43 protein-coding genes and 8 tRNA genes (1 of these 51 running past the window's edge) are annotated in these 57,671 nt (G+C 34.6%); 39 read left to right on the top strand and 12 right to left on the bottom strand.

The features are described 5' to 3' along the window. Positions 1-1,052, top strand: partial view of a glycosyltransferase family 4 protein gene (locus tag B0X80_RS16040; RefSeq protein WP_077342109.1) — the 3' portion only. It extends 37 nt beyond the left edge of the window; only the last 1,052 of its 1,089 coding nucleotides appear in the window; the start codon falls outside the window, past its left edge; it ends in the stop codon at positions 1,050-1,052. A 4-nt stretch (positions 1,053-1,056) separates the two neighbouring features. Here the strand turns inward: B0X80_RS16040 and B0X80_RS20380 are convergent, their stop codons facing one another. Beyond that, complete coding sequence (locus B0X80_RS20380) at positions 1,057-1,248, bottom strand: hypothetical protein (RefSeq protein ID WP_139345336.1); 192 nt, start codon at positions 1,246-1,248, stop codon at positions 1,057-1,059. Between B0X80_RS20380 and B0X80_RS16035 the strand changes: the two genes are divergently transcribed. The 7 genes from B0X80_RS16035 to B0X80_RS16005 all read left to right on the top strand — a co-directional run bounded on the left by B0X80_RS16035 (position 1,232) and on the right by B0X80_RS16005 (position 10,347). Then, complete coding sequence (locus B0X80_RS16035) at positions 1,232-2,476, top strand: hypothetical protein (protein ID WP_077342107.1); 1,245 nt, start codon at positions 1,232-1,234, stop codon at positions 2,474-2,476. The two genes, B0X80_RS20380 and B0X80_RS16035, sit on opposite strands and share 17 nt — an antisense overlap. Positions 2,477-2,741: 265 nt before the next feature. Next, positions 2,742-3,818, top strand: coding sequence for a glycosyltransferase family protein (locus tag B0X80_RS16030; protein WP_077342105.1), 1,077 nt, complete (start codon positions 2,742-2,744; stop codon positions 3,816-3,818). Next, positions 3,815-5,149: an oligosaccharide flippase family protein gene (locus tag B0X80_RS16025; RefSeq protein ID WP_077342103.1), complete on the top strand. Its 1,335-nt coding sequence runs from the start codon at positions 3,815-3,817 to the stop codon at positions 5,147-5,149. Before B0X80_RS16030 ends, B0X80_RS16025 begins: the two co-directional genes overlap by 4 nt. A gap of 184 nt (positions 5,150-5,333) precedes the next feature. Further along, positions 5,334-6,008, top strand: coding sequence for a polysaccharide pyruvyl transferase family protein (locus B0X80_RS16020; protein ID WP_217697164.1), 675 nt, complete (start codon positions 5,334-5,336; stop codon positions 6,006-6,008). A gap of 99 nt (positions 6,009-6,107) precedes the next feature. Then, complete coding sequence (locus B0X80_RS16015; protein ID WP_077342099.1) at positions 6,108-7,550, top strand: mannose-1-phosphate guanylyltransferase/mannose-6-phosphate isomerase; 1,443 nt, start codon at positions 6,108-6,110, stop codon at positions 7,548-7,550. A 163-nt stretch (positions 7,551-7,713) separates the two neighbouring features. After that, positions 7,714-8,835 carry an acyltransferase family protein gene (locus B0X80_RS16010; RefSeq protein ID WP_077342097.1) on the top strand — a complete coding sequence of 374 codons (1,122 nt, stop codon included), beginning with the start codon at positions 7,714-7,716 and terminating at the stop codon, positions 8,833-8,835. A gap of 84 nt (positions 8,836-8,919) precedes the next feature. Next, complete coding sequence (locus B0X80_RS16005) at positions 8,920-10,347, top strand: phosphomannomutase (RefSeq protein ID WP_077342095.1); 1,428 nt, start codon at positions 8,920-8,922, stop codon at positions 10,345-10,347. A 136-nt stretch (positions 10,348-10,483) separates the two neighbouring features. Here the strand turns inward: B0X80_RS16005 and B0X80_RS16000 are convergent, their stop codons facing one another. The 8 genes from B0X80_RS16000 to B0X80_RS15965 form a co-directional block, all read right to left on the bottom strand. Further along, positions 10,484-12,403 (bottom strand): acyltransferase family protein, encoded by a 1,920-nt coding sequence (locus tag B0X80_RS16000; protein ID WP_077342255.1) that lies wholly within the window; start codon positions 12,401-12,403, stop codon positions 10,484-10,486. Positions 12,404-12,881: 478 nt separating this feature from the next. After that, positions 12,882-14,081, bottom strand: a complete 1,200-nt coding sequence (locus B0X80_RS15995) for a nucleotidyltransferase family protein (RefSeq protein WP_077342093.1) — start codon at positions 14,079-14,081, stop codon at positions 12,882-12,884. A 5-nt stretch (positions 14,082-14,086) separates the two neighbouring features. Then, positions 14,087-15,502 carry an O-antigen ligase family protein gene (locus tag B0X80_RS15990; protein ID WP_077342091.1) on the bottom strand — a complete coding sequence of 472 codons (1,416 nt, stop codon included), beginning with the start codon at positions 15,500-15,502 and terminating at the stop codon, positions 14,087-14,089. Between the two features lies 1 nt (position 15,503). Continuing rightward, complete coding sequence (locus B0X80_RS15985; protein WP_077342089.1) at positions 15,504-16,298, bottom strand: hypothetical protein; 795 nt, start codon at positions 16,296-16,298, stop codon at positions 15,504-15,506. Between the two features lie 43 nt (positions 16,299-16,341). Further along, on the bottom strand, positions 16,342-17,070 hold the full coding sequence (locus tag B0X80_RS15980) for a tyrosine-protein phosphatase (protein WP_077342087.1): 729 nt from the start codon (positions 17,068-17,070) through the stop codon (positions 16,342-16,344). A gap of 354 nt (positions 17,071-17,424) precedes the next feature. Continuing rightward, a complete protein-coding gene (locus tag B0X80_RS15975; RefSeq protein ID WP_077342085.1) occupies positions 17,425-19,695 on the bottom strand; it encodes a GumC family protein in 2,271 nt (756 codons plus the stop codon). 9 nt (positions 19,696-19,704) lie between these two features. Continuing rightward, a complete protein-coding gene (locus tag B0X80_RS15970; RefSeq protein ID WP_077342083.1) occupies positions 19,705-20,244 on the bottom strand; it encodes a polysaccharide biosynthesis/export family protein in 540 nt (179 codons plus the stop codon). Positions 20,245-20,327: 83 nt separating this feature from the next. Continuing rightward, positions 20,328-21,524 carry an outer membrane beta-barrel protein gene (locus B0X80_RS15965; protein ID WP_139345335.1) on the bottom strand — a complete coding sequence of 399 codons (1,197 nt, stop codon included), beginning with the start codon at positions 21,522-21,524 and terminating at the stop codon, positions 20,328-20,330. Between the two features lie 575 nt (positions 21,525-22,099). Between B0X80_RS15965 and wecB the strand changes: the two genes are divergently transcribed. Next, positions 22,100-24,364, top strand: coding sequence for a non-hydrolyzing UDP-N-acetylglucosamine 2-epimerase (gene wecB, locus B0X80_RS15960; RefSeq protein WP_077342079.1), 2,265 nt, complete (start codon positions 22,100-22,102; stop codon positions 24,362-24,364). Positions 24,365-24,850: 486 nt separating this feature from the next. Here wecB and B0X80_RS15955 read toward each other — a convergent pair. Then, positions 24,851-24,927: transfer RNA gene (locus tag B0X80_RS15955), tRNA-Met, on the bottom strand. 325 nt (positions 24,928-25,252) lie between these two features. Between B0X80_RS15955 and rlmKL the strand changes: the two genes are divergently transcribed. The 4 genes from rlmKL to B0X80_RS15935 are packed head-to-tail and all read left to right on the top strand — an operon-like array spanning position 25,253 to position 31,379. Then, positions 25,253-27,391, top strand: a complete 2,139-nt coding sequence (gene rlmKL, locus B0X80_RS15950) for a bifunctional 23S rRNA (guanine(2069)-N(7))-methyltransferase RlmK/23S rRNA (guanine(2445)-N(2))-methyltransferase RlmL (RefSeq protein ID WP_077342077.1) — start codon at positions 25,253-25,255, stop codon at positions 27,389-27,391. Beyond that, a complete protein-coding gene (locus B0X80_RS15945; RefSeq protein WP_076419918.1) occupies positions 27,392-27,640 on the top strand; it encodes a glutaredoxin family protein in 249 nt (82 codons plus the stop codon). Positions 27,641-27,644: 4 nt separating this feature from the next. After that, positions 27,645-29,564: an ATP-binding cassette ATPase Uup gene (uup, locus tag B0X80_RS15940; RefSeq protein WP_077342075.1), complete on the top strand. Its 1,920-nt coding sequence runs from the start codon at positions 27,645-27,647 to the stop codon at positions 29,562-29,564. Between the two features lie 24 nt (positions 29,565-29,588). Then, a complete protein-coding gene (locus B0X80_RS15935; RefSeq protein WP_077342073.1) occupies positions 29,589-31,379 on the top strand; it encodes a DUF3466 family protein in 1,791 nt (596 codons plus the stop codon). Positions 31,380-31,480: 101 nt separating this feature from the next. On the opposite strand, the gene fabA is transcribed toward B0X80_RS15935, so the two are convergent. After that, the gene (gene fabA, locus B0X80_RS15930) at positions 31,481-31,996 is read right to left on the bottom strand and encodes a bifunctional 3-hydroxydecanoyl-ACP dehydratase/trans-2-decenoyl-ACP isomerase (RefSeq protein WP_076419921.1); all 516 of its coding nucleotides are present in this window, start codon (positions 31,994-31,996) and stop codon (positions 31,481-31,483) included. 168 nt (positions 31,997-32,164) lie between these two features. On the opposite strand from fabA, the gene B0X80_RS15925 reads away from it, so the two are divergent. The 15 genes from B0X80_RS15925 to B0X80_RS15855 all read left to right on the top strand — a co-directional run bounded on the left by B0X80_RS15925 (position 32,165) and on the right by B0X80_RS15855 (position 42,952). Beyond that, positions 32,165-32,425, top strand: coding sequence for a hypothetical protein (locus B0X80_RS15925; RefSeq protein ID WP_077342071.1), 261 nt, complete (start codon positions 32,165-32,167; stop codon positions 32,423-32,425). Between the two features lie 148 nt (positions 32,426-32,573). Continuing rightward, a complete protein-coding gene (gene uvrY, locus B0X80_RS15920; protein ID WP_077342069.1) occupies positions 32,574-33,218 on the top strand; it encodes a UvrY/SirA/GacA family response regulator transcription factor in 645 nt (214 codons plus the stop codon). A 2-nt stretch (positions 33,219-33,220) separates the two neighbouring features. After that, positions 33,221-35,068, top strand: coding sequence for an excinuclease ABC subunit UvrC (gene uvrC / locus B0X80_RS15915; RefSeq protein ID WP_077342067.1), 1,848 nt, complete (start codon positions 33,221-33,223; stop codon positions 35,066-35,068). Between the two features lie 54 nt (positions 35,069-35,122). Beyond that, on the top strand, positions 35,123-35,704 hold the full coding sequence (gene pgsA, locus B0X80_RS15910) for a CDP-diacylglycerol--glycerol-3-phosphate 3-phosphatidyltransferase (protein WP_077342065.1): 582 nt from the start codon (positions 35,123-35,125) through the stop codon (positions 35,702-35,704). Between the two features lie 145 nt (positions 35,705-35,849). Beyond that, positions 35,850-35,925: transfer RNA gene (locus tag B0X80_RS15905), tRNA-Gly, on the top strand. A 55-nt stretch (positions 35,926-35,980) separates the two neighbouring features. Next, positions 35,981-36,054: transfer RNA gene (locus B0X80_RS15900), tRNA-Cys, on the top strand. Positions 36,055-36,058: 4 nt separating this feature from the next. Further along, positions 36,059-36,144 (top strand) — tRNA-Leu (locus B0X80_RS15895). Between the two features lie 71 nt (positions 36,145-36,215). Then, positions 36,216-36,291 (top strand) — tRNA-Gly (locus B0X80_RS15890). A 39-nt stretch (positions 36,292-36,330) separates the two neighbouring features. Continuing rightward, positions 36,331-36,406 (top strand) — tRNA-Gly (locus B0X80_RS15885). A gap of 60 nt (positions 36,407-36,466) precedes the next feature. Beyond that, positions 36,467-36,552, top strand: a tRNA-Leu gene (locus B0X80_RS15880). A 117-nt stretch (positions 36,553-36,669) separates the two neighbouring features. Further along, positions 36,670-36,755 (top strand) — tRNA-Leu (locus tag B0X80_RS15875). Positions 36,756-37,412: 657 nt separating this feature from the next. Beyond that, the gene (locus B0X80_RS15870; protein ID WP_175623965.1) at positions 37,413-38,036 is read left to right on the top strand and encodes a PEP-CTERM sorting domain-containing protein; all 624 of its coding nucleotides are present in this window, start codon (positions 37,413-37,415) and stop codon (positions 38,034-38,036) included. Between the two features lie 81 nt (positions 38,037-38,117). Then, entirely contained in the window at positions 38,118-40,766 is a 2,649-nt protein-coding gene (locus B0X80_RS15865; protein WP_077342061.1) for a hypothetical protein, read from the top strand. A 524-nt stretch (positions 40,767-41,290) separates the two neighbouring features. Beyond that, positions 41,291-41,551, top strand: a complete 261-nt coding sequence (locus B0X80_RS15860; RefSeq protein ID WP_077342059.1) for a TonB-dependent receptor — start codon at positions 41,291-41,293, stop codon at positions 41,549-41,551. A 234-nt stretch (positions 41,552-41,785) separates the two neighbouring features. Beyond that, positions 41,786-42,952 (top strand): glycosyltransferase family 2 protein, encoded by a 1,167-nt coding sequence (locus tag B0X80_RS15855; protein WP_077342056.1) that lies wholly within the window; start codon positions 41,786-41,788, stop codon positions 42,950-42,952. Between the two features lie 90 nt (positions 42,953-43,042). Here B0X80_RS15855 and B0X80_RS15850 read toward each other — a convergent pair whose 3' ends face one another. Further along, entirely contained in the window at positions 43,043-44,692 is a 1,650-nt protein-coding gene (locus B0X80_RS15850) for a protein adenylyltransferase SelO (RefSeq protein ID WP_077342054.1), read from the bottom strand. A gap of 146 nt (positions 44,693-44,838) precedes the next feature. On the opposite strand from B0X80_RS15850, the gene B0X80_RS15845 reads away from it, so the two are divergent. From B0X80_RS15845 to B0X80_RS15795, 11 genes are all read left to right on the top strand, one after another. Continuing rightward, the gene (locus tag B0X80_RS15845; RefSeq protein WP_077342052.1) at positions 44,839-45,300 is read left to right on the top strand and encodes a hypothetical protein; all 462 of its coding nucleotides are present in this window, start codon (positions 44,839-44,841) and stop codon (positions 45,298-45,300) included. Between the two features lie 146 nt (positions 45,301-45,446). Beyond that, positions 45,447-46,811: an MFS transporter gene (locus B0X80_RS15840; RefSeq protein ID WP_089024901.1), complete on the top strand. Its 1,365-nt coding sequence runs from the start codon at positions 45,447-45,449 to the stop codon at positions 46,809-46,811. Positions 46,812-46,814: 3 nt separating this feature from the next. Next, on the top strand, positions 46,815-49,226 hold the full coding sequence (locus B0X80_RS15835) for a GH36-type glycosyl hydrolase domain-containing protein (RefSeq protein ID WP_077342050.1): 2,412 nt from the start codon (positions 46,815-46,817) through the stop codon (positions 49,224-49,226). Positions 49,227-49,231: 5 nt separating this feature from the next. Next, entirely contained in the window at positions 49,232-49,756 is a 525-nt protein-coding gene (locus B0X80_RS15830) for a gluconokinase (RefSeq protein WP_175623964.1), read from the top strand. A 200-nt stretch (positions 49,757-49,956) separates the two neighbouring features. Then, positions 49,957-51,147 carry a tetratricopeptide repeat protein gene (locus B0X80_RS15825; RefSeq protein ID WP_077342046.1) on the top strand — a complete coding sequence of 397 codons (1,191 nt, stop codon included), beginning with the start codon at positions 49,957-49,959 and terminating at the stop codon, positions 51,145-51,147. Between the two features lie 419 nt (positions 51,148-51,566). Then, positions 51,567-52,124, top strand: coding sequence for a phosphoribosyltransferase (locus tag B0X80_RS15820; RefSeq protein ID WP_076420040.1), 558 nt, complete (start codon positions 51,567-51,569; stop codon positions 52,122-52,124). Between the two features lie 134 nt (positions 52,125-52,258). Then, positions 52,259-53,524, top strand: a complete 1,266-nt coding sequence (locus tag B0X80_RS15815; RefSeq protein WP_077342044.1) for an alkaline phosphatase family protein — start codon at positions 52,259-52,261, stop codon at positions 53,522-53,524. A gap of 67 nt (positions 53,525-53,591) precedes the next feature. Continuing rightward, complete coding sequence (locus B0X80_RS15810) at positions 53,592-54,803, top strand: EAL and HDOD domain-containing protein (RefSeq protein ID WP_077342042.1); 1,212 nt, start codon at positions 53,592-53,594, stop codon at positions 54,801-54,803. A 7-nt stretch (positions 54,804-54,810) separates the two neighbouring features. Then, positions 54,811-55,173: a VOC family protein gene (locus tag B0X80_RS15805; RefSeq protein WP_077342034.1), complete on the top strand. Its 363-nt coding sequence runs from the start codon at positions 54,811-54,813 to the stop codon at positions 55,171-55,173. 118 nt (positions 55,174-55,291) lie between these two features. Then, positions 55,292-56,674, top strand: coding sequence for a hypothetical protein (locus B0X80_RS15800; protein ID WP_077342015.1), 1,383 nt, complete (start codon positions 55,292-55,294; stop codon positions 56,672-56,674). A 164-nt stretch (positions 56,675-56,838) separates the two neighbouring features. Next, positions 56,839-57,489, top strand: coding sequence for a DUF2959 domain-containing protein (locus tag B0X80_RS15795; RefSeq protein ID WP_076420035.1), 651 nt, complete (start codon positions 56,839-56,841; stop codon positions 57,487-57,489). Positions 57,490-57,671 lie beyond the last annotated feature (182 nt).

The following is a 57,671-nucleotide window of genomic DNA, read 5'->3' as shown; positions in this document are numbered from 1 at the left end:
ATCCAAGAAAATATTTTCCTGCTTTATTTGAGTTGGGGAATTCGAACGAAATAGATTTAGTTGGTGAACATCGTTACAGTGTATTTAAAGAGTGGTTAAGAGCATGGTTAGTTGACCGTACACCATTTATGGAACGTACTAAAAATGCCCTGAACGATTTAATATTTAGATTCAAACTGCCATTTATAAAAAATGAAGTTATCTTAATGGGGTTTGCACCATGGGACTGGCGATTACTTTTTTATAAACGCCTAGCTAAACATAATAAAATTTTATATCACACTTCCTGGCATGATTGGGATTTGAATAAAACACCACGTCAACCATACTTCTCGTTTTTGAAAAAGTATTTAAGCAACCAATGGAAAAGCTTTATTACTCATTCAAACGTTAAAGTTATAGCTGTAACCAAGGAAGTTGCTAAATCTGTAACTTTTCATACTAAAGCTGTACCAACGGTTATCCCACATGCAGTACCTGATGTTTTTTTCCAAGCAGGATTGAATAGAGTTCCAAATAATGAAGCGCCTCTTAAGCTTCTTTATGTAGGTGAAATATCAGAAAAAAAAGGGATCAAACAACTGCTTTCAATAGTTAGAAGGTTTACTGAACAAGAAGTAGTATTAACTGTTGTAGGTAAAGGACCACTTGAGAGTTTAGTTCGTACAGAAGATTCACAGGTTAACTACCTTGGAGCTATTTATGACAGGAGTAAACTTGCTCTAATCATGTCAGAACATGATGTTCTAATGCTATTATCTCAAAAAACTCAAACTTGGGAGGAGCTTTTCGGAATTGTAATTGTTGAAGCTATTGCTAGTGGTTGTGCTGTGATAGCTACTGATCATATTGGACCAAGAGATATCCTAGGGGAAGGGGAACATATTGGCTTGTTTAAAGAAAAAAATACAAATGAAGTAAGCGAATTTTTGCGTGATTTATTAAATAGTCATATCAAAGTGAATGAATTAAAAAATAAGCAGAATGTTGCTACTACATATTCTATAAGTAAAGTTAAAAAAGCTTGGTTAATGGTGATATCTGAACAATGATTAATCATATTTTTATACTAAGACGTATCTCTTTCATTATTCTAATAGCGATATTATTTATTTCTCCATTTTCCGGTACATGGGACAAGGCAATATTATTATCTATTGCTTTTCTTACATCCTCATCCTTAACTTTCATAGCAATGGTTTTTGATAAGCGTAGAGGAGGGATCTCATACATGTTTGAATTTTTCATTTTATTTTTTATTGCTATTCCTGCTGTATTTCAAATTTCGACACAAATATTTCCATGGTATGCAAACTTGCATCCTCAGTATATTTGTTTGGCTATTGGACTTATCTCACTCTCTCATCTGGCATTCCATGCTGGTATGGCATTTCATACTAAAAAGTACGCTGGTGTTATGACCTCCACAAATAGAATAAACTTAGATTATAGAGATATACTTTTTTACTCTAAATGGGCTTGGTCTTTTGCTATAGTGGCAATGGTCTTGGCCGTTGCGGCAGGTCCGTCTAATTTGTTTGTTGGTAGGTTTCAAATTGAACGTGTACCTTTTGAGGGGTTGACTCAACAATTTCTCTTTATGTGCCGTTCTTTAAGCTTATTATCAATGATAATGCTTTTATTTCTTGTTAAATACTCCCCAAATTCAAAGATAAAAATTCAAAATATATATTTTTTGGCTATGTTTTTATTACCATTTATAGCTATTAATTATTTACCTGCATTGCCTAGATTTGTTCTATTCGGGATATTTATAGCTCTCAGCACATTTGTCATTGATTATTTCAATACAAAAAATAAGGCATCTGTTGCTATTTTTTCAATAGTGGTTTTATTTATTGTTTTTCCTGGTATTAAATCCCTTGGTAGGGAAGAGCTAGATTTATCTGGAGCCTTACTTCGAGCTGATTCATCAGTGATTTCTAGTTATCTATTGAGAGTAGATTTTGATGCTTTTATGCAAATAGTATCAACCGTAGAATATTATATAAAAGATATAGGGCCTATTAGATATGGAGTAAACTTTATTGGTGTTATTTTGTTTTTTGTGCCTAGAGCTTTATGGGCTAATAAACCACTTGATACAGGACAGATAGTTTCAGCTGATTTGGGGTATTTTTATAACAATGTTTCTAGCCCGCTTCAAGCCGAAGCTTTGATGGGGTTTGGTTTTATTGGGCCTTTCGTTATTTTTTTTCTATTGGCATTTTATATTTCTAGAATAGAGTTTCATGCAAAATCACTTAACAACTGTATTCCTCTGCCGTCATCATTTTTTATTTACGCTATTCTGATGGGATTTATTGCTATTGTTATGCGTGGAGCCTTAAATGCCGTAGCTGCCCAGTTTTGTACCGCATTTATAGCTTTATATTTAATGCAATTTGTAAAAAGTAATATCAGATTTAATAAAATAAAACAGCTCTCAAATTTTAATGTTTCTAAAGGAAATTAATTCTTAAGATAATTAAATTTAGGTGTTAGTTCTTTTAAATTCGAGCTTATTGAATATATGTATAAGTTTAGTTATTTGGGCAGTTATTAAAAATAAAGCTTATTAAAAATTAATGTAGCAAATCCTTAAGATTACTGTAAATAATATTTAAGGCTTAGGCATTATTTTGTGATGAGTAATTAACTAAAATCATAAATTGCACTATATCTCTCGTGTTTGTTAGTAGTGCTTGTAATATTAATTGTAGTAAAAGTGGAGAAAAGATTTGAGCCTAACTGTAATTGCCTGGCCTAAACGTAAAAATGAAAATGAGAACCCTTACCAGTCTTTACTTTACTCTTCTTTAGAATTGAATAATGACGTAAAAGTAGTTGAGTTTTCTTTAGCTTCATATTTTTTTACCAGAGGTAAGAAAGTTTTACATATCCACTGGCCAGATGTTTTTTTAGCTACTTCTCAAGGCGTTGTCTTCTGGATAAAGCTATTGTTTTTATGGTTAGTTTTTTTTCACGCTAAGCTTTTTAAAATTCCAGTTATTTGGACCGTACATAATTTGAAAAGATCTGAGCAACGAAATGGGGGGCTGATGGACGATTATTTCTGGCCTAGATTCTCCCAAAGAGTTGACGCACTGATTTATATGACAAAAGCATCTAAAGCCCGAGGCGAAGAGATTTTTAATAATTGGAAAAAAATACCGAACATTGTAATACCTCATGGGCATTATGACCCAGTTATAAAAAAATATATGAAGACAATGCCAACAATTAAAAATGACAAACCTCATATCTTGTTTTTTGGATCGATTGCTAAATATAAAAATGCTTATAAATTGTTAGATGCGTTTTTAGAGTTGCCATCAGGTACTTCTATATTAAAAATAAAAGGTAAAATGTGTGGGACAAGTCCTGATAAAAACCTTATTAAAAAGCTAAGCAGCCTAAGTTCTGAACAACAAAATGATATCATCTTCGAGAACCGATTTTTAGATGATAAAGAGCTCATTCAGGCTATTAGTGAAACTGAACTAGTTGTTTTTCCTTATTCTGATGTATTAAATTCAGGGGCTGCAATATTTGCATTATCGGTAGGACGACCAATCTTAGCAAGCAATACATCTTTATTTAGAGAGTTGCAAAGTCAAGTGGGTGAAAATTGGGTACAACTTATTGATGGTGAGCTTGATGGTAATCAATTATCAATAGCAATCAAAAATTCTTGTAAGTTGAAAGAGACTGGAAAGCAACCTAATTTATCTACTTTTGAGTGGGATAATATTGCAGAACAAACTTTATCTTTTTATCGTAACGTATTAGATAAAGGTTCAAAAAATAAAGTATGAAATCTATATTATTAAAACTTAGTAAGTTACTAAGTGTTCGAATGCTAGCAATTGGACTAACTTTTATTCAAACAATTGTGATAACGAGAGTTTTTGGTAGTGAGGTTTTTGGCTTATTGTCTATTGCGCTATCAGTTTCTGCTTTATTAGTGCTAATTCTTTCGGCTGGTCTTGATCAGGTATTAATGAGAGATATTGCCCGAATAGGGAAACACCGAATTGCGAATTCAAAAAGGTGGCAGAGTATATGGAGGTTAGTTAAGTATTATATTATTCCCTTGGTGTCTTTTGTTGTGCTTATTGGAGTTCTTTTAGTAACGTTTACAAATGTTTTTAATGAATACTCCTTAACCATATTAGCTGCTATTTTAATGCTTCCATTTGTACTTTCTCGCAAATACTTAGAATCTATTTGTTTAGGTACTAAACAAGTTGTACGTTCAATAACTGGTAGCCAACTAGTATATCCAGTTTTGATGATTATAGCCTGTATCTATGTTTGGTATATGGGTATTAACCCTGATGTCAAATCAGTTTCTTTGACATACGTTTTTGCTATTTTGGGTAGCTTAATTGCTTCTATCTTAATGATTAAAGGTACATTAAAGAGTATATGTAAGAAAAACACAAACTCAATATCTAAAGACGATGATAATGCCGATTTATTTGAAAGTTTAGGAGATAAGGCTTTATTAAAAAGTGGGATGCATTTTTCTTTGGTATCTTTAGGCTTTGTGTTAGGTCAACATATTGATGTTCTTTTAACTGGGCTACTTTCCACGCCTGAAAATGTAGCCTTAGTTAGAATCTCTGCTCGTGTCGCTGAAGTAGCAGGCTTAATGCGTGCAATAATCTTGATGCAATATAAACCTATTATAGCCGAAGCTTATGGGAAGTCGGATGACAAGGTTCTTCAAAATCATATTTCAACTATGGTGAAAATATTTGTTTTTACAGGTATACCTATAACCTTAATACTCTTTATTTTTGCAGAACAAGTCATGATGGTGTTTGGTCCTGAATTCATATTAGGAGCAAATGTAATGAGAATATACCTGATTGGTGTAGTATTTCTCCTCTTATGTGGACCATGTAATTCAACTTTAGCTCTTACTGGAAATGAACAAAAAGCAAGTAAATATATATGGATTGCTATTAGTATAAATATATTACTTGATATTATTTTGATACCAATTTGGGGAGCATTAGGGTGCGCAATTGCTAATGCTACATCCATGGTAATACTTGGAATTATTAGTGTATCTGCTGTTAGACGAATTCTTCATATTGAAACATCAATTCTTATTTTTTTTAAATTAAAACGATATTAAGGCAAAGTAGCAAATGCGTAAACAATTAAGAAAATTAAAACAAGCGTCGATTGACTTTAAGAAAGGCTTTAGGAACCAACCTTTTACACACAGTTACCCTACAGTTGATTTAACACAATGGAGATCCGGGAAAAACATACCAAATTTCGGAGATGATCTCTCATCGATTATAGTCAGTCTTTTAATGGCGCAGACCGGTAAAACACTTGAAGATGAAGCAAAAAGAAAGCGTGAGTTGGTAGCAATTGGCTCTGTTATTCATTTAGCTAAAGAGGATGCTGTTATATGGGGTAGTGGTGTTAATGGAAAGATCCCTGAACACTTCCATACCTATAATTCCTTAGAAGTAAGAGCTGTTCGTGGTCCGTATACTAGAGAATGGCTAAAAGATAAAAAAGGTATAGTTTCTCCAGAAATTTATGGTGATCCTGCATTATTACTACCTAGTTTAACTAACGGTAGATTTGAAGCAACAGGTACTATTGAACATGTATTTGTCCCTAACCTTAATGACATGCTTACAGGTGTGGACTTGGACTTACCAGAAGGAACACAAGTAGTTAGTCCAATGCAAAGCTGGCATAGGGTTGTAGAGCATATACTAAAAGCTCGCTTTGTTACGGCATCATCATTACATGGTTTAGTTATTGCTGAGGCTTTTGGAATACCTGCTCGTTATGTTCGACTATCAAAACAAGAAAACCTTTTCAAATATAAAGACTACTATGCTGGAACTGATCGTCACGAGTTTGAGTATGCCAATAGTATCCATGAGGGGCTAGAAATGAAAGGAGAGAAACCAATTGTTATAAACTTTGATTCTCTAAAAGATGCATTTCCTTATGATCTTTGGATCTGATTTAAATTAGTTAAACAATGTAATAGTAAGAATATTAAGGGATTAAATATCCTAGTCTCTTAATTAATATTTAATAATACACTTAAAAATGGATGAATTATGATTTTACCAGTAATTATGGCGGGCGGCTCAGGCACGCGTTTATGGCCTCTTTCTCGTAGTAACTACCCTAAACAGTTTTTAGCTTTAGGTTGTGGTAATGACCATAGCCAAACTATGTTGCAACAAACTATTTCTCGTTTAAATGGTTTAGGCAATGCGCCATGTATGCTTATTTGTAACGAAGAGCATCGTTTTATCGCTGCTGAACAAGTAAGAACATTGGGTGCTCAGCATGGTGGTATCTTCCTAGAACCTGTTGGACGTAACACTGCTCCTGCCATTGCTTTAGCGGCAATTCATGCTTTAGAAACGGCTAAAGATGGTGAAGACCCAGTATTATTAGTATTAGCTGCTGATCATGTAATAAGCGACGAAGCTGCTTTTCAAACATCTGTTAAAAAAGCCTATGAACATGCTAAAAACGACAAGCTAGTGACTTTTGGTATTGTAGCTAATAGCCCTGAAACAGGTTACGGTTATATCAAACGTGGTAGCTCTTTAGATGACGCTTATTTAGTCAGTAGCTTTGTTGAAAAGCCTGATTTAGGAACAGCCAAAAATTATGTTGATTCTGGTGAATATTACTGGAACAGCGGCATGTTTATGTTTAAGGCGAGCCAATACGTTGATGTACTTAAAAAGCATAACCCTGCTATTTACGATGCTTGTGTAAAAGCAATGCAAGTACAAAACCAAGATATGGATTTTGTTCGTGTAGATAAAGACGCATTTATGGCTTGTCCTGACGATTCAATCGATTATGCGGTAATGGAGCCTTTATGTGCTGAGAACAATTCAGACGTAGTAGTTGTTCCTATGGACGCTGGTTGGAATGATGTAGGTGGTTTTGCTGCTTTATTAGAAGTTTCTAATCACGATGAAAACGGTAATGCTTTCACCGGTGATGTTGAGTCTGTTAATACTCAAAACACTTTAGTTATTAGTGAAGATAAATTAGTAACAACGGTTGGTGTTAAAGACTTAGTGGTTATAAACACTAAAGATGCGGTTTTAGTTGCTCATAAAGATGAAGCACAACACGTTAAAACGATTGTTAATAAGTTAAAAGCTAATAATCGCTCAGAAGCGACTATTCATCGTGAAGTATATCGCCCTTGGGGTAAATACGATTCTGTAGATAGCGGTGAACGTTTCCAAGTTAAACGTATTACCGTTAAGCCTGGTGCTAAATTGTCGGTTCAAATGCATCATCACCGTGCTGAACATTGGATTGTTGTTTCGGGTATGGCACGTGTAACTATTGATGAAACAGAGCAATACGTTTCTGAAAACCAATCTGTGTATATTCCTATTACTGCAGTTCATGCGTTAGAAAACCCAGGTAAAGTTGATTTAGAGCTTATTGAAGTTCAGTCAGGTTCTTACTTAGGCGAAGACGATATTGTTCGCTTTGAAGACCGCTATGGCAGAGTAAAATAATATGTCACATTATAAGCAAATTCAGTTTTAGATATTAGCTGTATTGTCTTTGGTACAAGTAGCGCATGAGGTTTATCAGAGCAATTTACGCTTTGCGTTTGTTCTTTCTTGTGCGCTTTCATATTCATTTAATTCATAATTTATATATACAATAAGGATATAAATGTTCATCGAAATAGGAGATAAGACATCTCGCTTATTAGATGTCTTGAGAGGGGTTGCGGCACTTTTAGTTGTTGCAGGTCATAGTAGGGATTACGCGGCTAAAATATTCAAATTATCTCCTACTGGTGATTCTCTATTTGAAAAAATTCTCTTAGTCCCAACTAGCTTTGCTATGGAGTCAGTTGCTGTTTTTTTTGTTCTCAGTGGCTTTTTAGTTGGTGGACAAACAATAAAGCTCGTTAATAAAGATCAATTTATTTGGTCTGATTTCTTTGCAAAGCGCATTTCAAGATTATGGGTAGTATTAGTTCCGGGTATAATACTTACATGGTTTGTTTGGGAAATTAATTTTTATTTATGGGAAGTAAGCACTAGATCTCCATCGTTAGATGCTGCGGTTTGTAATTTGTTTTTCTTTCAAGAATCCCAATGCGATTCTTTCTCTATTAATGTAGCTTTATGGTCACTTTCTTATGAGTTTTGGTTTTATATAGTGTTTGCAGGAATAGCTACATTTGTAGGGCATTGTTATAGGAAAAAATTTCCTTATGCTATTGTGTCACTGTTAGTTGCCTTTATATCTGTTGCAGCTTTTGGTTTAAATTTATTGTTTTTTATGCCTAGTTGGTTAATTGGTGTTTTTATATACTGGTTCTACGCAAAGAATAAAGAAGTACATACATTTATTTATGAAAATAATTACTACTGGCTAATTTTTTCAATTGTTCTTATAACTGTATTTGCACTTTGTTCTGCTTTTTTTTCATGGAATAAAATAACATTGACAACATTGATGGCATTCCCTTCTGCTATTTTTGTATATGTGACTTTACATGTTCGAAATGAACCCAATTTCTTAACTAAACTTATAGATATTGGCGTTTACGTAGGTCATCGATCTTTCTCAATATATGTGTTTCATATGCCAATTGTTATCTTTGTATTATATTGCATGAGAGAATTGTACATTGGTCAAGATGTCAGTTTACCTATACTTACGTACACTACAATTATAATTAGCGCACCTATTAGTATTCTACTTTGGTATGTTACAGAAAAACACACTCCATTCTTTAGGGAAAAATTTTTACTAATTGCTTCAAAGAGTAAAAATTTCTAAGGGTAATATTCTACATGTCTAGTTTTTGTTTAGGCTAAAATTACATATTTTAATTTCAATATAGAAACAAAAGAGTAAAATAATATGAGCACATTACAAGCAAATACAGTTTTAGAAAATAGCGGTATTGCCTTTGGTACAAGTGGCGCACGTGGTTTAGTAGAGCAATTTACGCCTGACGTTTGTGCTGCATTTTCTTTAGCTTTTATTGATACGTTAAAAGGGCAATTTACTTTTGACTGTTTAGCTATTGCTATTGATAATCGTCCAAGCAGCTATGCTATGGCTCAAGCTTGTAGTGCGGCTTTAAAGCAGCAGGGCATTGAGATAATTTATTATGGTGTTATTCCTACTCCAGCTTTAGCTTATGCTGCTATGGAAAGAAACATTCCTTGTATTATGGTTACCGGTAGTCACATTCCTTTTGATAGAAATGGCTTAAAGTTTTATCGTCCTGACGGTGAAATCAGTAAAAGCGATGAGTTATCAATTTTAAAAAGCGAAGCGGCTTTTGAGCCATTAGATACTTTAGATGAATTAGAAGTCAGTAGCGAAGCCGGTGAAGAATATGTACTCCGCTATTCTTCGTTATTTGATCAGCCTTTTTTAACCGGTAAACATATTGGTATTTACGAGCATTCAAGTGCTGGTAGAGACTTATATCAAGCTTTGTTTGAAGAATTAGGTGCTAAAGTAACGTCACTTGAACGTAGTGATGAATTTGTACCTATTGATACTGAAGCGGTGTCGGAAGAAGATCAATTAAAAGCCATTAACTGGTCAAAAGAGTATGGCTTTGATGCGATATATTCTACCGATGGTGATGGCGACAGACCTTTAATTGCCGATGAAAAGGGCGTTTGGTTACGTGGCGATATTTTAGGTTTGTTGTGTGCAAAGCAGCTTAATGTTGAAGCTTTATCTATTCCTGTAAACAGTAATACGTCGATTGAACTTTCAAATGCTTTCAAAAAGATTGAAAGAACTCGAATTGGTTCACCTTATGTTATTGCTGAATTTGAAGGTTTAAGTAAAAGCTATAAATCGGTTGCTGGTTTTGAAGCTAACGGTGGATTTTTATTAGGTACTGACACAAGCATTAACGGTAAAGTGTTAAAAGCCTTACCAACACGCGATGCACTTTTACCTGCCATTATGTTGTTAGCTGGAACTACTGATAATAAAACTATTTCTGATTTAGTAAAAGATTGTACTAAGCGTTTTTCGGCAAGTGATAGAATTAAAAACTTTGCTACAGCAAAAAGTAAGCAGTTAATTGAAACTTATGCTGAAGATGCTTCAGCGCTTATTAAGTTATTAGGTTTTGCTGATTTAACGGTTACCAGTATTGATGTAACTGACGGCTTAAGAATGACGTTATCTGATAACGATGTGATTCATTTGCGTCCTTCTGGTAACGCACCAGAGTTACGTTGTTATGCTGAGTCTACGAGCGATGAAAAAGCTAAGCAATTGGTTGTTCAAGTATTAGGTAAAGTTGTAATTCTTTAGTTTTATCAACGAATTACGCTAATTTCACTAATTATTTAAGAAATCTATATTTGATTTTAATTAATGTTGTTGGCGTAATTAACTTTCAGTTCTTTCTTTAAAGTAAAACTCATTACCACCGAGAATTAGTAGTTGATCAGAGTTGCTCAATGGCTAATTTAAACATTGGTGTTAATAATCTATTACCATACTCACTAAAATGATTATCATCAGAATATATTGGGCGTCCTTCTAATACCGCCATACATCTCTCTTGATGGCACAAGTACGGTATAGGATCTAATACTTGAATATTATTCATATCTGCTACTTTAGTTATTATATTTCTTACATGTTCATTTCGTTCAAAATAAAGCTTAGAATCTATTGATAAATCATTATTAACCTTATTCAGCATGAGGTTGAGCGCTAAACTCTTGGGAACATTTTTTCTCATTTCTGGAACAGGTTGAAGAATATACACCGGGTGATTAACAGTAAGCATTTCAATTGTAATGCCTAAATTTTCTGTTAATTCCTTATATAATAATTCACTTGGCTTTTTATAAGGCGTGGTAAAGTAAATTAGAGGCTGAATATTGGTATCATTTTCGGTTTTAGGGTTTGATTGACCATATATGTATACACCAGTTCTCGCTATCCAAAAAACAGGAACACCTGAATGGTGTGAATTCAAATATTTTGCACGATTCTTGTTCTTCAGGTAACAACTGTCCCCACGACCTACTAATTGTGCGTTAAGTATAAATGGACACCCAGACTCAGTAAGCGAAATTACTCCACTATCCTTTAAGTCAAAAGAATGTGCAATTGATGTAGTCATTGCATTTGCGTGACTATCGCCAATAATAATAGCTTTAATATTATCTTTATTTCCAATTTCACAAAGAAACTTATCCATACATTTATAAGGATTTGTATTTATAGCTTCATTGCTTGCAACAATTACATCATCAGAATAGTGCTCTTGAATACCATTTGAGATAAAAACTCCAGAGCCCAAAATACCAACAATTAACATCATATAAATAGGCTTACATTTTATATAACTGAATATACTGATGAAATCATTTCTGAATTTGATTTTTTCTATATATTTATTACTCAATAAACCGAATAAAACAGATAATGTAATACCAATATAGATGAAAATTTCACTTAATGAAAAGTAGTAAATAGCGACAACAATAGGCCAATGCCATAGGTAAATAGAGTAAGACCAAGCACCTAACTTCTGAAATACTATATTACTGGTAATAAGACTATCATTGCGTTGAGCTTGAATTATTAAGAAGGAGCCTAGCACGGGAAATACTGCTAAATAACCAGGCCAAGGGTTATCTTTTGATATAAAGAAATAAGAGACAATAATTAATACTAAGCCAAACCACTCTAATAGTTTTTTTCTTTCTTTTTTTAAAGCTATTGGATAAAGGTAGGCCACACCGCCTATCATCATTTCCCACGCTCTTGCTGATAATAAATAGTATGATGGGTTGGGCCATTTATAAGTAGCGATGACACAAATGATAAATCCTAAGAGAGTCCCAGCTAATATAGTTGCTTTCATCGCTTTGACTGACATAAACTTTCGCATAGCAACTAGTACTAATGGATAGATTATATAGAATTGCCATTCAGCGGATAATGACCAAGTATGTAATAACCATTTTTCGTGTGATGCTGCGTCGAAATAGCCTGACTCACTCCAATAAACCACATTAGATAAAAAAACCATGCTACTCATTACGTGCTTGCCTAACGCTTTATAATCCAACGGCGTAAGGTAGAACCAGCCAAATATTAATAAGACTAAACAAAGCAAGGCCAAGGCAGGAATGATCCTGTTTGCCCGCGCAACATAAAATTTCAAAATGGAAAAGTTTTCTTGCTCTATGCCTCTAAATATTATTCCAGTCATTAAAAAACCCGAAATAACAAAAAAAACATCTACCCCCGCAAAACCGCCGGGCATCCAAGATGCATTAAAATGGAATAGCACAACAGCTATAACGGCGATAGCTCGAAGTCCATTTATGTCTTTTCTAAATTGCAAAATAGCATACTCAATCAATTGATAACTAGGTGGGTATTTTATGCGAATAAAAAGGCAAGGCAAGGATAATTTTCAAACAAAATAATCGATAAAAAACCTTCAAATGGACGATTTATTTAAATATTGTGCAAGACTTGAGCTTCTTTTAAAATTGGATTTTGAACAGAATATGTTTAAATAAAACTAACAATAACTAAAACATATAAACTTTGTAAATAATCATTCTGATGTCATATTTAATTTTATGACAACTAAATCCAAATACATAGCATTCTAGATGGACTATGTATCTACTATTCAAAATAATAGTAATGTAAAAGTCATCTTCGTGATTACATTCAAGCATTGAATAAATACTATATTCTAATTTTTAATTTTTAATCTATAACCAGTATCGACCGAGATAAAATTCGCGAGTTTAACAAATTACGAGAGTGGTGAGTCTGGTGTCTTTAATTCGAGTAATTAGCGACTCGTTTTATTTTTTCCGTTTAAAAATATATTTTATAGAACCTGTAAATATTCTTCTTATATACAATAGTGAAAGTGGCCAGCCACTATCTTTACCGTATTTTATATATATTTCTGCTGCAGGTGGAAAGGCTGTTTCTCTAATAATAGCTACTTTATTGGTTAAACCTTTGGTGGCACATAAACTCAACCATAGTCCTTTAACACCAAAAACATTACCTAGTAAGTAGTTATAACTCTTTTCGCTAGTCGCATTAATACTTGGTGTTTCACACCATTGAATTAAATTATTTATTTGAACTGACGGAAAGTATTCAATGGTTAATACGAGCGTGTGTTGTACCAAAAATGCTAACCCCGTATTAGTTATTATTGTTTTTAATTGCTCTATTTCAGCTGAGTCGAGTTGTTCGATAATAAGATATAAATCGTAATACCAAATTAACTTTATTAGATCACCTGAAGATTTATGGTGCAACAGATGAAAAATAGCATGAATTAACGCATAGGGTTTGTTAATTAAGTTGATATTAGGCAGTAGGGTGGTATTAGAGGATTGAATAAGTTCTTGATAATTTAAAATGTTTTCAATTTGCTTGCTGTTGCTTATTTTAAGATGAACATCAAAGAGTACGTTAACCCCTTTACTTAATGTTTTTTTCATCGCAAATTGATTCATAATGGCCTGTGGCTCCCAGCCACGAGGATTACTGTAACCTAAATGTTTGAAGATTTCAGATACCTTAACTTTGTCTTCATTTCTTATTAAAATATCGACATCAGTTTTGGGGCGTAAGTAGGGCGTGTCGTATACCTGATAACCTAGAGAGAACCCTTTTAATACCACAACCTTAATATTCTTTTGTGCTAACTCATATAGCAACTCTTTAGCTGCATTGTCGGTAATAGTACTGATGACTCGGCTATGTTGAGCAAAAGCGGTTAGTTTGCTATTTAGTTCTTTTAATGGCGCTATATCTTTTGTGCTTATAGTGGTATTACTTTCTTGAGATAATAATGCCGATAAGTTGGTGTTAATTTGATTGGCTACGCCGTGGGTGATACATAATGAATACAGTTGTTCTACTTGAGTTTTATCACTGTCTTTTTTTACTGCAATGCTGTTTAAGTTTACTAAGTTAGTCGAAACCAACTTAGCAAGCTGATTAATTAATAGTGCTTCTGTATTTGATTTTGGTTCAAACATTTAAGTTAGTACTCAGCTCGTGAACGTTGTTTATTACTTAATTGTCCTGCCTGTAAACCAGCGGCAAATATAATAAAAAAATAAATAGCGTTTGCAGGTAAGTGAAAATTGAAGTCAATGAAAGAATGTATTGAGATAGCACTTACTGATGTGAAACAGGCTATTTTTATTCCCATAAAGCTACTTTTTGTTTTTTTGAGTTGCTTAAATAATTTTATATAAAGTAATGCCATAGCCAGCATTAATAACGAAAACCCAATAATGCCTTGGTTACATAAATACTCGAAGTAATCATTATGTGCTCTTTTAGACATTGCTGTATTACCTAATAAAGGTGATTTGTATTTATGTTGAATAACGGGATATGTACCTGTACCTGTTCCAAATATTGGATAGTCAGTGATTATGTTTGTTACGGTCTGAACCATAATATCTCTACCATTAGGTGTTAGTCCTTGGTTTTGGTAACGCTTAGTTAATTTGTCTATCGTCCCAGTACTGATTAAGGTCATAATAAGAATAATAAAAGTTAATAAAGATAAAGAAAGGCGTTTTACTAGTTTTTTTGTACTAGCTTTATTTACTATTAAATAGCAAATATAGGTATAAAAAATTGAAAATATGAATATTAAATTGCCGCCGCGCGAAGAGGTTTTTAATAAAGATAAAATCATAATAAAAATAGCAAGTAGATATAAACCATTTTTAGACATAACGAGTTCAATTATTTGATTCATTAATGGTGTCTTAAGGCCTTTAGCTCGCCCCTTATTATGGTAGTAGCTTATTAGCCCAATACCTAAAGGAATGGTCATGGTAAGGAATGAGGCATAATGATTTTGATAACTAAAGGTACCATGCGTTACTTGTTTCCATGGCATAACCCATGGTGGAATTGAGCTAATTAAGCTGAAGCTACCATCAGTGTAGTGATTAATTAACGAATAAATTGCAATTACAGTAGAAGAAAAAAATAAAATGTTAAGTAACGTTATTATTCTGTTTTTTGAACTTAATAAAAGTAGACATAAAATAAAGGTAGCCAAATAACTCATGTTTTTGAGTAATTCTAATAATGATGTTTCGGGTGCAATACTTAAACTATTACTTGTTAATGTATTAGGGCTGATTATTTTTATGACACTTTGAGGTAGAGGGACTATTTGCAGCAAAGCGTATAATATTAATATGAGAAATAAAATTAGTGATGTTTTATAAGGTGTCAGTATCGAGCTTAAGTTGTTGATGTTATTTGTTTTTATTAGGTGGATGGTGCTTAGGCTAAATATAATAAAACCGAAAAGAAGATATTCCCATACTAGTTCTAAGCCATGTGGCCAAGGTAGTAAAAAGATAAGCCCTAAAAAAAGCATGAACAAGGTTGAGTTCTTTTTATTTTCTTCTGAGTAATTAAAATCCATGTTAGTTAATGCTCTTTAGCTGTTTGTTTGTGTGTTGATGTTTATCTTTTTCCAATTGTTTTTGATATTTAGACAATATTTTTATGTGTTTTTTGTCAGATAGTAATGCCTTTAATACATGAATTTTATTGTATGTTTTTGCTGATTTTAGTGTGAGATCTAGATTCTCTCTATACCGAGTTGACTGTGATAATACTTTTTCAGCTTGTTTTTTTGTGCTTGGTAAGCCAGCTATAAGGCTCCAGTGTTTAAAAAGTAAAGGAATAATAACTCGTTGGGTTTTTCGTTCGTACGGACCTGTAAAGATTGTTTGGTTTATTGCTTCTTGGAGCTGTTTTTCTATATTTATATTACCGTAAGTATTTAGTTGTTCGTAAAAGTGACTGTAATAGTTAGCTAGTTTTGCCCAAGCATAATCCCATGTTGGTTGTTTTTTTAGTGCTAAAACATAATGCTTCTCAGCACTTTCTATTGTGTTTCTCTGTGACTGGTCAAGTATATTAATAGCTTGTTGTTCGTATAACCTGCCGAGTAACAAATGAGTGTTGGCACTTAAAGGGTTTAACTTCAGTGAACTTAGTAATCTAGATTCAAATATATGGCTTTCTTCAACTGAAAATGTTTTTTTATTTTGTTCCCATTGCGTTATGTCTTGTTCAACTCTTATTGTTGTGAGTGAAGCCCAAGCCCATAGTAAACACCAAAAAGCCAAAAAAACGCAGGTAAAAATTAGCAGTGTTTTTTTTATTTGAAATGGTTTTGGTAGGGGAGAAGCTTGAGATAGAATTCCGTTCATAATGTATTACTGAGTTAGACTTTTATAGGTAAGCGTATAAAGCTTAATGAAACGCGTTGTTGCACGTTAATTTAGCTGGTGAGTTGGTAACAAGTAAATTTGCTTTTTCGTTACCTATGATGGTTTTTGCTTGTTCCACACCTGCGAATAAATCAGGCGAGCGGCCTTTTAAATTATGGCAGTCGGAAGCTATGGCGCTGACTTCATCTGCCTCTAATAACTCTTCTGTCATTTGTTGCACATCGGCACCAAACTTACCGGTAAGACTACTGGCGGTAATTTGTAACGGACAGCCTAAATCGATAAAGGTTTGTAGTTTGTCTCGGTTATGTAAAAAGGTGCTGTTACGTTCTGGGTGTACAATAATGGGTAAGCAATTTTTTGATAATAACCAGCGTACTAAGTTGTCGCTACCAAAAGGAACTTCGGTACGGGGAAATTCTAATAAGAATGTTCGCTGGCTATCCACTTCGCCTAACCATGGCACTGAATCAGTGTTGATTAGCTGCATTATTTCAGGGCCAATACGTAGCTCGGCACCTAACAGTAATTTTATAGGTAGGTTAGCGGCGTTTACTTGTTCTTTAAATTTTGTGAATTCTTGTTCGATGTGTTGCTTAGTGTTGTTGAAACGCCCCATATGAATATGAGGTGTTAATACTTGTGTAGTAACACCTTGGTCGATTGCTATTCTCAGCATATCAAGGGCTTCATCAAGCGAGCGAGCACCGTCGTCTATACCGGGTAAAATATGGCTGTGTATGTCTATCATTTTTTCACCTAGTTAGTTGTTGTGATCGTGATTTTATCGTAGTTTTCTTTTTTACCACCGAGGACACAGAGTGTGCTTCGCACTACACAGAGATGTTCAAAATCTCTTTGTTTAAAACCTCGGTGCTCTCGGTGTACTCTGTGGTTGTTCTTGTATTTTAAAAGACGTTATCAACGAATTGCGCTAATTTTACGAATTATTTAAAACAATAAAACCATTGGTTCAGATCTTAATTAGGTAAATTCGTGTAATTAGCTGACAGTCATTTACCTAATATATAAGTTCTTTACTCGGTGAAGGACGCAGTCCCTCGGTGTTCTCTGTGGTTGCTCTTGTTTGCTGTTAACTTTTTAATTAACTCGCTTTGGCTTCTTCTTTAGGTGGTTTTACACCATAGTATTCGCCTGAGTAATAATGATCACCGTAGTAACTCATTTTATGAGGTTCTGCCACAGTAAGTACTGCACCAATAATATTGGCGTGTAATTTCTGTAAACGGCTCACTGCTTCTTTAGCGACTTTAATACGTGTGTCTTCTGCTTTAACTGCAAATACAACGCCGTCTACTTTGTTGGCTAATATACATGAGTCGCTTACTGGTAGAGTAGGAGGTCCATCTAAAATGATGTATTCGTAGTGAGTTTGTAAAGACGCTAGTACTTCTTCGAACTTTTTAGAAGACAATAACTCTAATGGGTTACGCGCCATAGTACCACACGTGATTACATTGAATTGGTCGTTGTTGTCTTTATAAATAAGTTCTGAGCTAGAGGTTACACTACCAGAGATTAAATCAGTTAAACCAAGTTTAGTTTTTATGCCTAAGTTTTTCGCTACACTAGGTTTACGTAAATCAACTTCAAGTAATAATGTTTTGCCTAAATTACTGTATGCTGCGGCTAGGTTCATAGCCATAGTCGATTTACCTTCGCTACCTGTAGCCGAGGTTACTAATATGGTTTTAGGCGGATTATCTATATTGGAAAACAATAAACCTGTACGTATGGTGTTTATGCTTTCAGCAAACGGTGAGCGTGAATCGTCAAGGTATTGCTTTTCAGGTGTTGCAAATTTTTTATTAACTTTAACTACAGGCGTAATACCTAATGCTGGAAGTTTTAATTTTTCTTCAACAGAGTCAGGCGTTTTAAATGTGTTATCAAGTGCTTCACGAACAAAAGCTAATACCACACCAAAGAACACACCAAATACACCCGCTAAAATAATAATGAGTTTAACATTTGGCTTAAAAGGTACTTTAGGCACTGTAGCATGGTCAATAATGTGTACGTTTGAGCTGTTGTACTCACTTTTACCATTGGTTTCCATTAAGCTCACTTGGAAGTTTTCGTATATTCTACGGTTGTTTTCTACTTCTCGTTCTAAACTCACTAATGAAAAATTATCTGTTTGTAACGATTGAATGTCGTTTCTGCTTTTATCAATAAGTTTTTCAATATTAGCTACTTGTAATTTGGCTAATTTGTAATTTTTATTAATATTATCAACTACTTTATTTACTTCAGTTTGTAAGTTTTCTCTAGCGCTTTTTAACTCTGAACGAGCGGCGATCATTTTAGGATGTTTTTCACCATAGCGTTCGAATAGTTCGTTAACACGTTGTGATAGTAGTGCTTCAGATTTAACCATATCACTAGCTGTTCTGTTATCAAGAACTGGGCCTATTGAATAAAATTCTTTAGAATCGGAGTCTACATTTTTAACGGCTAAATATTGTTCTTCAGCTGAACTTAAGTTGGTTTGCGCTCTTATTAATTCACTGTTTAATGATTGTAATTGTGAATTAGCAAGCAGTTGTTGTTGTTCAGTATCAACCATGCCTTGTTGTGAACGGTAAGCACTTAACTTGGCTTCAGAGTCTTGTAGTTTTTTCTTTAATTGAGTGGATTGCTCACTTAGCCAAGATTCTGTGTTTTTAACTTCGCCTAAACGTGATTCTAAACCAAATTGTATATAAGCTTCAGAAAGCGCATTAATAATGTCGGCTGCTTCTTGTGGATCGTCTGAAGTATAACTGATGTTAATAATTTGACTTTGTTTACCACCAGATACTTCAACGTTACCTTGAATGCTTGAAGCAAGCATTATTTTAATTTGAGCGTCAGTTAAGGCCGCTGTCTTTTCTTTTTTAGATGTGTCAGCTGCAAATAGGGCAGAGATTTCATTTTTGAAATCTTTGATTGCAACACTTAAACCTGACGGTTTATCTGATTTTAATTCAAGTTGATCTTTTTTATATTTTTCAACAAGGTTTAATTTATCTACAACCACTTCAGCAACGTTACGAGATTTTATAATTTCGTACTGTGTTTCGTAGTATAAAAAGACTAAAGCAGTAGCAATATATTGCTCGTTTCTATCAGCAGCTGGGTTTTGAGGATCAGCCAATATTTTACTTGATGCTTTATATATAGGAACAGCCGTTGATGCTATGTAAGCTCCAACCATTAAACTACAAAGGGTAATAACTATTATTCCCCATTTAGCTCGTTTAATAGTACGCCAGTATTGGCCTAAGTCGATTACTTCTTCTGTGTTGAATGAATCGTTGTTATGCATTGGGTTATTAAGCGATGATGCTTTTTCAGGTACTACAGAGTTCATTTTTTATCCTTAAAAGAAGCTTTCGCTGATGGTAATAACGTCGCCAGGTTTTACGGTATCTTTAAGTGATACAGCTTTTACAAAACGTTTATCTACTTCACCAACAAGTGAGATGGCTGATTTTGATGCGCGCTCAGTGAAACCTCCGGCTAGTGTTATTGCTTTTTCTATGGTTAAACCTTTACGGTATGGATAGCTGCCCGGTTTTTTAACTTCACCATTAATATAGAAAGGGCGGTATTCTGTAATGGTTACTGATACGTTCGGCTTTTTAAGGTAGCCATCTAATAATAATGCTGTAATTTTACTTTCAATTTCAGGAACCGATAATCCCTTAACGTCGATTTGACCAATAAGTGGAACAGAAATAGAGCCGTTGGCGCCAATTTTTGTTTTGTTGATACTTAAGTCGGGTTCATTAAATACCGTGATGGATATTTCATCATCAGTTGAGACTTTATAATTGTCTGTTTCTTCTGCATAGGTATTGAATGATAAAAACATCATTATACTCATGGATAGAGTAAAAATTAGTTTGGTTAGTTTCATGGTTCTTCCTTTGATAAAGCTTATGTATTTGTTTCAGGTTGTTTATTTATATGAATATTGTTCAGGTAAATAGAACCTTTAGGTCAATCGAATGCCGTTTCTAGCGATAATTCTATGGTGTTAGATTCGAAGTTAAATACTTCTATATCAGACGTTTTTTCTTGGTACTTGTACGCTAACTTTACGTTTAACCATTTTCTTAAACTGTGGTTTACACCAATTTTTATGCTGTTACGTTTATCGGTTCGGCTGTTCCCTGCAACTATTTCTTCGTTGTTTGTTGTGAAGCGTGCAGTTACTGCTGTACGAGGCATAATTTTATGTGAAACATCTAACGAATAAGAGGTGCTTAAAAAACCGCCAACATTCAGTTGCGCTGATTCAGTAGTTTGGCGGACTGCGCCTAATTTTATTTGTGTGTAAGTATTAGGTTTCCAGATCATATCTAATATATAAGAAAGGCCAGATATGTCGTTTAATCTAGCATCATCATAGTCTTTATTCTGATAACCTATTTTAAATATGCCTTTCGATTTTGCTGTTGCTTCCCATTCAACACCCGCTAGGTATAAATTGTTATCACTTGATTGATTAAAAGTAAATCCGTTACCAAACGTTTGATCTTCGTATAAGTATTCTTCAGTACTTGCTTGAAAAAGCATGCGTGTTTTAGGTGCTATACGGTAAAAAAATGTTGCGCTGAATTGGTTTTGTTCTACGTCTCGAAATGATTGTTGGTTATTAGTGTATTCACGATCGTTGTATCTATAACCTAAAACAATTTGCCCTGTACTTACGGCTTGTCCGTAGTACAACTTTGCTTGTGCTGTTTTGTTTTGGTATTGATTAAATTCAGTTAACGATTGCGTTGATGAGTTGGTTGAACCTGGCTCTTCTGTAATTTTGTCGAATCCTAATTTGAATTCAGTATTAATTTTATGGCTATGATCAAGTCGGGCGCCAAGCGCTAATTTGTGTTCGTTGTAATTTAAGTTACTGTCTTTTGTATAAGTTGCAAGTTTGCCGTTGTAGCTTAATAAGAATTTATGTTTTCCTACTAAACCTAAATATTTTACGTCGGGATTAATAATAAACGCTGTGTCTGAAGTTTCATTCATATTATTAAGCACATTATCTGTGTATTCAGCTGATACTGAACCGTTTAATAATAATCCTGGACGATCTTCTGCTTGGCCAGTTAAAGGGATAGCTAGAATTAATAAGTAAGAGTGTTTAACAATATTTTTTAATAGGGCTGACATTTGAGTTGAACTTTTCAAAATTACGGTATGTCCTTATTGTTATGTAGATAGTAACTTGCTTATATTAATTAACTAGTTAGGCCTATTTGTTCAGTAAGTTAGCATTGATACATTACAATTAAATGACCATTGTTAATCTTGAATGAATACTTAACTAGCGTGAATAAAATTACGGTAAATCAGCTTTTCGGGCGATTTTAGCAGACATATTAATAACAATCCAAGTTTAGAATGTATATTCTAGATTTTATAAATGAAAAATATAAATCTATTGAGATACTGCTACATTATTTTACTTAAGAGCATTCAATAAGTATTGAAAAAAATAAGAATATATTTTTTGTAATCAGCTATTTTGTTTTAGTATTCATGGTTATTAATTATTGATTTTGTTTTATTTAATAAAAAAATCAATTCTGTTATCATTTTGGCAAGATGATTTATATTTAATGTGCAATGTTAAGAAACTTCGGAAAATTTATTAAGTTTGCTGCTTTAATGTAGTAAGTAGCATTTTCTAGCATAACCCTTAATATTAATTTATTTAATACTTCTGGTTTGAGTGTTTTCCCCTAACAATTAAAGTGAAACTAATGAAAATAGGTATTGTAGTAGGCACTAGGCCTGAAATTATAAAAATGGCTCCGGTTATTCGAGAATGTCAAAATAGGGGGATTCCTTATTTTATTATTCATTCTAACCAGCATTACTCTCAAGAAATGGACAGCATATTTTTTGATGAGCTTGAGTTACCAAAACCACATTATAATTTAGGTGTAGGTTCTGGCTTGCATAGTAACCAAACAGGTAACATTTTAATTAAAATGGAACCTATTTTAGTTGATGAAAAACCTGATGTTGTACTTGTACAAGGCGATACTAATACGGTTTTAGCGGGTGCTCTTGCGGCCTCTAAATTAGGTATTAAAGTAGGGCATATTGAAGCGGGTTTACGTAGTTACGATCGTACAATGCCTGAAGAAACTAACCGCATTATGACCGATCACATTAGTGATTTTCTTTTTGCTGTTGGTCCTAACCAAGAAACTATTCTTAAAAAAGAAGGTATCGACCACGCTAAAATTCATAAAGTAGGTAACACGGTATCAGATTCTTTATTTCAGCATTTAGAATTGTCTGCTGAAAAAAGTAAAATTTTAGAAGAGTTAAACGTTAAGTCTAAAGAGTTTTTCTTAGTTACCGCTCATAGAGCGTCAAACGTTGATGTATCTGCTAACTTGTTAGAGCTATTAGCGTTATTTGATAAGTTACACGATAAGTACCAACAATCAATTGTATGGCCAATTCATCCTCGTACAAAAGCTAAGCTTAAAGAGTTTGAAATTGAATTACCCAATTATTTACAACTTATTCCACCTATTGGTTACTTAGATTTTATTCAATTACAAAAACATGCAAAACTTATTTTAACCGATTCTGGTGGTATTCAAGAAGAAGCGTGTTTATTAGGTGTGCCATGTATTACGTTGCGTGAAAACACAGAACGTCCTGAGTCTATTGAAGTAGGCGCAAACGTTTTAGTTGGTCGTGATGGCGATAAAGCGATTGCTGCTGCTGAAAAGTGGTTAGCTGCGGGCGATTTCCATTGGGAAAACCCATTTGGTGATGGTCATGTTGCTGAATATATTCTTGATATTGTTACAGGCAAAACCGAAGAAGATCAAACTGAAACAATTGTAGCGCGTAACGAAACCATAGCGGTAATTGGTATGGGTTATATGGGGCTACCTATTTCTAGCTTAATTGCTGAAGCGGGTTACCATGTTACAGGTGTTGATTTAAGCCAAGAAAAAGTTGATTCGATTAACCGTGGCGAATGTCCGTTTGATGAAGTGGGTATGCCTGAGTTAATTAAGAAAGTGGTTTCGCAAGGTTTCTTAAAAGCATCTACTAGTATTCCGTCAAGCGAAACGTACTTAATTGCTGTACCTACACCACATAAAAACAATAGCTGTGATCGTAGTTATGTATTTGCTGCCGCTGATGCCGTTGCTAAAGTAGCTAAAGATGGCCAAACCGTTATTGTTGAGTCTACTATTTCTCCGCAAACCAGTATTGAAGTAGAGAAACGTTTTGCTGAAGCAGGTATTAAGGTGAACGTTGCTCATTGTCCTGAACGTGCTATTCCGGGTGAAACTTTATTTGAGTTAGTGAATAACGACCGTATTATTGGTGCATCTAACAGCGAAGCACAGCAAAAAGTTAAACGTTTGTACCAAAGCTTTGTTAAAGGTGAGGTTTTCTTAACTGACTTAACAACCGCAGAATGTGTGAAATTAGTTGAAAACACGTCTCGCGATGTAAGTATTGCTTTTGCTAACGAGCTGGCTGAAATTAGTAAAGAATTAAACATTGATGTGTACGAGGTTATTCGCCTTGCTAACCGTCATCCACGCGTTAACGTGTTAACACCAGGCCCAGGCGTTGGTGGACACTGTATTCCAATTGACCCTTGGTTTTTAGTTGAAAGTACTAAGTCTGGTGAATTAGTTCGTTTATCGCGTGCAATTAACGATCAACGTCCGGTGATTGTTGCTAACGACGCGATTGAATTACTAAAGTCGGTTAATGGCACTAAAATTGGTATTTTAGGTGTGGCTTACAAAGCTAACGTTGACGATTGTCGTGAAACTCCAGCAGATGCAATTTTAGCGCACTTTAAGTCTCAAGGTATCGAAACTAAATACCATGACCCTTATGTACCAACATGGGATTGTGAGCGTGTTGATACTCTAGCTGATATGGAAGCTTGGGCTGATGTTGTTATTTTAGTCACTGATCATGTTTGCTATAACGATTTAGATTTAAGTATTCCTGTACTTAATACTAGAGCTTAAAACTGGGTTTTAGATAACTTAGATTTAAATAGAAATTAAAAAGCCGCTTTAACAGTGAATTGTAAAGCGGCTTTTTTGTTTGTCTTTCAATATCAAACTGCCAACTAATTACGCCAACTCTTCTAATTAAAAGATGAACCACAGAGAATACAGAGAAAAGATTTGTGTCTTGGTTTACCTCCTAAAGCGAAGCGCCTCGGTGGTTAAATTTCTTTTCAGCTAATTACACTAATTGCTCTAATTAAAAGATCAACAGAGATTTCTTGTTTGAATAATTCGTGGAATTAGGGTAATTCGTTGGTAACGTATTTTCGAATATTTGGTCTCACAGATTAGTAGCCTGAGCCCTGAGTTTGTAAAGAGTGAACTGACGACTTGGTCGTTAATAGTATTTATGGAAAATTTTGAATTGTATAATGGGAATTGGTTGCGGGGCCCTGAACTTTGAAAAGAGCGAACTGACGATTTGGTCGGAAAATAATAGATTGGTTGCGGGAGCCAGATTTGAACTGACGACCTTCGGGTTATGAGCCCGACGAGCTACCAGGCTGCTCCATCCCGCGTCCGAATGGTTTAAGTGATTACTTAAACAAGCCTTAGAAGTTTTAATTCATTCTAAAAGAAAATTTTACAAAGTTGCCTCTGCTTCAATGATGTGCATCTTAGGGAGTCTGGCCGTACTTTGCAACCGCTTTTATCACTATATTTGATAAAAGTTATATAGTGTAAGTTTATCCATCAACTTATGTGTTTTAAATGCACAACAAGGTGTTTTTAGTGAGTATTCTTATTTTTTCCGGCTTATTATCATCTAATGAAGGTTAATAGGTTTAAGTACTGCCGGTTCTTGTTTATAATCGCGGCCATTAATCACTCTGGAAACCCTTTATGTATCAATTCTTAGCACTAACATCTCCTGGTATCGAAGTTTTACTTTTTGAAGAAGTTAAAAAGCTTGGTGGTGAGTCTGTTGTTCAAAAACCTGAAGGTGTCTATTTCTCAGCAAGCCTTGAGGCGGGTTACCATATTTGTTTATGGACAAGACTTTCTTCTCGGGTGTTGTTAAAGCTGGGTGAGGGTGATGCTAATAATAAAGATGAGCTATTTAAAGCGGCGTCTTTAATTAATTGGTCTGAGGTTTTTTCTAACAAGCAAACTTTTTCAATTGATTTTGTTGGCCAAAGTGAAGAGATACGTAATACCCAATTTGGTGGTTTAACCATTAAAGATGCGATAGTTGATCATTTTAGAGATAACGATTTAGATCGCCCATCGGTACAAAAATCTAATCCTGATATTAGTTTTCAAGCGCGTTTGTTAAGAAACCGTGTAGCGATTTATTTAGATTTTTCTGGTCGTGGTTTATTTCAACGTGGTTACCGTCAAAACAGTGGTGCGGCTCCGTTAAAAGAAAATTTAGCTGCGGCAATTATTCAACGTTCGGGTTGGTTAGCTGATACCACAAAACCTTTGTTAGATCCTATGTGTGGTTCAGGTACTATTTTAATTGAAGCTGTGTCTATGGCGGCAGGTTTAGCTCCGGCAGTTGATAGAGAAAAGTGGGGCTTCGAAAACTGGCTTAATCATAGTCCTGCCGTATGGGAAAATGTATTAGCTAGTGCGGTTGAAGCAACAAATACAGGTTTAGCTAATGTTAAAGTAAAAGTATTTGGTAACGACATTGATAGCCGAGTGATTCATACCGCTCAACAAAATGCGCGTATGGCTAAGCTGCAACAATATATCGATTTTTCATGTAAAGATTCAACCAAGTTAAATAATGCTTTTGGTAAAGAAGGTACTATTTTATTTAACCCGCCTTATGGTGTTCGTATTGGTGAGTTACCCGAGCTTGTAGAAAACTTTGCTTTATTTGGCAAAAAGCTTAAAGCGCAATTTTTAAATTGGCGCGTGGTTATTTTAACCGCCAACGTTGAGTTGTTAAGTATGCTTAAACTGGCAACTTTTAAGCGTTATAAATTTAAGAATGGCCCGTTAGATTGTCAACTGGCTTTATATAATATTGATGCGAAGCAAGCAGATAAAGATGCGAGTAATCCTAATGTTGATTTTGACCAAAAAGATTCAGCTTTTGCTAATCGATTAGTTAAGAATAAGAAAGGCTTAAAAAACTGGCTGAAGAAAGAACAAATTGAATGTTACCGTTTATACGATGCTGATATTCCTGAATACAATGTAGCTGTAGATATTTACAACGAGTATGTGGTTATTCATGAATATGCTGCGCCATCGACTATTGATGAAGACAAAGCGGCTAAACGTTTACAAGAAGTTATCTACTTTACTCCTAAAGTTTTGAATATTCCTACCAGCCAAGTGGTGTTAAAAACACGTGCGAAGCAAAAAGGTAAAAATCAGTACGAAAAAGTTGATAAAAGCCAGCAATCTATTGTGGTAACGGAATACGGCGCTAAATTAAAAGTAAACTTGTGGGATTATTTAGACACAGGTTTGTTTTTAGATCACCGTAAAACACGCCAAATTGTTGCTCAAAAAACTAAGAATAAAACCTTACTTAATCTTTTTGCTTATACGGGGTCTGTTTCATTACAAGCTGCGCTACATGGTGCGAGTGAAGTTACTACGGTTGATATGTCTAAAACCTATTTAGATTGGGCGCAAGATAATTTTACCTTAAATAAACTATCAGGCCATAAGTATCACTTTGTACAAGCCGATTGTTTACAGTGGCTTAAAAATAATAAACAAACCTTTGATGTTGTTTTTATTGATCCGCCTACTTTTTCAAATTCAAAAAGAATGGAAGATAGTTTTGATGTTCAGCGTGATCATGTTGACTTGATCACCGATGGATTAAAGTCGTTAGCAGAAGGCGGCGAGCTTATTTTTACCAATAATAAACGTAACTTTAAAATGGATTTTGAAGCGATGGAAAGATTAGGTGTTAAGGCGACTGAAATAACTGAGCAAACACGAGATAAAGACTTTTTGCGTAACAAACATATACATAATAGTTGGTTAATTACGCGTATAATCGAAAAATAAATGATGAACATACAATATAACTTATATAGCAGCGAAGGCTGTCATCTTTGCGAAGAAGCATTGGCGCTGTGTGAAAGCGTAATGCCTTTAAATACCATTAACATTGTTGATATTGTTGAAGATGAAAAGTTAGTTGAGCTATATGGTATTAGCATTCCTGTACTTGAGCAGTTAAATAGCAATGAAAAGTTATTTTGGCCATTTACTCAAGAAGATATTAAAAAATTACATAAACTAGAGTTGAAATAAATCGATGGAATTAATTCGAATTTCACAGGGTGAATTAGCCTTTGGTGAAGACAGTATTTTAGATAAAGCAGATTTAACCGTTAAAACAGGCGAAAGAGTTTGTTTAGTAGGGCGCAACGGCGCAGGTAAATCTTCTTTATTAAAAGTTTTAAACGGCATGCAAAACCTTGACGATGGTCAGTTGCTTATGTCTAACAACGTAAAGTTAGCCATGTTAGAGCAAGATCCACCAGAGTCGTGCGATATGACGGTATTTGATTACGTTGCGCAAGGTGTTAAAGAGAATGCTGAGTTAATTAAACAATATCATCATATGATTACGTTAATTGGCGAAGACCCGTCGGAAGATAACTTAAATAAGCTTTCTGATGTGCAACAAAAACTTGATCAAGCTAACGCATGGCAAGACGAGCAACTTATTGATAAAGCCCTTACTACTTTGAAGTTAGAAGCAGACAAAATGGTAAACGATTTATCTGGTGGTTGGTTACGTAAACTTGCATTAGCAAAAGCCTTGGTGCTTGAGCCTGATGTATTGTTACTTGATGAGCCAACCAACCATTTAGATATTAGTAGTGTGTTGTGGCTTGAACAGTTCTTAAAAGATTTCCAAGGAACTATTGTATTTATCAGTCATGATAGGGCGTTTATTCGTGGTTTAGCGACGCGTATTTTAGATTTAGATCGCGGTAAATTAACCAGCTATCCAGGTAATTACGACGAATACATTGAGCAAAAACAGCATGATTTACAAGTTGAAGCTCAGCAAAATGCATTATTTGATAAAAAGTTAGCTGAAGAAGAAGTTTGGATACGCCAAGGTGTTAAAGCCCGTAGAACACGTAACGAGGGTCGCGTGCGTTCTTTAGAGAAACTACGTGCAGAACGAGAACAACGCCGTGAAGTGAAAAACCAAGGTGGTATTAATATTACTCATGGTGATCGTTCAGGTAAGTTGGTGTTTGAGTGTGAAAACTTAAATATGACGTTTGGTGATAAAACCATTATTAACGCGTTAGATTTATTAATGATACGTGGCGATAGATTGGCTTTAATTGGTGCTAACGGTACAGGTAAATCAACCTTAATTAAGTTGATTATGGATAAAATTCAGCCTACGTCAGGTACTATGCGCAGTGGTGTTAATTTAGAAGTGGCTTATTTTGACCAACATAGAGAAGCTCTTGATTTAAATAAAACCGTTCAAGATACCGTAGCTGAAGGCAAGCAAGAAGTAACCGTTAATGGTAAAACACGCCATGTTTTAGGTTACCTACAAGACTTTTTGTTTAGCCCTAAACGCGCAAGAACACCAGTACGAGCATTATCAGGCGGTGAGAAAAACCGTTTACTATTAGCGCGCTTGTTTTTACGTCCTAGTAATTTGCTGATACTGGATGAGCCAACTAACGATTTGGATATAGAAACCCTTGAACTATTAGAAGAAGTCGTTGCAAATTATTCAGGAACGGTTATTTTAGTGAGCCATGACCGTGATTTTGTGAATAACTGTGTAAACACTTGTTTGTATTTTGATGGTACAGGTGACGTAACTCATATTGTTGGTGGTTACGATGATGTTGATAGCTACGTTGCTTATAAAAACGAGCAAAGAAAAAACTTAGCGGGTAATGTTGCTAAGAAAAAAGAAGATAAAAAATCGGCTTCATCAGTTAAAGCAGCTGTAGCAAAACCTGAAAAGAAAAAACTGTCGTTTAAAGAAACAAAAGAATTAGAAGCTTTACCGTTACAAATTGAAGAATTAGAAAACTTAATAACTACTTTGCAAGAAGAAGTTAATCAATCTGATTTTTTTACGGCTAACGATGAATCACATACGAAAAAAATATTGAACCAGCTCGAAGAAACTGAGTCGAAGCTTGAAGTAACTTATGCTAGATGGCAAGAGTTAGACGAATTGTAATAAAAATTGAGAGTTAAGTAGTTAATGAAAATATTTGCAAAAAGAATACTCGCTTTAGGAATTTGTACCGCATTAATGGGCGCTTCTGTGCAAGCTGCCACCTATGAAGTTATTGATAAGGGAGCTGTTGATACACATAAGTATACTTTTGCTCAGCAAGAAAATATTCATGGTGAAATGGTTATTTCGGGCACTCAAGCTTATAGCTTTGCCGTTCAATACCAATACTTAGTTGAGAGTGATTTTAACGCGATTGTTAATAATGCTGCTGTTCTTAACGATCAAGTTTTTGGTGTTAATGATATAGAAGACGAAGAAGCCTTAAGAGCCGGAAACCCAACAGAAAACGATGTTTTTTGGGTGTTGTATTACTTACAACGTATTCCTGCAGCTAATCAATTTCTTTATCAACAATACGGTGATATAGCCGCGCTTATTAATTTAAATGGCGTAACTGAAGAAATTACTATTTTTGATGAAATGTTTGAAGGAACTAATGAGTTCACTCGTTCTACCGTTGATAATATTAATGGTATTACCGATAAAGGTTGGATTTACGGTAGTGGAACAGCACCTTACTTACCGGTCGTTATTACTGCAGATCAAAATACTGAAGATACCAGTGATGATGTATCTACTAACTATTGGGTAAGAGAGTTTTCAAGACGTGCTTTTTTCTCTCCTGATAGAGGACAAACCATCATTCCACTTATAGCACCTGAATCAACTTATGGTGGTATTTCTGAAATATCTGATTTAAGTGAAAGTGGCATTGCTATTGGTTTTGCAAGCACGGTAATTTCTGAACAAGTAACCGATTTTATTACAGAAAGCTGTACGGATGCTGATCAATTAGAAAATATTCCTTTAATTGTATGTATTGATGTTACTTTACGAAATAACGGTTTAACGTTAGATAATTTGTTTCAGACAGAAGCGTTTAAATGGACTATTAACGATAGTGGTGTTGTTGAAAGCTCTGAACAATTAGGTTATTTAATTACGCCACACGTTGACGATGTAAGAGGTTTAGTGAGTGTTGCACAAGCCGTTAATGATGCTGGAACCGTTGTAGGTTATTCGCAAGGTTGGTTTGACAACAATGTAACTGAGCCTGATGTAAACGAATTTAAGTTAACTTATGCGGTCATGTTTAAAGACGGTGAGGTTTATGATTTAAATACTGATCATGAAACATTCTATAACTCAAGAGTTAACGATATTAATAACTTAGGTATTGCTACGGGTTATGTACAAACTACCGTAAGTGGTATAACAACGAATATGTTTTATTACATTGATACAAACGATGTTAATAATTTAGAAATGATTATGCCAGATACCTTTTTTACAGGTAGTTCAACTACGGCTAAAGCAATTAATAATAAGGGCTTTATTGTAGGACAAGGTGAAGTAGAAACTCATGTAGTTACCGGCGGTAACCCAAGACGTACTCATGGCTTTTTATACGACACAAACACTGATACTTTTACTGACTTAAATGCGTTTCTTACGTGTGAGTCAGACTATACGATTATTGACGCTAAAAGCATTAATGATAATAACGAAATATCAGCAAGTGCTTTAGTTAAAACTAACGCAAAAGACTTTTTTGGTAGAGACGTATTAGATGATAATGGCGATCCCGTTCAAGAAGAAGTTGTTAGAGCAGTTAAACTGCAGCCTATTGAAGGCGGCGAACTTAATGATTGTTCAGAAGTTGAAGAAAAACTTGAAAGACAAGGCGCTAGCTTTGGTGTGTTTATGCCACTTGTTTTATTAGTGGTAGGTTTTAGAAGAAAGCTTTTTAAGTAGTTACAATATTAAGTTTTAAACATAAAAAAACACCTTATATTTAAGGTGTTTTTTTGTTTAAGAACTTGAGTTAATTCTTAAGTTTACAAAGCTAGTTTGAATTAAAAAGCTGAAGTATCTGTAAATAATCCTACTTTTAAGTCTTTAGCTGTGTAAATTACTTTGCCATCAACCGCTACTGTACCGTCAGCAATGCCCATAAATAATTTACGCTTAATTACGCGTTTAAAGGTAATGGTATAAGTTACTTTTTTAGCTGTTGGTAATACTTGGCCAGTAAATTTAACTTCACCCACACCTAGTGCACGACCTCTGCCTGGTCCACCTGACCATGCTAAGTAAAAACCTACTAATTGCCACATAGCATCTAAGCCTAAACAACCTGGCATTACTGGGTCACCTTTGAAATGACAATCGAAAAACCATAAATCAGGGTTGATATCAAGTTCAGCAATAATTTCGCCTTTACCGTGTTCACCGCCATCTTCATTAATTTTAATGATGCGATCCATCATGAGCATGTTGTCTGAAGGTAATTGGCTATTGCCTTCACCAAACATTTCACCGGTACCTGCTTTTATTAAATCTTCTTTAGTGTAAGCGTTTTTTTGTTCCATGATTTAGGATCCCAACTTTTGATTACTTTAATATAAAATTTTAGGCGCTACTTTAGCTAACACTTGTACACTAAACAACTCTGATTTGTTAAAAAAAACATTTTTATTGCGTTTTATAGGGTTATGCGTAACCATATTGTCCCTATATAGAACAAAATAGGTTGAATTATGACTGAGACGGTTAAAAAAAAGGCGATGACAAACGCTGAAAAACAAAAGAAATACAGAGAAAGACAAAGAGAAAAAGGTAAAAGAGAGATGAGAGGTTACTTATCTCAAGAAGCTTTAGAGTGTTACAAATTGATCTCTGAGCAAACACAATGGTCTGACAGTATGATCATGAGTAATGCGGTTCGTTTAACTTATGCAGCATATAAAAATGGTCAAATTGGTTTATTAAACAGTTGGCTGACTAAAAACAAACTATAATTGTATAATGTATTCGTTTTTGTGTTTGTGAGTTTTTTAGAAAAATCTAATAATTTTATTGTGTTACATTAAATTTTACTTATACTCTATTTGATAATTATTTATTCTTTTTTTAATCCTATTTCTTTTAGGTTGAGGTGTTAGTGCATTGATTAATGTTTTACTTGTTGATGATCATGAATTAGTAAGAACGGGGATCCGTAAAATTCTTGATGAAGTAAAAGGACTTAAAGTGATCGGTGAAGCGTCTACGGGTGAAGAGGCGGTTCAATTTTGCCGCAAAAATGAACCTGACGTTGTTCTAATGGATATGAATATGCCCGGCATAGGTGGGTTAGAGGCGACTAAAAAAATTATTCGTTATTCACCTGATATAAAAATTATTGTTTTAACTGTGTATACGGAAGATCCTATACCAACAAAAGTTATGCAAATAGGCGCTGCTGGTTATTTAACTAAAAGTGCAGGCCCTGACGAAATGGTTAATGCTATTCGTGCTGTTAATAGTGGTCAACGATATATTACCCCTGATATTGCGCAACAAATGGCATTGAGTCAGTTTAAGTCTTCTGAGGAAAACCCGTTTAATTTATTATCTGAAAGAGAATTACAGATAATGTTAATGATAACGCGCGGTGAAAAAGTTCCTGATATATCTGAACAATTAATGTTAAGTAGTAAAACCATTAATAGCTATCGCTACAGAATGTTTGAAAAACTTAATGTAGGTAATGATGTAGAACTTACTCATTTGGCTATACGTCACGGAATGCTCAAAACTGAAAAGCTATAAACTTGTCTGAAAATACTCCCTTAGAACATTCAATATTTGATCATAAATCCTTTTTATCCTCTGTTAGTGAACAGGCTGGGGTATATAGGATGTATGATCAAGAAAATACTATTATATATGTTGGCAAAGCTAAAAACCTTAAAAAAAGGTTGGCAAGCTATTTTAGAAAAGACGTAGGTAGTAATAAAACTAAAGCTTTAGTTAGTCGTATTCATGTTATAGATGTAACGGTAACGCACACGGAAGGCGAAGCGTTAATTTTAGAAAATAACTACATTAAAAAATACCAGCCTAAATACAATATTCTTTTAAGAGACGATAAGTCTTATCCTTATTTACTGATCACAGATCATAAGCATCCTAAACTTGGTTTACACCGTGGTGGTAGAAAAGTTAAAGGTGAATACTTTGGCCCTTATCCTACCGTAGGTGCTGTTTGGGAAAGCTTAAGGCTAATGCAGAAGCTTTTTCCGTTACGCCAGTGTGAAGATAGTTATTATAGGGCGCGCTCTCGACCTTGTTTACAATTTCAGCTGGGGCGTTGCTCAGCGCCTTGCGTCGATCAAATTTCGCAAGAAGAATATGGAGAGCAAGTTAAGTTAGCTAAGTTATTTCTTAGAGGAAAAAACTCAGACGTAATTAAAGAGCTTGTTCATAAAATGGAAGTGTCTAGTAGCCAACTTGAATTTGAAAAGGCAGCTAAACATAGAGACCAAATTGCGACCTTAAGAAAAGTACAACAACAGCAATATGTAAGTGGTATAGCGTCTGAATTAGATGTGGTTGGTTTACACCGTATTAGAAATTTAGCTTGTATTCATATTTTGTTTATTCGCGACCAAAAAATATTAGGCAGTAAAAGCTATTTTCCAACGGTGCCTCTTGATACTGAAGATGGCGAAATTATTGAAGCTTTTATCAGCCAACATTATTTAGGCGATGATCTTAAAGCCGCGCGTATACCTAAAGAAATTGTTATTCCTCATGCGATTGAATCAGTTAAAGAGCTTAAAAAATTATTAAGTGATCAAGCTGAAAATGAGGTGAAAATTTCTCATAATGTTCGATCTGAAAGAACACAATATTTAAAACTGGCTCAAACCAATGCAACTAATGCTTTATTAACTAAAAACAGTGAAAAAGAATCTATTCAAGCACGCTTTGCAGCGTTGAATGAAGTGTTTGAACTGACGGGGGGGATAAATCGCTTAGAGTGCTTTGATATTAGCCATACGATGGGGCAACAAACTGTTGCCTCTAATGTTGTGTTTGATCAAAACGGTCCTTTAAAAAGTGATTACAGGCGTTATAACGTCCATGGCATTACTCCGGGCGATGATTATGCGGCTATGGCTTTTGCCCTGAATAAACGTTATTTGAATGCCAGCCTTGAAAAGATGCCTGATATTATTTTTATTGATGGTGGTAAAGGGCAGTTGGCAGAAGCAGAACAATTTTTTGCTGAATTAAAGCTTGAGAAAACCCCTTTGCTTGTAGGTGTGGCAAAAGGGGAGTCGCGTAAGCCAGGATTAGAGACTTTAATTTTAGCGGGTAGTCATCAACTGATCTCTTTACCTGCGACTTCTCCCGCTTTACATTTAGTGCAACATATTAGAGATGAGTCGCATCGATTTGCTATTGCAGGCCATAGAGCTAAGCGTCAAAAGGTTAGTAAAAAATCAGCATTAGAATCAATTGAAGGTATTGGCGCTAAGAAAAGGCAAGCCCTATTAAAGTATTTAGGGGGGATGCAAGAGGTGTTAGCAGCCGACATTGAAACCTTAACTAAAGTTCCAGGTATTAGTAAGGTACTGGCTCAAAATATTTATGATGCTCTGCATGACAATTGAGTTGTAATCTGTGTAAAATGATATTTTTAAGTACTATAAAAATAAAAGTAGATTATGTGGACTATTCCCAATCAAGTTACCTTATTTAGAATTATATTAATCCCTGTTTTTGTTTTGGTTTTTTACCTTCCTATTTCTTGGAGTCATTTTGGTGCTTTTGTTGTTTTTTGGTTTGCAGCTGTAAGTGATGCCGTAGATGGTTACTTAGCACGACGCTTAAATCAGTCTTCAGCTTTTGGGGCATTTATTGATCCTGTAGCTGATAAGTTAATGGTTGTTTGTGCGCTTGCTATGTTAATCGAAGATTATAATGTGTGGTATATCACCATATCTGCCGCTTTAATGATTTCACGTGAAATATTTATTAGTGCGTTACGTGAATTTATGTCTTCTCGTGGGAAAAGAGATGTAATTGCGGTGTCTAATTCAGGTAAATATAAAACTGCTGCGCAAATGTTGGGCATTATGGGACTTATTTGGCAACCGACTTATGATATTCCTTTAATTTTGTTCGATATTCCTCAAGAATTTTTCATGTTTTTAACTTATAGCTTTTATTCTATAGCAACAATTTTAACTTTTACGTCTATGTTGAGTTATTTTAAAGCCGCTTGGCCAGAGCTAAAAGCTAAATAATAACCATATTTTGTAAGGTATTAGCTAAAAAAACACCATTTAAGCTGCTTTTTGAGCACTTGAAATAAATTTAAGATTAAAGTGTTGACTCATCATAATATCAATGTAAAATGCGTTTCCAGTTGACAGGGAGTCAGCAGATGAAGCGGCTGTAGCTCAGTTGGTAGAGCATCACGTTGCCAACGTGAATGTCACGAGTTCGAGTCTCGTTAGCCGCTCCAATTTCTCTTAAGAGAATAAATAAGGAAATACCACTCAACTCGTAGTGAATGATTTGGCGGGTTGGCAGAATGGCTATGCAGCGGATTGCAAATCCGTGGACCTCGGTTCGACTCCGGGACCCGCCTCCATAATGCCCGGGTGGTGGAATTGGTAGACACAAGGGATTTAAAATCCCTCGCTCATAGAGCGTGACGGTTCAAGTCCGTCTCCGGGTACCATTTCATTATTGCAGGTTGGGTAAAAGACTACATATTGGCATATGTAGGAGTTAAAAAGTAAAAGATGTAGCGCGGCTGTAGCTCAGTTGGTAGAGCATCACGTTGCCAACGTGAATGTCACGAGTTCGAGTCTCGTTAGCCGCTCCAATCTTTTACACAATATTATAAGTTTACTTATGATGTGAAGCGGCTGTAGCTCAGTTGGTAGAGCATCACGTTGCCAACGTGAATGTCACGAGTTCGAGTCTCGTTAGCCGCTCCAATTTTCATCTTATGATGGAGTAGGGAACCAATCTCTACTATAAAAAATGCTTTTCCCGATGCCCGGGTGGTGGAATTGGTAGACACAAGGGATTTAAAATCCCTCGCTCATAGAGCGTGACGGTTCAAGTCCGTCTCCGGGTACCATCTTCATTTCTTTGAAGTGTAAAAATACTATTTTAGTTGAAGTTTATATTAATAAATTTAGTTTTATTTAATATAAGTAGGGAACCAATCCCTACTATAAAAAATGCTTTTCCCGATGCCCGGGTGGTGGAATTGGTAGACACAAGGGATTTAAAATCCCTCGCTCATAGAGCGTGACGGTTCAAGTCCGTCTCCGGGTACCATCTTTAAAGTTTATCTTCTTAGTTTTCGCTGAAACCTGCATCTTTAATGATAACGGGTATATAACACTTACCTATATCATTTTTTACTTCAAAAATTTATTACTCTCTTTATTTATAAAATAATTTTTTTATTCTAATTACCTACCTCAACACTTTATCTTCATTAGCCTGTTTTATACCAAGTCCATTAAGTTTTTTCCCACTCAGCGAGAGTTAAAAGGCTTAGAGGCAAGGCATTGATTGAAGAGAATGGTTATTCCCTTGTCAAAATCAATAACGCCGCATATAAGCCTTTTAAACTCGCCCTTGGGAGCTCATTAGCAAACTTATAACGGCACAAAATTAGTGAAATATAGAATAACTATGTTTAAATAATTTTGCTTGTTTTAAGCTCGCTAATGTAGCTCTGAGTTGAGAACAAACTTAATGGAATTGGTATTAGCTTTTTTTAAAATCGTTACTTCCTGAATACAACTGTTGCTCGTAATTGATACTTTACGTAACTTTACATATAAGACCTATCAAAACATATGATGTTTGTTGTAGCATTACAAAAGACAAAAATAGTACGTAAATTAACCCTGTTTAAATAGGGAGGCTATGACGGAGTCAATTTTTGTACGCCAAAAAAATACAATAATAACGAGGAAAATAATAATGAAACAACATTTTGTATATAAAGATACTTTAAAAGCCGCCTGTCTTGTAGTTGGGATTGCTTTAAGTGGTTCTGCCTCTGCGGGTCTTATAAATAATAACTTTCAAACTGAGCTGAGTGGTTGGAGTGCTGATTACCATTATTATGATATAGCTAATGATACGGAGCACTTTTTTGAACCTGTAACTGATTTTGGAAATTTCACGAACAATTTTGTAACAGGTGTGAACAGTGTAACCCTTAATACTTCAACTGACGGCATCAATGATTATTTTGGTTTTTACCTTTTTCAAAAGTTTGTAGTTGATCAAAGTTCGTTCGAGCTTTCATTAGATTTTGATGCGAGTGCTGATTTTGCAACTGTGACTTTAATTGATGACAATGATGATGTTCTTCATGATTTTATGACCGGCGGTTCAAGCGTTGATATCAGTAGTTTTGCTAATTCTACTGTGTCGTTACAGTTTGGTATTGAAGATTTTGATTTTATTTATGATGATTATTTAACTATTTCTAATATTTCTATTAGTGAAAAATCTTTATCTGTTCCTGAACCTTCCACCTTTGCGATATTTGCATTATCTCTTCTAGCCTTTGGTCGTCGTTTACAAACGCGCAAGTAAATCTTGTATCTCACTCCCGTTTGTTTGTGGCCATATAAATTATTTTTATAGGCTGTGGTTTAAAATTTTTGGAGAATAAAAATGGTTAATACCAATTTATCCCGTGTTTTTTTAAATAAAGTAAAAAATGTACAACGAAGCTTTACTTCATTATTGATTATTGCTTTTACTTGCCAATTATCATTTAACGTACTGGCTGAAGAAGAGGGAACTTGGGTTGCAGTTGATGAAGCTTCTGTAGAACAAAGTAGCCGTTACACTAAGCGTGGTGTCGGTTATTACACCTATAACGACCTTGTAATTTCAGATCAAGCTCAGTCTGAGTTGTCTGATAAATTAAGGTTAGTGATCACGAGTAATAGTCATGATGTTATTAATACATCGGGTATTGATACAAATGGTTTCCCTTATTTAGATGTCGCTTCTGTAAATGAGAGTACTCAGGTTTTCTTTGCCGCAAAACGTGCTGCATTTTCTTACACTGCTGAATTACAACAATTTGTTGTTGATGCAACACAAGCACCTGAAAATTTGTTGTTAGTTGAAAACATGGCACCAAGTGCACATTGGGATAATACTGTATTAGCTAATGTGGTTAATGGTGATGAGTCTCAAGAGGCTGTTGCTACTTTAGTGGGAGCTGCGAATAGTAATGTTTATATTATTTTTGATATTGTAGAAAGTAATAACCTTGTTTTTAGTTTTTCACAAGATGCTGCTTCTACTAACAAAGTGACAAGCTGGGAAGTTGCTCATCGAACAGAAAGTGGTTGGGTTGTGCTCAAAACGTGGGGTGATGCAACTCCGGGTTTAAATACTTTTACAGCTAATGCCAATGTTTCAGCAAATAAAATTCGTTTTAGATTTCGTACAACTGCGGGTTCTAATTTAGCGGTTAATCAATTGTCTGTAGTTAGTCAGCCTGTTGTGGTTGATCCAACTCCTGATCCTACACCAACGCCAGGTGACCCAATTCTTGATACCGATTTAACAGGATATACGGGTTACACTGATGAGCATGGAGTAACAACCGTTGATGTTGGTTATTTTGAAAATAAAGTATTTGATGAAACTCCTGATGAATTAATTGCTGAAGCTGTTTTTGCTGATACTGTAAATGATACCGCTCGTTTAAAAACGGCGTTAAACAAAGCAAGAAGAGAAGTTGATGGCGGCGTAGTTAGATTACTTGCTAATCCAAATGGTCAGAATCGTTTTAGTTTATCTCATATCGCTGTTCCTTCTAATACTCGTATTGAAGTTGAGCCGGGTGTTGTTTTAGAAATGCGTGGTACTATCAAAGAAGATCTTTACCCAACCAGTAAGAACGACGCTAAAAATAAAAACAAACCGAATAGACAATTTTTATTCTCGTTTGGCCGTAGTAATGGCCCAGGTAACTTATTAGCTGAGCGCATAGAGAATGTTGAAGTAAGATCTATGGTACCGGGTGAAAAGTTCACGATTGATGCTATGACTAATATGCCACACGACTATGGTTACATGAATGGTGGTAATGGTAATGGCGTAGTTAATTTAACGCGTGCTATTCCTATTGGCCTATTTTATGTTAAAAACTTTGCTATTTCTGATATTAATATTGAAGACAATCATACTGAATCTGTAGCGGTACAAATGTTTGCTGATGCTGATTATAAAGATGGTTCTTACACCTATCGTTTTGGTCCTACACCTCTTTATTTAGAAGATCGTTACGTTAGAAATCCTGAAGGAAGCCCAAGCTTAAATAGACCAATGAACCCTGTTAATATTCCGCTAGCAACTAACAGTAATGGTGACTTTATTAATGAATCGGGTGATATTATTCCTGATATGTTTGCGATTAAACGCAATCCTACTTATAGTCGTACTCCTGTAAAAGGTTCTATTAACAATATTAAAGCAACCCATTCTCATACGGGATACGGTGTTGTTCAGGTTTATGGTGGTGATTGGATTGAAATAGATAATATTGAAGCCTTTAACGGTATAGGTGTTCGCCTTGAAGCTGGTAATGGTACAGATAATGATAATTTTAATCGTTCAGGCCCTTATTATTCATCAATGAACAAAATTAAGATTTCTAATATTAAAGTCACCAATGGTTTTACGGGCGTTTGGTTAAAACCTCACTCTAAAATTATGAAAGACATTACCGTTGAAAACATTGAAGCGATTGATAGTGGAACAGCATTACTTGTTGGTAAAGGCTCGTTTGCTTGTAAAACAAGTTGTCGTGATTTAACGCGTGGTCGTATTAATAATTTAGTGATTAAAGGTGATATATCGTTAACGCAAACTGTTTTTGATGCGCCTGTTGCTGAAGTAGGTAACAACATTACTTATTTGATCACTGATGCAAACCGTGAATATTTAGCTAATTTATATGGTAAAACAACAGATCAACTTACTCGTAATGACCTACAACAGAAAACTATCACGGGTACTCAAACACCTGAGCAATTAGCGTTATTGACACCTAATGACTTTGATAATCCATCGGGAACTCGTTGGTATAAAATATTCCCAACAGCACCTGTATTAGCGTTATCCATGCTATCTGAAACCGAGGTAGGAAATCAGTCAGCTAAAGAGGGCTTTTATCCAGCTGATTTTTCTAAAGCTAATATTCGATCTATTGGTTTACCTGATTCAGACACGTTAATTTTATATCGTGGTGATATGCGTAATCCTAATGGTACGCCTGCAACAGATTTTATTAATAAGTAATCCGGTTAAGTAAAATAAAAAACAGTTTATGTGTTATTGAATTAGCGTAAATCTGTAAAAAGGGAAAGCAAAAGCTTTCCTTTTTTTTGCCTCTAATTTTTAGGACTATTAGCTTGTATTAGGCAGTCATATTGCGACTAGCGTTATACTTTGTGTTTTAAAGCAATATCATCTTTCCATAGTTCAACTAAAAAATCGATGAATATAGGAATGATGTTTTGTTGAAAATTACAAGATAAATACACTTCCTATAAATTATTGCACCGAGTGTTACTAGTTTATCGTTACCAACTTTCCTGAGGGATATAAGGACGAGGCTATTGCTCAGGGTGAAGCATTAAACGTATTTAGAAATACAAGTTACAACGTTGATTGGATATTTATAAGTCGTGCTGCTGTAATTTATCCGGGAGAAAGTGAAGGGGCTTACAGAATAGCTGCTAACTAACGAATAAGTCGAGAGTAAGATATCTATAAATCTTTTCCATAAAAATATTGATACGTTTATTTCTTCTGTTACGAGTGTGGTTAATATTGCTTATAATTGGCATGGTGATTATTTAAGACAGCGTTTTGCAGAAGAAGAATTACCTGATCATGTTGCGGCTTACGGTCAATACGACTTCAGTGCTTCTTACGCAGTGAACGATATGTGGACTTTAACTTCGTCTGTTATTAATTTAACTGACGAGCATGACTACCATTATGCTGATGTGAAAGAACGTATGAACTTAGTTTCATATTCGGGGCGTCGCTTTAATGTAGGCGTTCGCGCTAAGTTTTAATTAATACTTCATCTAGTATATAAAATACGGATAACTTGTTTTGAGTTATCCGTATTTTTACCTTTAAGCTTATCGATTTGTTATACTTTTGTTTTTAATACAATAATACTCGTTTAAGTGTTTTATAGGTAAACGAGTATCTTAATAAGCTCATCATGTATGCAATGTAAAAATCTGATTAAATACTTAGATCAGTATACTGAAAAGAATGTTCTCCAGTTTGGGGGGCATTTAGTGGATTCTCTTTCACATAATGTGAACTTTGCACACGTTGTTGTTATACCTGCTTATAAAGAGTCGTCAAACTTTGTAGCACGACTTCTATCTGTTCCTCTTACGGTTCCTGTTTTATATATTATTGTTATCAACCAGCCAGATAATGATTTTGATAGTTCCCTACAAACCAATTTATCTCGTTTTATAAAAAACTCAGGTACTTCAATTTTTAAAGAAGGGGATCTCGATCTAATTGTTGCAAACGAACACACTTATTTTTTAATTGTTGATGCTTTTACTCAACCTTTGCCTGTAGAACAAGGCGTAGGTTTAGCGAGAAAAATAGGGGCAGACTATGCGTTATTTTTAATTAATGAGAATAAAGTATTGTCTGATTGGATCCATTCAACGGATGCTGATGCGCATTTACCTAATGATTACTTTGAAGCAACAAGTGCTTTATCAAAGCAAAAAAAACACAATCAAACCGTTGCTGTAAGTTATAACTTCACTCATGTTGATGAAAATATTGAATTACAGCAAGCGAATAAATTATACGAAACGGCATTAAGGTATTATGTTGCTGGCTTGAGTTATGCGGGATCTGATTATGATTTTTTTACTATAGGCAGTGTTATCGCTTTTAAAGCAAAAGAATACGCTATGGTTAGAGGCTTTCCAAAACGCAGTGCGGGTGAAGATTTCTATTTGTTAAATAAACTGGCCAAATTAGGTAAAGTTGAATTTTTAAAAGATACCGTAGTAACGATTGAAGCAAGAGTGTCTGACCGTGTTCCTTTTGGTACTGGCCCGTCTGTTGCGAATATATTGCAGTTGAAACAAGACAATAAACCTTATTGTTATTATCATCCGCAAGTATTTGATGAGTTAAAAAACTGTATCAGTCATTTTGCTATTTTGTGGGAAAGTCGATTATATTTTGACGATTGGTTAAGTGCTTTATCTAAAGAAAGCCGACAGGCCTTACAAGATATTAAATTAGCATCGTTTGTTGATAAGCAAAAAAACAATAATCAAATACAGTTTAATAAACAGTTAACTGTGTGGTTTGATGCCTTTAAAACGTTAAAATTTATTCATAGCTTACGTGAACAAAAATATACTGACATTCCATTACAGCAAGCTATTGAAACGGCTAATTTTACTTTTGATGAAGATAAATAAAAACAGATTAACAACTAAAAATATTAGGTATTAATCTGTTGTTCTGAATTTTTAGACGGTATTTTTTAAGCTGTTTTTTAATGAGTGAAGTTAAGAACTACAGGATAACATTGAGCAACCCACTTTGTTTTTTGCCCAATCAGGACGTTTACCTGCGTATTGCTCAAACTCAGGTTGTTCATCATAAGGATTTTTAAGCAGGGCATGTAACTGTTTGATTTCGCTAAAGTCACCATTTTCTGCTTTATCTATCGCTTGTTGAGATAAGTAATTTCTTAACACAAACTTAGGGTTTACCTGGTTCATTTTTATTGCACGTGTTGTGTTATCGTAATTTTCGGCAGCAAATCTTTCTTGGTATTGGTTCATCCATAGTGCAAGCTTTTCTATATAAGCATCTGTTACTTGGTTTATATCGTAATAACAGGGTGTGAAGTGCTTTATTAATTTGTCTTTTGTTAGTGTGTTGATATTGGCATCTTTAAAATTGTAAGAAGCGAGTAAGCGATAGAAAATAGTCATATCTGTTTCTATTTCGCTTAATAAAGCTTCTAAATTTTTACATAAGGTTATGTCTGTTTCTTTAGTTTGTTGTTCAGGTTGAGGTAACGTTGACGTTAATCCTAATTTTTGCATCATCATTTCATACCACTTCTTTGCATACATGGCGCTGTAGCTTTCTACTTTAGTTTGTAGTTCTTCAGTACTCCCTACAAGTGGAATAATAGCATTCGCTAATTGGCATAAATTCCATAAACTTACATCGGCTTGCGCGCCAAAACGGTAGCGTCTGTTTTGGCTGTCGGTTGTATTGGGGGTCCAACTTAAGTCGAAGTTATCTATCCATCCGTATGGACCAAAATCTATGGTTTCTCCAATAAGTGACATGTTGTCGGTATTCATTACGCCATGAACAAAGCCAACTCTCATCCAGTGCACAACCAAGTCACAGGTTGTGTCACAAATTTGATCAAACCAAGCGAGGTAAACGTCTTTGTCGATAACGGGCTCTTTACCTTGCTCTATGTTTTGCGCAAGCAAAGTAGGGAAGTCGTGCGTAATACTGTAATTAACTAATTGCGTTAATAACTCAAGGTCGCGTCGCATTGCAGGTAACTGAATTGAACCAAATCTCATAAACGATGGCGATACTCTGCAAACTACAGCGCCGAGTTCAGGCTTAGCATTTCCGTCGTACATAATGTCTCTAACAACGTGTTCTCCTGTTAAACATAAACTTAATGCGCGCGTTGTTGGAATGCCAAGATGGTACATAGCTTCAGAGCATAAAAACTCTCTTACTGATGAACGTAAAACGGCAAAACCATCAGCAGTTCTTGAATAAGGGGTAGGGCCAGAACCTTTTAATTGCAGAGTTTGAGAACCATGTTTTTCGGTAATAACTTCACCTAAGTTAATCGCTCTACCATCACCTAACTGTCCAGCCCAGTTACCAAACTGAAAACCGCCATAACACATAGCATAAGGTTCCATGCCTTCGATTAATTGATTACCTGTAAAGATTTGTTCAAAGTCTTCTGAATTAATGAATTCGTTAGTAAAGTTAAACAATTCAGCGACTTCTGTTGCTACTATAATGGTTTTTGGCTGTTTTACGTTTATTGGCATTGCTTGAGAATATGCCGCATGTTCAACTTGTCGAGGATAAGTCTCTTCAATAGGATCACAAGGTAGATTATTTCGAAAGGTATTATTGAAGTTTAAATTAAGTTTTTGCACAATATCACTTTATAGCATTGCTTTTGTATTGGTAATGATAACTGATAGCTGGCTTTGCATAAAAGGATCTTTATTTATTTGTTTAGCGTTTTAGCCTATACAGTTTATGCTATAGGTTGTTGGCATCACATTTTAAGGTAATTATTTTGCTTGGATATATTCAAAAAAGTTCATTAACGCACACTTATTTTGGTCCTCAAGGTTTTCAGTTGTTTAGCTCAGAAGAAGAGCAGAGGACAGCACAAAGAAAGTTTACTGATGATCCCTCATGGAATAATGCTTGGTTTGTTGTTGGAATGGACACTGAATTAGGTGATCCTTATTTAATCAATAAAAGTAGTGATGACGCAGTTATTTATACGGGGGTTTTTAATGGCAATACTTGGGAACTAGTACCTGTAGCTGAAACTATATATGCCTTTATTGAATGTTTAACACTGCTGAGAACTGCAAGTGCGCAAACGTCTGAAGTATTTGTACCTGATGATTCAACCTTAACCGACCAAGACATTTTGAAAGATTTAAAACAGCAATTAATTGAAATATCTAAATGTGAGGTATTTTGGCAGCAATTTTTTGTTTGCTATCTAGATTGGCTAACAGAGTAATTTTCTAATAATTAGCGCTATCCCTTAGTTTCTTGTTATACATTCATTGACTTCACTCTTGAAGGATTATATTCTTTAGCAATGTAAGCGCTTTCATTTTTAGTTGGTGGCGCTATTTTTACTTTATAATGAGCCTAGGAATTATAATGAATTCAAAAGCTTTAGCCGAGCAAAAACTATCATTAAAAGAAAAACTTGGTTATGCATGTGGGGATGTCGCTAGTAACTTTTATTGGCGTGTTTTTGATGTGTTTTTATTTATATTTTATACCGATGTTTTTGGTATTCCTGCAGCAGCCGTAGGTACTATGATGTTGGTGACTCGTTTAGTGGATGCATTTTCAGATCCTTTTATGGGAGCATTAGCCGATAGAACACAAACTAAATACGGTAAGTTTAGACCTTATTTACTTTGGGGGATTTTACCTTTAGCGGCCGCAGGGGTGTTAACTTTCACCGTTCCAGACTTAGACGAAAGCGGTAAAATTGTTTGGGCTTACGCGACTTATATTTTTATGATGCTGGCATATACCTTTATTAATGTGCCATATGGCGCTTTATTGGGTGTTGTAACCGGTAATACGCAAGAGCGAACTACGCTAACAAGTTTTAGGTTTATTGGAGCATTTTCTGGTGGTAGTTTAGTTGCTTTTTTAACGCCTGAGTTGGTGAGCTATTTAGGTAATGGTGATGAAACTACCGGTTGGCAATTAACCATGGGGCTATATGGTATTTTGGCAGCTATGCTATTTTCTTTTTCTTTTTATTCAACGAAAGAACGAATAGCACCTCCAGCTAATCAAAAAACACCGGTTATACAAGATTTAAAAGACCTAACAAAAAATAAGCCGTGGATCGTATTATTTTGTCTGGCGCTGATTATTATGATGACAATTTCACTTAGAGGAAGTACAGGTACTTTTTACTTTAAGTATTTTGTTGGGCGAGAAGATTTAATTGGCAGTTTCTCTCTTGCTTATATGCTTTCGTTAGCGGTTGGTGCGGCATCTACGCCTTTATTAACTAAGTTTTTTGATAAAAAATCTCTTCTGACTTTACTTATGATGATTGTGGCCATTTTATCGGTTGGTTTTTATTTTGTGCCAAAAGATCATATTCAATTAATGTTTACTCTTCAGATACTTATTGGTTTAGCGCTCGGACCTAAATCACCTCTGGTTTTTTCAATGTACGCAGATACAGCTGATTATTCACAATGGAAAACAGGGCGAAGAGCAACGGCCATGATTTTTTCTGCTGCTGCTTTTGCACAAAAGTTAGGAGGAGCAATAGCTGGTGCCATGATAGGTTGGATTTTAGCATCTATGGGCTATATCGCCAATCAAGCCCAAACGGGTGCATCGGAACAGGGTATTGTTTTATTGATGACCTTGATCCCTGGAGTTATCGCTATTGTTGCCGTAGTTGCTATTCGTTTCTATCCCTTAACTGACGAACAACAAAAACAAATTCAACACGACTTATCAAATCAAATATCAGCAGGGAAATAATTAATGTCAGATCGTAAAACCTATTCATTTGCTCATGATGGCCAAAGCATTACTTTACATAGTCCAACCAAGTTACCTAATGCCAGTGGTTTTTTATGGAATAGCCAAATGATGATAAACATGAATTGTAGAGGTTATGCCATATCGCAATTCATGCAACCTGAACCTGCTAAATACTCGTATGCCCCTAACATGGAAGCTAAAACCTTTATGCAACCCGAGCATGCGTATTTTTCTCATCATCCCGGGCGTTTTTTTTATATTAAAGACGAAGATACAGGTGAGATTTTTTCAGCACCTTACGAACCGGTAAGAGCTTCGTTAGACACATTTGATTTTGTATTGAATAAACACAACATTAACTGGGTCATTAGAAAGCTAGATATTGAAGTGCAATTGTCTTTAAGTTTAACGGTAGATAAACCGATTGAATTATGGACGGTAGCGATTAAAAACTTAAGTGATCGAGCGCGTAATATTAGCGTATATCCGTATTTTTCTATCGGTTATATGTCGTGGCTTAATCAGTCAGCTGTGTTTGATTCATCTTTAAATGCTATTGTTGCGACTTGTGTTACGCCATATCAAAAAGTTGAAGACTATCCAAAGCTGAAAGAATTTAAAGACAAAACCTTTTTAATAGTAAACCGTAAACCTATAAGTTGGACGGCTAATCAAAAAGTATTCGAAGGTGAAGGCGGGTTACATAACCCTAGTGCTTTAGCTAATCAATACTTAGCTAAAGAAGAGGCTATATATGAAACGCCTGTTGCGGTACTTCAATATCAATTTAATTTAGCGCCTCAAATATCTGAGTCATTAAAACTTATTTTTGGTGCTGCTAAAACAAATGATGATATTGCTGCGATAAAAGAATACTTTTTTACGACTAGGCAAGAGAACCGTATAGAAGATGGCTTTACTGATGAACTAAAGCAGTATGAAAATTATGTAAATAGCGGTAAAAGTAATATCAACATAGCATCACCAGATGCTGAATTTAATCATGTAATAAATCATTGGTTACCCAGACAAGTGTTTTATCATGGTGATGTAAACCGATTATCTACAGATCCCCAAACTCGTAATTATCTGCAAGACAATATGGGCATGAGCTACATAAACGCGTCGTTAACTAAACAGTCGTTTATTACCTCGTTATCACAACAGCTATCAAGTGGTGTGATGCCTGATGGCATTTTGCTGCACCCAGATGCGGAGTTAAAATATATTAATCAGGTTCCTCATACCGATCATTGTGTGTGGTTACCTATTTGTTTGTCAGTGTACCTATCTGAAACGAATGACCAAAGTTTGTTGAGCCAACAAATACCTTTTATTGATTCAGCTAAAACTCAAAGTGTTAAACAACATATCGATTTAGCTATGGAGTCGTTAATTGCTGCTAGAGATCACCGAGGTTTAAGTTTTATTGAGCAAGGCGATTGGTGTGATCCTATGAACATGGTAGGACACAAAGGTAAAGGTGTGTCAGCATGGCTTTCTTTAGCAACCGCTTATGCATTAAATACATGGGCTGACTTATGTGAAATTTACACGAATGACCATGATGAAGTTGATTACTATAGAAAAACAGCTATCGAAATTAATGAAGCTGTTAATTTAAACCTATGGGATGGAAAATGGTATGGCAGAGGCATAACAGACGATAATGTTGTGTTTGGTATTAAAAAGGATGTGGAAGGGCGTATTTATTTAAACCCGCAATCTTGGTCTATTTTAAGTGGTGCAGCAAATAAAGATAAAATTTGCTGCATGTTAGATGAAGTAAAACAACAACTTTCAACCCCTTTTGGTGACATGATGCTAGCGCCGAGTTATACCAAAATGCGTGACGATGTAGGTCGTTTAACGCAAAAGCATCCTGGTGTTTCTGAAAATGGGGCGGTTTATAACCATGCTGCTATTTTTTATGCATATAGTTTGTATATCATCAATAAGAGTGATGAAGCTTTTAGTATCCTTAAAAAGATGATCCCATCGTTAGATGATGTAGAAAAGCGCGGCCAATTACCTAATTTTATTCCTAATTACTATCGTGGTGCTTACAAACAATTTCCAGATCAAGCTGGGCGCTCAAGCCAGCTGTTTAATACAGGTACAGTGGCATGGTTTCAACGATGTATTGTTGAGGGATTATGTGGTTTGAAAGGCGTAAAAGGGGAGTTGGTTATTCATCCTCAATTACCTAGCCATTGGAATGAAATGGAAATTACGCGTTCATATTTAGGCGCACAATTCAACGTTAAAATTGTAAGAAAAGACATAAATAAAATGCGTATTAAATTAGATGGCGAAAAGTTACCGAATAATATAATTTCAAATATCAAGCAAGGTAAGTGTTATGAGCTTAACATTAGTATTCCTTTAAAAAATAGCGATAACGGGTTATGAAGTTTATGAAAAATTCTACAAACATAAACTCATTACAGTTCATTATTGTAATGGGAGTGAGTGGCTCTGGTAAATCGAGTATTGCAGAAAAAATTGCAGATAAATTAGGGTACTTATTTGTAGAGGCTGACGATTTTCATTCAGAAGAATCAAAAAAATGGATGGCTTTAGGAAAACCTTTAACTAATGAAATGCGAGAACCTTGGGTTATTTCTGTTCAACAATACATAAAAAAACAATTAGCTAATAATGTTTCATGTGTACTCTCTTACTCAGGTTTAATCAAATCTCATCGAGATATCTTTAGGCAATTACAGATCAATATACAATTTTTGTTTTTAGATGGTTCAGAGGACCTGATTAAAGGCAGATTGAATAAAAGACAAAATCATTTTTTTAACCCCTTGTTATTACATAGTCAATTTATTGCTTTGGAGCGTCCATTATCCAATGAATTAGATATAAAAATCATTGATATATCAGGAAACTTCGAACATGTTTACGAAAAATGCATGGAAACCTTGGATTGATTAAAGTGTTTTTAATTAATTATTTAATGGTAACGCGATACGTTAAAGTTGTCGTTTTATGTATTGTTAATTAAGTTTGTACGTGAGGTTGTTTATTGTTTAAGTAGAAGTGAAAATAAAATGGAGTTGAGTAGAAAATATACAAATAGTGGGGGGTAGCCTATACTAAATTTATGTTTTTAATATCGTGAGTCATTATCATGAAAAGACATTCCATATCATTTAATGCTATTTTTCTTTCACTTTTATTGCTGTCTGGTTGTGAAAGTATCACTAATGCTTACCAACAAAATATTAAGAATCCAAACAAGCTGTATTTAGATCAAGCTTATCCTGAGGCGATTAATTTTCAAATAGAAACAGAAGAAGAGCTGTTTGCCATTGACGAAGAAATGGAGAACATGGTTAAACATGTTTTAAAGCCAGAACGTGACCATGAGAAAAGAGCTCGTCTGTTATTAGAATATATTTTTTCATCTAATCATATTGCTATGTCTTATGAGAACGACGCAAATGTAACAGCGATAGACGCTTTTCATGGTAAAAAAGCAAACTGTATGTCGTTAACTATTATGGCTTATGCTTTAGCGACAAAAGCGGGTATGAAGTTAAAGTTTCAAGATATTCAAGTACCTGAATACTGGATGAGAAAAGGAACACATCAATTATTGATGGGCCATGTAAACTTACTAATAAATAAACCTTCTTACCGCTTTGGTGATCAAGTTTGGTCAAAAGAAATTTTACAGATTGATTTTGATCCCGGCGCAGCTAAATCACATTTTGACCGAAAAATCGTCAGTAAAAAAACGATAGTCGCCATGTTTTATAATAATAAAGGTGCAGAAGCGCTTGTGCGTTCTGAATACGACTTAGCTTATGCTTATTTTAAAGCCGCAACTCAGGTTGATCCTTTATTTTATAGTGGCTGGGGTAATTTAGGTGTTTTATATAAAATGAATCATCATTACGACTTGGCAGTGAATGCTTATAAATATGCATTAAGTTTGAGCCCTGATGATTTAACTTCTTTAGAAAACCTCGCATTATTGTTTAAACGATTAGATCGCAAACACGAAGCGTTAAATATACAAAATAAGTTACATACTAAACGTTTAAATAATCCTCATTATCACGCCTTACTGTCAAATGAAGCGAATTATAATGGTGATCACTTATCAGCAATTACTCACCTAAAAAAAGCCATCAGACTAGAATCAAGATTTCATGAATTTTATTACAATTTAGCTAAACTTTATTTAAAAACTGAACAATATGATTTAGCTAAGTCTTCGATGAAAAAAGCCCTTAAATACAATAAAAATATTCATACTGAACGTGAATACAATAGAAAGTTAAATTTTTTGAATCAGGCTTCAATCAGATACTAATCTAAACAACCTGAACTCGGTTTAATAAATGCTTCTCTAGTAGTTGTTTTTCCTAACTTCTGCGTTAAATTTACTTGTAATAGAGGAGTATTGACGCGAAATTTACCTTGAATTAAGAACAACTAGCAAGTTAGAAGGCGTGGTAAGGTTATTTTTTATATTTCAACTTGTTAAATGTCTCTCAAGGCGATTTCAGGTTAAATAATATTGGAATAAGCCATTAATTTATTTGTTCCTTTTTTGTGTATTCATTTTATTGTAAAAGTCGTATCGTCTCTTTTCAATAAATTGGGTTTTATACTATAGTATTGACCTTTAAACTTAATTATTTCGATCTTTTAATTCAAAACCTAACCATTTGGTAAAGAAATGGTTATAATGCTGAATAATTATCAAGATACCAAGAGGCATGAATACCCATGGAAAAAAAATTTATCACCGCCCAAGAACTTTTAGAAGATTCTTTTAGGCTTGCCGCTAAAGTTTATGAAGATGGTTTTAGACCTCAGTTTATAGTAGGAATATGGCGTGGCGGCGCACCTATTGGTATTGCAGTGCAAGAGTATTTTGATTTTAAAAAAGTTGAAACTGATCATATTGCTGTGCGTACATCATCTTATTACGGCATCAATAAACAAAGTAAAGAAATTAAAGTTCATGGTCTTCATTACATTATTGAAAATGCAAACGCTGACGATGGATTACTTATTGTAGATGATGTGTTTGATTCTGGCCGTAGTATCGATGCTTTAATCAAACAATTAAAAAAACTTAGCCGTAACAATATGCCAACAGACGTAAGAGTGGCTTGTCCTTGGTTTAAACCTAAAAATAATAAAGTGGATATTGTTCCTGACTACTATGTACACGAGTCGGATGAATGGTTAGTTTTTCCACACGAGCTTTCTGGGTTAACTGAAGAAGAACTTCTTAACGGCAAAAGTGATTTAGCGAATATTGCACATCTTTTAAAATAAAATGCATATAATGATGATAGCTAAGGCTGTTTAGCTATCATCTATTATTCGATTGTTTATCATAAAACCTTAATCTTCTTCTTTTATCCTTTTATTCATTATTTATACTTAACAAGTAGTAATACGTCTCTCTTATGAAAAACTTATTCTTAGTTTCTATTGTTTGTGCACTTATATTTATTGGTTATTTATTTGTTACTGATTCGCACAAAACACCTATAAAACATTCGTTTACACCTACCATATTGTTGTCGATTGATGGTTTTTCAAATGATTATTTACAACGCTTCAAACCAAAAAATATATTAATGCTAGCTGAAGGTGGCGTTAAAGCTAAGTCGTTAACTCCTGTATTTCCAAGTAAAACTTTTCCTAATCATATATCTATTGTTACGGGTAATTACCCCGCAACTCATGGAGTTATTCATAACAGTTTTTATAATAGGGCGTTAGATAAAAATTATAAATTAGGTTTAGGTAAAGAGGATCCTAATTGGCTACGCAGTCCTACGTTATGGTCAATCGCAGAACAAAACGAGATTAAAACAGCTATTTATTTTTGGCCTGAATCAGAAATAAATACCACAGAATATAAACCTACTTATGTAAAACCTTATAAACATAATACGCCCAATGAACAACGTTTTAATCAAATTGTTGAATGGTTAAAAATGCCTGTAAATGAACGTCCATCTTTAGTATTAGGTTATTTTTCAACAATCGATAGCGCTGGACATGATTACGGTACGAGTTCACAGGAGCTGAAAAAAGCGATAGATGAGCTTGATTATCTATTAGGCCAATTTATTACTAATTTAAAACATAACTTGGATTATGAGGTAAATATTGTTTTAGTTTCAGATCATGGCATGACGAATATTTCGCCCAAGACAATATTATACAATCACCTGTTTGAAGGGATGGGAGATGTTCGTATTGTTGATGGACAAACTCAATTATTTATTTACCTACCTGAAGTCGATAAAACTAAAGAAGCTACATTGGTTAGCACCATAAAAAGTAGGCTAACACCTTTAGAAAAAGCATCAGTTAATGTTTACGATTTTGTTAACTATCCAAAACATTGGCATTTTAATACCCGATCATCGGTAATGCCTAACGTGGTGTTAGAAGTATTGCCACCGTACGTTTTTGGTAAACCTAGAGAAAAAGGTAATGCTACCCATGGTTATAATCCAAAATTAACCTCAGAGCTTGATGCCATTTTTATTGCTAATGGCCCTAGTTTTAAAAAAGGGTTGATTATAGAACCTTTTGAAAACATCTATGTATTTCCTATGATGCTTTCACTTTTGGGTTTAGAGCTTCCAGAAAATAATGATGCTGATAAAAATATTTTATTACCTATCTTTGAAGAGAACTCGGTTAAATTTAACTAATACATTGTTAATGTTAGTCATTTAGCTATAGAATGATATTATCTTAATTATTTTATTTTTAGATGCCATGCAAAGTACTTATATAGCTCGACAAGCAATATTTAATCGACAATCAAAAACTATTGGATATGAATTACTATTCAGAGATAGTCCTGATAATAAGTTTCCAGAAATAGATCTGGATGTCGCTACGTCAAAATTAATTATTCAAAATCACATACATGGAAGCATTCAAGCCATAAGCTTAGGAAAGCCTGCCTATATAAACTTTACTGAAAAAAGTTTAATTAACAAATACCCTTTAATGTTTGATAAAAGCTCGATTGTCATCGAACTTGTTGGGCATGACAAAGTGACGGAAAGGCTTGTTAAAATCATTAAATATTATTTTGATAAAGGCTATAAAATAGCACTAACAGAATATAACCTCAGTGATGAATGGGATGTGTTATTTCCTTATCTTTATCTACTAAAAGTTAACTTAGAAAATGTTAACCCTAAACAGTTGCCTGCCGTTGTAAAACGTTTAAGGCCTTTTAATGTAAAAATATCTGCTGAACGTGTTGAAAGTCGTTTTCAATATCTGTCGCTTATTGAAGTAGGATTTGATTACTACCAAGGTTTTTTTTATCACGAACCAGAAATTATTGAAGGTAAAGCACTAACGCCAATTAAAACTCAAATGTTAGAACTAATGAGTGAAACATTTAATTCCCCATTAGTTTATGAGCGCATAGCTGACATTATAAGCCATGATGTAAATTTGAGTGTTAGTTTACTTAAAATGGTAAACAATGTTGCTACAGGTACACGTGTTGAAATTACGTCTCTTAAACAAGCTACTGCCTATTTAGGTGAAGAAAAACTGAAGCAGTTTGTTTCAATACTTGCTCTATCTAAATTAACCACGGACAAAACAGATGAAATATCCAAACAAGCATTAATTACTGGTAAGCTAATGGCGTCTATCGCTTCTCATAGTAAGTTTGCTTCAGTACGTGATTATGCCTTTATTACAGGATTGCTAAGTTCTATTGAGGTGTTACTTGGCATGCCGATAAGCGACATCATCAAAACTATGCCGTTAGCTAAACCTATTGAAGACGCATTAATTAACCGTTCTGGTATATTAGGTGAATTATTAGATTTTACGATTCACTATATAACGGGGCAAGATAAAGATATTATTGAACAAATGCATACTTATGAGCTTAATAGTGAAACATTACATCAAGAGTTTATTGATGCTAGCTTATGGTGTCAGCAATTAGCGGGTTAATATTGTTATGAAAATGATGTATACCACTATCGGTACTAACAATATGAGTAAATCGGTTAAATTTTACGATGCTTTATTTGAATCAGTAAATATTGAAAAGTGGATACCCGATGGGAGAATTGTTGTTTACAAAGGTGATGGTTTTCTTTTTGGTATTGCAGAACCTTTTGACGAAAAACAAGCCAGCCCAGGTAATGGGGCTATGCTGGGCTTCATGATGGATTCAGTACCACAGATCGCTGAGTTTCATGATCTAGCGATTGAGTTAGGTGGTATATCAGAAGGTTTACCTGGCCCACGTTCTAAAGGTCCTGCTGCATATGTTAGAGATCTTGACGGAAATAAACTTTGCTTTTTTTGCATGGATTAGATCGCCTTTTATATTTTATATAGCATGAATATAAAGTGTGATTTCTATAACCTCTTAATTATTTTTAATATTCGAACATTCTTATTTTTTTCATTCTAGCAATCAAAAGGAATATTATTTGAAAAAAATTAAATTATCTCAAGATGAGAATCTTTCGATAAAAACTAGTTTTAGATTACTACCCCAAGAGTTTCAACAACTAGATTTATACATTTCAATCCCAGAAGAAATGGGCATTAGCGCAAGTACACTTACCGAAGAACAGTTTTTTTATAGTAGTATTTCATTCAGCAGTGCTTACTTTTCAGAAAATTTACACCTGCCTTTAGTACGCAGTCGATTTGTCAGTCAACAAAAGGGTGAACAAAGCGATTATCGTAGTAACTTAAACCTTTTTTCTTATCAATTACGTGTAGCTATAGAAACAGACATTAAACAAACGCTTAAAATTACAGACGTTGATGAGTTTTATGAAAGGGCTATTGAAGTTGCTAAGCAAACTGAGTCGCTACTTAAAAAATTAAGACGATATACACCACCAGATAAAAAGCTAAGTTCTTATTTTGAGAATATTGATAATTTTTTAAGTTGGAAAACAGAACAATCATTTTTAAGATTATTGTCTAAAAGCCCAAAATCTACAGAGCATGCAGAGCAAAAAAATAGGTTACTTGAGCTTTGTAAAAATGAATCTACTTACCGAATTGATAAAAAATATAACTCAACGGTAACGCTTGAAGATCCAAATCGAATCACCAATAAAATGCAATTATTGCAAAGGTTAGGCGAGTACGGGGTCGTGTTTTCAAAAAAAACTACTCATCTAAATGTAAATTTAAAGCGCTTAGTTCGTGGTTCAATAACCGCAGTTATCATGGCATTTGTTATGTATATTGTACTGAATGCGCGAACGGCTTTTACCGAAGTAACTATTGTATTAATTGCTTTTTTAGGCTTTATTTATGGTGTACGTGAAACCTTTAAAGATGAATTAACCAGTGCAATATGGAGAATGATTCAGAGAGGCAGGCCAAAATGGCGACATACTTTTTCTAACAGCTTAACTAAAGCAAAAGTGTCGTTTCAAACCGTATGGCTTGAATATATGAAAAATACCGATCTGCCTAAAGACGTAGATGATCTTTTTCAAAAAAGAAGACAACAAAATAAGTTAGATGCGCACCTTTTACACTTTAGATGTGATTCAAAAGTTACCGTTAAAGCTTTTTTACCTGGCTATGAAGAAATACAAAATCAAATTACTTTTAATTTAACGCCTTTTGTTCGTTATTTACGAAAAGGAGAAGGGCGTTTGTATAGTTTAGAAGGTAATAAAATATCAAGTGAGGGAGTCGAAAAACGCTATCAACTGAACATGGTATTAGTACAAGAAAGTAAGAAACAGCGTTATTTACAAAGAGTAAAAATAACAATGAATCGTTCAAAAATTATTAATATTGAAACAGTAGAATCAGAAGGGAGTCTTGCAGAAGTTGAATAAATTGTAGTGACTTATTCAATAACCATTGTGATAAATAGGCATATTATCATGTTTTATAGCTGGTAATTTACAAAAAATTAACATTATAATGTTAAAATACAGATATAATCTTTATATCACTATGAGATTTACCTATAAAATTAATCGTTAACTAGGCAGCTTCAATGAAAACATTATATAAATATATCGGTTTAGCTTTTTTATTTATCAGCTTAACAGCGTGCCAATCAGCCTATTATTCAGCAATGGAAAAAGTGGGTGTGCATAAACGCGATATTATGCTTGATCGAGTTGAAGGCGCTCAAACGGCTCAACAAGAAGCGCAAGAGCAATTTAAATCAGCACTTGACCAACTTTCAACACTTATTTCTTTTGATGGTGGCGACTTAGCTGAACAATACGAAATAACCGAGGAACAATATGAAGCTAGTAAAGCTGCCGCTGAAGAAGTTACAGGTAAAATAGAATCAATCGAAAGTGTTTCAGAAGCTCTATTTGATGAATGGCAAGATGAAATAGAACAATACAGTAGCGCGAGTTTAAAGAGACAAAGCCAAGCTAAATTAAAAAGTACTCAACGCCAATATAGTACTTTAATAAAATCTATGTATAAGGCTAAAAGTAAAATGGATCCTGTTTTAGCTACGCTGAAAGACAATACACTGTATTTAAAACATAACTTAAATGCTCGAGCTATAGGTGCATTACAAGGTGAATACAAAACACTTCAAAAAGATGTTGCAGTTCTTGTTGATGAAATGAGTAAATCAATCAGTCAATCTCAGAAATTCATCGATCTATTGCAAGACAATTAATTCCTCACATCACATTCTGTAATACTTACTGTAAAGAACGTCTATCTATACTTCTAAAAGCATTAATCAATGATTAAGGGGGCGTTCAAAATTCTGTGTCAGCTTAAATTCTTAAATATCGAGCACGCTGTCTAAACGTCCCTCAAAATAAATCGCTAACTGAGATAAACAAAGGCTCCAAT

The sequence above is a fragment of the Pseudocolwellia agarivorans genome (assembly GCF_002000085.1).
Taxonomy (GTDB): domain Bacteria; phylum Pseudomonadota; class Gammaproteobacteria; order Enterobacterales; family Alteromonadaceae; genus Pseudocolwellia; species Pseudocolwellia agarivorans.
This window is presented reverse-complemented; position numbering and strand designations above follow the sequence as displayed.

Excerpts from the sequence above, each read along its gene's own strand:
- B0X80_RS16035 (WP_077342107.1), top strand. The coding sequence starts at position 1,232 with ATGTTTGAATTTTTCATTTTATTTTTTATTGCTATTCCTGCTGTATTT.
- B0X80_RS20380 (WP_139345336.1), bottom strand. The coding sequence starts at position 1,248 with ATGAAAAATTCAAACATGTATGAGATCCCTCCTCTACGCTTATCAAAA.
- B0X80_RS16025 (WP_077342103.1), top strand. The coding sequence starts at position 3,815 with ATGAAATCTATATTATTAAAACTTAGTAAGTTACTAAGTGTTCGAATG.
- B0X80_RS16020 (WP_217697164.1), top strand. The coding sequence starts at position 5,334 with ATGGCGCAGACCGGTAAAACACTTGAAGATGAAGCAAAAAGAAAGCGT.
- B0X80_RS16015 (WP_077342099.1), top strand. The coding sequence starts at position 6,108 with ATGATTTTACCAGTAATTATGGCGGGCGGCTCAGGCACGCGTTTATGG.
- B0X80_RS16010 (WP_077342097.1), top strand. The coding sequence starts at position 7,714 with ATGTTCATCGAAATAGGAGATAAGACATCTCGCTTATTAGATGTCTTG.
- B0X80_RS16005 (WP_077342095.1), top strand. The coding sequence starts at position 8,920 with ATGAGCACATTACAAGCAAATACAGTTTTAGAAAATAGCGGTATTGCC.
- B0X80_RS15995 (WP_077342093.1), bottom strand. The coding sequence starts at position 14,081 with ATGTTTGAACCAAAATCAAATACAGAAGCACTATTAATTAATCAGCTT.
- B0X80_RS15990 (WP_077342091.1), bottom strand. The coding sequence starts at position 15,502 with ATGGATTTTAATTACTCAGAAGAAAATAAAAAGAACTCAACCTTGTTC.
- B0X80_RS15985 (WP_077342089.1), bottom strand. The coding sequence starts at position 16,298 with ATGAACGGAATTCTATCTCAAGCTTCTCCCCTACCAAAACCATTTCAA.
- B0X80_RS15980 (WP_077342087.1), bottom strand. The coding sequence starts at position 17,070 with ATGATAGACATACACAGCCATATTTTACCCGGTATAGACGACGGTGCT.
- B0X80_RS15975 (WP_077342085.1), bottom strand. The coding sequence starts at position 19,695 with ATGAACTCTGTAGTACCTGAAAAAGCATCATCGCTTAATAACCCAATG.
- B0X80_RS15970 (WP_077342083.1), bottom strand. The coding sequence starts at position 20,244 with ATGAAACTAACCAAACTAATTTTTACTCTATCCATGAGTATAATGATG.
- wecB (WP_077342079.1), top strand. The coding sequence starts at position 22,100 with ATGAAAATAGGTATTGTAGTAGGCACTAGGCCTGAAATTATAAAAATG.
- rlmKL (WP_077342077.1), top strand. The coding sequence starts at position 25,253 with ATGTATCAATTCTTAGCACTAACATCTCCTGGTATCGAAGTTTTACTT.
- B0X80_RS15945 (WP_076419918.1), top strand. The coding sequence starts at position 27,392 with ATGATGAACATACAATATAACTTATATAGCAGCGAAGGCTGTCATCTT.
- uup (WP_077342075.1), top strand. The coding sequence starts at position 27,645 with ATGGAATTAATTCGAATTTCACAGGGTGAATTAGCCTTTGGTGAAGAC.
- B0X80_RS15935 (WP_077342073.1), top strand. The coding sequence starts at position 29,589 with ATGAAAATATTTGCAAAAAGAATACTCGCTTTAGGAATTTGTACCGCA.
- fabA (WP_076419921.1), bottom strand. The coding sequence starts at position 31,996 with ATGGAACAAAAAAACGCTTACACTAAAGAAGATTTAATAAAAGCAGGT.
- B0X80_RS15925 (WP_077342071.1), top strand. The coding sequence starts at position 32,165 with ATGACTGAGACGGTTAAAAAAAAGGCGATGACAAACGCTGAAAAACAA.
- pgsA (WP_077342065.1), top strand. The coding sequence starts at position 35,123 with ATGTGGACTATTCCCAATCAAGTTACCTTATTTAGAATTATATTAATC.
- B0X80_RS15870 (WP_175623965.1), top strand. The coding sequence starts at position 37,413 with ATGAAACAACATTTTGTATATAAAGATACTTTAAAAGCCGCCTGTCTT.
- B0X80_RS15865 (WP_077342061.1), top strand. The coding sequence starts at position 38,118 with ATGGTTAATACCAATTTATCCCGTGTTTTTTTAAATAAAGTAAAAAAT.
- B0X80_RS15840 (WP_089024901.1), top strand. The coding sequence starts at position 45,447 with ATGAATTCAAAAGCTTTAGCCGAGCAAAAACTATCATTAAAAGAAAAA.
- B0X80_RS15835 (WP_077342050.1), top strand. The coding sequence starts at position 46,815 with ATGTCAGATCGTAAAACCTATTCATTTGCTCATGATGGCCAAAGCATT.
- B0X80_RS15830 (WP_175623964.1), top strand. The coding sequence starts at position 49,232 with ATGAAAAATTCTACAAACATAAACTCATTACAGTTCATTATTGTAATG.
- B0X80_RS15825 (WP_077342046.1), top strand. The coding sequence starts at position 49,957 with ATGAAAAGACATTCCATATCATTTAATGCTATTTTTCTTTCACTTTTA.
- B0X80_RS15820 (WP_076420040.1), top strand. The coding sequence starts at position 51,567 with ATGGAAAAAAAATTTATCACCGCCCAAGAACTTTTAGAAGATTCTTTT.
- B0X80_RS15815 (WP_077342044.1), top strand. The coding sequence starts at position 52,259 with ATGAAAAACTTATTCTTAGTTTCTATTGTTTGTGCACTTATATTTATT.
- B0X80_RS15810 (WP_077342042.1), top strand. The coding sequence starts at position 53,592 with ATGCAAAGTACTTATATAGCTCGACAAGCAATATTTAATCGACAATCA.
- B0X80_RS15805 (WP_077342034.1), top strand. The coding sequence starts at position 54,811 with ATGAAAATGATGTATACCACTATCGGTACTAACAATATGAGTAAATCG.
- B0X80_RS15795 (WP_076420035.1), top strand. The coding sequence starts at position 56,839 with ATGAAAACATTATATAAATATATCGGTTTAGCTTTTTTATTTATCAGC.